Annotated in this window: 50 protein-coding genes and 1 pseudogene (2 of these 51 only partly in view); 25 read left to right on the top strand and 26 right to left on the bottom strand. The window is 70.9% G+C overall.

The window, feature by feature from the left end:
• The 5 genes from AWQ70_RS17860 to AWQ70_RS17840 form a co-directional block, all read left to right on the top strand.
• A protein-coding gene (locus AWQ70_RS17860) for an ABC transporter permease (protein WP_067177369.1) crosses the window boundary here: on the top strand, window positions 1-841 show its 3' portion. It extends 26 nt beyond the left edge of the window; 841 of the gene's 867 nt are visible here — the last part of the coding sequence; its start codon lies off the left edge, out of view; its stop codon occupies window positions 839-841.
• Window positions 838-1,836, top strand: a complete 999-nt coding sequence (locus AWQ70_RS17855) for an ABC transporter ATP-binding protein (protein ID WP_084517282.1) — start codon at window positions 838-840, stop codon at window positions 1,834-1,836. The genes AWQ70_RS17860 and AWQ70_RS17855 overlap by 4 nt, the downstream gene beginning before the upstream one ends.
• Entirely contained in the window at window positions 1,833-2,720 is an 888-nt protein-coding gene (locus tag AWQ70_RS17850; protein WP_067177367.1) for an ABC transporter ATP-binding protein, read from the top strand. The genes AWQ70_RS17855 and AWQ70_RS17850 overlap by 4 nt, the downstream gene beginning before the upstream one ends.
• Window positions 2,717-4,402: an ABC transporter substrate-binding protein gene (locus AWQ70_RS17845; RefSeq protein WP_067177365.1), complete on the top strand. Its 1,686-nt coding sequence runs from the start codon at window positions 2,717-2,719 to the stop codon at window positions 4,400-4,402. The genes AWQ70_RS17850 and AWQ70_RS17845 overlap by 4 nt, the downstream gene beginning before the upstream one ends.
• 135 nt (window positions 4,403-4,537) lie before the next feature.
• Window positions 4,538-6,229, top strand: coding sequence for a CocE/NonD family hydrolase (locus AWQ70_RS17840; protein WP_067177363.1), 1,692 nt, complete (start codon window positions 4,538-4,540; stop codon window positions 6,227-6,229).
• A 217-nt stretch (window positions 6,230-6,446) separates the two neighbouring features.
• Here the strand turns inward: AWQ70_RS17840 and AWQ70_RS17835 are convergent, their stop codons facing one another.
• Window positions 6,447-6,842, bottom strand: a complete 396-nt coding sequence (locus AWQ70_RS17835) for a DoxX family protein (RefSeq protein ID WP_218004565.1) — start codon at window positions 6,840-6,842, stop codon at window positions 6,447-6,449.
• A gap of 327 nt (window positions 6,843-7,169) precedes the next feature.
• On the opposite strand from AWQ70_RS17835, the gene AWQ70_RS17830 reads away from it, so the two are divergent.
• The 3 genes from AWQ70_RS17830 (at window position 7,170) to AWQ70_RS39010 (ending at window position 8,114) form a co-directional block, all read left to right on the top strand.
• Window positions 7,170-7,451 carry an alpha/beta fold hydrolase gene (locus AWQ70_RS17830; protein ID WP_067177361.1) on the top strand — a complete coding sequence of 94 codons (282 nt, stop codon included), beginning with the start codon at window positions 7,170-7,172 and terminating at the stop codon, window positions 7,449-7,451.
• A 79-nt stretch (window positions 7,452-7,530) separates the two neighbouring features.
• Window positions 7,531-7,689, top strand: a complete 159-nt coding sequence (locus tag AWQ70_RS39015) for a hypothetical protein (protein WP_157530133.1) — start codon at window positions 7,531-7,533, stop codon at window positions 7,687-7,689.
• Window positions 7,686-8,114, top strand: coding sequence for a sensor histidine kinase (locus tag AWQ70_RS39010; protein WP_157530132.1), 429 nt, complete (start codon window positions 7,686-7,688; stop codon window positions 8,112-8,114). The genes AWQ70_RS39015 and AWQ70_RS39010 overlap by 4 nt, the downstream gene beginning before the upstream one ends.
• Window positions 8,115-8,302: 188 nt before the next feature.
• Here AWQ70_RS39010 and AWQ70_RS39005 read toward each other — a convergent pair whose 3' ends face one another.
• From AWQ70_RS39005 to AWQ70_RS17815, 3 genes are all read right to left on the bottom strand, one after another.
• On the bottom strand, window positions 8,303-9,592 hold the full coding sequence (locus tag AWQ70_RS39005; protein WP_157530131.1) for a hypothetical protein: 1,290 nt from the start codon (window positions 9,590-9,592) through the stop codon (window positions 8,303-8,305).
• On the bottom strand, window positions 9,585-10,139 hold the full coding sequence (locus AWQ70_RS17820; protein WP_067177358.1) for an RNA polymerase sigma factor: 555 nt from the start codon (window positions 10,137-10,139) through the stop codon (window positions 9,585-9,587). Before AWQ70_RS17820 ends, AWQ70_RS39005 begins: the two co-directional genes overlap by 8 nt.
• Window positions 10,140-11,098: 959 nt before the next feature.
• Window positions 11,099-13,759 (bottom strand): DUF7825 domain-containing protein, encoded by a 2,661-nt coding sequence (locus AWQ70_RS17815; protein WP_067177356.1) that lies wholly within the window; start codon window positions 13,757-13,759, stop codon window positions 11,099-11,101.
• A gap of 334 nt (window positions 13,760-14,093) precedes the next feature.
• On the opposite strand from AWQ70_RS17815, the gene AWQ70_RS17810 reads away from it, so the two are divergent.
• From AWQ70_RS17810 to AWQ70_RS17800, 3 genes are all read left to right on the top strand, one after another.
• The gene (locus AWQ70_RS17810) at window positions 14,094-14,570 is read left to right on the top strand and encodes a MarR family winged helix-turn-helix transcriptional regulator (RefSeq protein WP_218004564.1); all 477 of its coding nucleotides are present in this window, start codon (window positions 14,094-14,096) and stop codon (window positions 14,568-14,570) included.
• 68 nt (window positions 14,571-14,638) lie between these two features.
• Window positions 14,639-16,105: a carboxylesterase/lipase family protein gene (locus AWQ70_RS17805; protein ID WP_067177355.1), complete on the top strand. Its 1,467-nt coding sequence runs from the start codon at window positions 14,639-14,641 to the stop codon at window positions 16,103-16,105.
• A 73-nt stretch (window positions 16,106-16,178) separates the two neighbouring features.
• On the top strand, window positions 16,179-16,667 hold the full coding sequence (locus AWQ70_RS17800) for an HAD domain-containing protein (RefSeq protein ID WP_218004563.1): 489 nt from the start codon (window positions 16,179-16,181) through the stop codon (window positions 16,665-16,667).
• 224 nt (window positions 16,668-16,891) lie between these two features.
• Here AWQ70_RS17800 and AWQ70_RS17795 read toward each other — a convergent pair whose 3' ends face one another.
• Window positions 16,892-17,887, bottom strand: coding sequence for a GlxA family transcriptional regulator (locus AWQ70_RS17795; protein WP_084517274.1), 996 nt, complete (start codon window positions 17,885-17,887; stop codon window positions 16,892-16,894).
• A gap of 72 nt (window positions 17,888-17,959) precedes the next feature.
• Here AWQ70_RS17795 and AWQ70_RS17790 point away from each other — a divergent pair, with 72 nt between their 5' ends.
• The gene (locus AWQ70_RS17790) at window positions 17,960-19,159 is read left to right on the top strand and encodes an MFS transporter (protein WP_067177350.1); all 1,200 of its coding nucleotides are present in this window, start codon (window positions 17,960-17,962) and stop codon (window positions 19,157-19,159) included.
• Window positions 19,160-19,288: 129 nt separating this feature from the next.
• Here AWQ70_RS17790 and AWQ70_RS17785 read toward each other — a convergent pair whose 3' ends face one another.
• Entirely contained in the window at window positions 19,289-20,473 is a 1,185-nt protein-coding gene (locus tag AWQ70_RS17785; RefSeq protein ID WP_067177348.1) for a low temperature requirement protein A, read from the bottom strand.
• Between the two features lie 411 nt (window positions 20,474-20,884).
• Here AWQ70_RS17785 and AWQ70_RS17780 point away from each other — a divergent pair, with 411 nt between their 5' ends.
• Window positions 20,885-22,282 carry a dihydrolipoyl dehydrogenase family protein gene (locus tag AWQ70_RS17780; protein ID WP_245647015.1) on the top strand — a complete coding sequence of 466 codons (1,398 nt, stop codon included), beginning with the start codon at window positions 20,885-20,887 and terminating at the stop codon, window positions 22,280-22,282.
• An 88-nt stretch (window positions 22,283-22,370) separates the two neighbouring features.
• Here AWQ70_RS17780 and AWQ70_RS17775 read toward each other — a convergent pair whose 3' ends face one another.
• The 8 genes from AWQ70_RS17775 to AWQ70_RS17740 all read right to left on the bottom strand — a co-directional run bounded on the left by AWQ70_RS17775 (window position 22,371) and on the right by AWQ70_RS17740 (window position 30,547).
• A complete protein-coding gene (locus tag AWQ70_RS17775; RefSeq protein ID WP_067177344.1) occupies window positions 22,371-23,780 on the bottom strand; it encodes an NAD(P)/FAD-dependent oxidoreductase in 1,410 nt (469 codons plus the stop codon).
• A gap of 2 nt (window positions 23,781-23,782) precedes the next feature.
• The gene (locus AWQ70_RS17770) at window positions 23,783-24,934 is read right to left on the bottom strand and encodes a M24 family metallopeptidase (RefSeq protein WP_067177342.1); all 1,152 of its coding nucleotides are present in this window, start codon (window positions 24,932-24,934) and stop codon (window positions 23,783-23,785) included.
• A gap of 16 nt (window positions 24,935-24,950) precedes the next feature.
• Window positions 24,951-26,054 carry a class II histone deacetylase gene (locus tag AWQ70_RS17765; protein ID WP_067177548.1) on the bottom strand — a complete coding sequence of 368 codons (1,104 nt, stop codon included), beginning with the start codon at window positions 26,052-26,054 and terminating at the stop codon, window positions 24,951-24,953.
• Between the two features lie 2 nt (window positions 26,055-26,056).
• Window positions 26,057-26,443, bottom strand: a complete 387-nt coding sequence (locus AWQ70_RS17760) for a cupin domain-containing protein (protein WP_157530130.1) — start codon at window positions 26,441-26,443, stop codon at window positions 26,057-26,059.
• Window positions 26,444-26,675: 232 nt separating this feature from the next.
• Window positions 26,676-27,785: an ABC transporter ATP-binding protein gene (locus AWQ70_RS17755; protein ID WP_067177339.1), complete on the bottom strand. Its 1,110-nt coding sequence runs from the start codon at window positions 27,783-27,785 to the stop codon at window positions 26,676-26,678.
• Complete coding sequence (locus AWQ70_RS17750; protein ID WP_067177337.1) at window positions 27,782-28,582, bottom strand: ABC transporter permease; 801 nt, start codon at window positions 28,580-28,582, stop codon at window positions 27,782-27,784. Before AWQ70_RS17750 ends, AWQ70_RS17755 begins: the two co-directional genes overlap by 4 nt.
• Window positions 28,582-29,472 carry an ABC transporter permease gene (locus AWQ70_RS17745; RefSeq protein WP_067177333.1) on the bottom strand — a complete coding sequence of 297 codons (891 nt, stop codon included), beginning with the start codon at window positions 29,470-29,472 and terminating at the stop codon, window positions 28,582-28,584. Before AWQ70_RS17745 ends, AWQ70_RS17750 begins: the two co-directional genes overlap by 1 nt.
• A 10-nt stretch (window positions 29,473-29,482) precedes the next feature.
• Window positions 29,483-30,547: an ABC transporter substrate-binding protein gene (locus tag AWQ70_RS17740; RefSeq protein ID WP_067177332.1), complete on the bottom strand. Its 1,065-nt coding sequence runs from the start codon at window positions 30,545-30,547 to the stop codon at window positions 29,483-29,485.
• A 110-nt stretch (window positions 30,548-30,657) separates the two neighbouring features.
• Here AWQ70_RS17740 and AWQ70_RS17735 point away from each other — a divergent pair, with 110 nt between their 5' ends.
• On the top strand, window positions 30,658-31,416 hold the full coding sequence (locus AWQ70_RS17735) for a TetR/AcrR family transcriptional regulator (protein WP_067177330.1): 759 nt from the start codon (window positions 30,658-30,660) through the stop codon (window positions 31,414-31,416).
• Between the two features lie 332 nt (window positions 31,417-31,748).
• On the opposite strand, the gene AWQ70_RS17730 is transcribed toward AWQ70_RS17735, so the two are convergent.
• From AWQ70_RS17730 to AWQ70_RS17715, 4 genes are all read right to left on the bottom strand, one after another.
• On the bottom strand, window positions 31,749-32,666 hold the full coding sequence (locus tag AWQ70_RS17730; RefSeq protein ID WP_067177328.1) for an NADP-dependent oxidoreductase: 918 nt from the start codon (window positions 32,664-32,666) through the stop codon (window positions 31,749-31,751).
• Window positions 32,667-32,723: 57 nt separating this feature from the next.
• A complete protein-coding gene (locus tag AWQ70_RS17725) occupies window positions 32,724-34,268 on the bottom strand; it encodes an FAD-binding protein (protein ID WP_067177326.1) in 1,545 nt (514 codons plus the stop codon).
• Between the two features lie 500 nt (window positions 34,269-34,768).
• Window positions 34,769-35,347 carry a helix-turn-helix domain-containing protein gene (locus AWQ70_RS17720; protein WP_067177324.1) on the bottom strand — a complete coding sequence of 193 codons (579 nt, stop codon included), beginning with the start codon at window positions 35,345-35,347 and terminating at the stop codon, window positions 34,769-34,771.
• On the bottom strand, window positions 35,347-36,036 hold the full coding sequence (locus AWQ70_RS17715; RefSeq protein ID WP_067177322.1) for an alanyl-tRNA editing protein: 690 nt from the start codon (window positions 36,034-36,036) through the stop codon (window positions 35,347-35,349). The genes AWQ70_RS17720 and AWQ70_RS17715 overlap by 1 nt, the downstream gene beginning before the upstream one ends.
• 667 nt (window positions 36,037-36,703) lie before the next feature.
• On the opposite strand from AWQ70_RS17715, the gene AWQ70_RS17710 reads away from it, so the two are divergent.
• Window positions 36,704-37,666, top strand: coding sequence for an aminoglycoside phosphotransferase family protein (locus AWQ70_RS17710; RefSeq protein ID WP_067177320.1), 963 nt, complete (start codon window positions 36,704-36,706; stop codon window positions 37,664-37,666).
• 134 nt (window positions 37,667-37,800) lie between these two features.
• Here the strand turns inward: AWQ70_RS17710 and AWQ70_RS17705 are convergent, their stop codons facing one another.
• Both AWQ70_RS17705 and AWQ70_RS37750 read right to left on the bottom strand, forming a co-directional pair.
• A complete protein-coding gene (locus tag AWQ70_RS17705; protein WP_084517272.1) occupies window positions 37,801-38,424 on the bottom strand; it encodes an alpha/beta hydrolase family protein in 624 nt (207 codons plus the stop codon).
• Window positions 38,425-38,440: 16 nt separating this feature from the next.
• Window positions 38,441-38,887: pseudogene (locus tag AWQ70_RS37750) on the bottom strand (enoyl-CoA hydratase-related protein); the annotation flags it as partial.
• Between the two features lie 1,947 nt (window positions 38,888-40,834).
• On the opposite strand from AWQ70_RS37750, the gene AWQ70_RS17700 reads away from it, so the two are divergent.
• Complete coding sequence (locus AWQ70_RS17700; RefSeq protein ID WP_218004562.1) at window positions 40,835-42,463, top strand: TIGR03767 family metallophosphoesterase; 1,629 nt, start codon at window positions 40,835-40,837, stop codon at window positions 42,461-42,463.
• A gap of 83 nt (window positions 42,464-42,546) precedes the next feature.
• Here the strand turns inward: AWQ70_RS17700 and tsaA are convergent, their stop codons facing one another.
• The gene (tsaA, locus tag AWQ70_RS17695) at window positions 42,547-43,014 is read right to left on the bottom strand and encodes a tRNA (N6-threonylcarbamoyladenosine(37)-N6)-methyltransferase TrmO (RefSeq protein ID WP_067177314.1); all 468 of its coding nucleotides are present in this window, start codon (window positions 43,012-43,014) and stop codon (window positions 42,547-42,549) included.
• Window positions 43,014-43,658, bottom strand: coding sequence for a TetR/AcrR family transcriptional regulator (locus tag AWQ70_RS17690; protein ID WP_067177312.1), 645 nt, complete (start codon window positions 43,656-43,658; stop codon window positions 43,014-43,016). Before AWQ70_RS17690 ends, tsaA begins: the two co-directional genes overlap by 1 nt.
• Before the next feature lie 61 nt (window positions 43,659-43,719).
• On the opposite strand from AWQ70_RS17690, the gene AWQ70_RS17685 reads away from it, so the two are divergent.
• The gene (locus AWQ70_RS17685) at window positions 43,720-44,010 is read left to right on the top strand and encodes an antibiotic biosynthesis monooxygenase (RefSeq protein ID WP_067177310.1); all 291 of its coding nucleotides are present in this window, start codon (window positions 43,720-43,722) and stop codon (window positions 44,008-44,010) included.
• 98 nt (window positions 44,011-44,108) lie between these two features.
• A complete protein-coding gene (locus tag AWQ70_RS17680; protein WP_245647014.1) occupies window positions 44,109-45,560 on the top strand; it encodes an acyltransferase family protein in 1,452 nt (483 codons plus the stop codon).
• Between the two features lie 71 nt (window positions 45,561-45,631).
• Here AWQ70_RS17680 and AWQ70_RS17675 read toward each other — a convergent pair whose 3' ends face one another.
• The 3 genes from AWQ70_RS17675 to AWQ70_RS17670 all read right to left on the bottom strand — a co-directional run bounded on the left by AWQ70_RS17675 (window position 45,632) and on the right by AWQ70_RS17670 (window position 49,789).
• A complete protein-coding gene (locus AWQ70_RS17675; protein WP_067177306.1) occupies window positions 45,632-48,817 on the bottom strand; it encodes an AfsR/SARP family transcriptional regulator in 3,186 nt (1,061 codons plus the stop codon).
• A gap of 167 nt (window positions 48,818-48,984) precedes the next feature.
• Entirely contained in the window at window positions 48,985-49,158 is a 174-nt protein-coding gene (locus tag AWQ70_RS39000; protein ID WP_157530129.1) for a Rossmann-fold NAD(P)-binding domain-containing protein, read from the bottom strand.
• 178 nt (window positions 49,159-49,336) lie between these two features.
• The gene (locus AWQ70_RS17670) at window positions 49,337-49,789 is read right to left on the bottom strand and encodes a MarR family winged helix-turn-helix transcriptional regulator (RefSeq protein ID WP_084517268.1); all 453 of its coding nucleotides are present in this window, start codon (window positions 49,787-49,789) and stop codon (window positions 49,337-49,339) included.
• 371 nt (window positions 49,790-50,160) lie between these two features.
• Between AWQ70_RS17670 and AWQ70_RS17665 the strand changes: the two genes are divergently transcribed.
• The 6 genes from AWQ70_RS17665 (at window position 50,161) to AWQ70_RS17640 (ending at window position 55,716) form a co-directional block, all read left to right on the top strand.
• Window positions 50,161-51,615, top strand: coding sequence for an alpha/beta hydrolase (locus AWQ70_RS17665; protein ID WP_067177304.1), 1,455 nt, complete (start codon window positions 50,161-50,163; stop codon window positions 51,613-51,615).
• A 77-nt stretch (window positions 51,616-51,692) separates the two neighbouring features.
• Entirely contained in the window at window positions 51,693-51,929 is a 237-nt protein-coding gene (locus tag AWQ70_RS17660) for a hypothetical protein (RefSeq protein ID WP_157530128.1), read from the top strand.
• A gap of 401 nt (window positions 51,930-52,330) precedes the next feature.
• A complete protein-coding gene (gene rpmF, locus AWQ70_RS37745; protein WP_084517327.1) occupies window positions 52,331-52,516 on the top strand; it encodes a 50S ribosomal protein L32 in 186 nt (61 codons plus the stop codon).
• The gene (locus AWQ70_RS17655; RefSeq protein ID WP_218004561.1) at window positions 52,513-53,631 is read left to right on the top strand and encodes a radical SAM protein; all 1,119 of its coding nucleotides are present in this window, start codon (window positions 52,513-52,515) and stop codon (window positions 53,629-53,631) included. Before rpmF ends, AWQ70_RS17655 begins: the two co-directional genes overlap by 4 nt.
• A 405-nt stretch (window positions 53,632-54,036) precedes the next feature.
• On the top strand, window positions 54,037-54,861 hold the full coding sequence (locus tag AWQ70_RS17645) for an MFS transporter (RefSeq protein WP_218004560.1): 825 nt from the start codon (window positions 54,037-54,039) through the stop codon (window positions 54,859-54,861).
• 483 nt (window positions 54,862-55,344) lie between these two features.
• The gene (locus AWQ70_RS17640; protein ID WP_067177299.1) at window positions 55,345-55,716 is read left to right on the top strand and encodes a ClpX C4-type zinc finger protein; all 372 of its coding nucleotides are present in this window, start codon (window positions 55,345-55,347) and stop codon (window positions 55,714-55,716) included.
• Window positions 55,717-55,868: 152 nt separating this feature from the next.
• Here the strand turns inward: AWQ70_RS17640 and AWQ70_RS17635 are convergent, their stop codons facing one another.
• On the bottom strand, window positions 55,869-56,426 hold the full coding sequence (locus AWQ70_RS17635; RefSeq protein ID WP_067177542.1) for a sugar O-acetyltransferase: 558 nt from the start codon (window positions 56,424-56,426) through the stop codon (window positions 55,869-55,871).
• A gap of 612 nt (window positions 56,427-57,038) precedes the next feature.
• On the opposite strand from AWQ70_RS17635, the gene clpX reads away from it, so the two are divergent.
• A protein-coding gene (gene clpX, locus AWQ70_RS17630) for an ATP-dependent Clp protease ATP-binding subunit ClpX (protein ID WP_067177297.1) crosses the window boundary here: on the top strand, window position 57,039 shows a 1-nt sliver of it. 1,289 nt of this gene lie beyond the right edge of the window; just 1 of its 1,290 coding nucleotides falls inside the window; its start codon straddles the right edge of the window (only 1 of its three bases is visible, at window position 57,039); the stop codon falls past the right edge of the window.

Below are 57,039 nucleotides of genomic sequence, written 5' to 3'. Positions count from 1 at the left end.
GCCGGGCTCTCCCGCGATCACCTCACGGGACCGCCGGTTCGGCGCCCTCACCGCCGTGTCGTGCGCCGTCGTGACGCTGCTCACCCTCGCCGCCGTGTTCGCGCCGGCCGTCGCGCCGTACGACCCGACGCAGGTCGACCCGTCCGCCGTCTACCAGGGGCCGGGCGGCGCCCATCCGCTGGGCACGGACGACGTGGGACGGGACATCCTGTCCCGGCTGCTGTACGGCGCGCGGGCGAGTCTCCTGGGTCCGGCGATCGTCGTTGTCGTCGCGGCCGTCGTCGGCACCCTCGTCGCCGTCACCGCCGCGTGGATCGGCGGACGGTTCGACGCGTTCGTCTCGCGCGCCCTGGACGTGATCTTCGCGTTCCCCGGCCTCGTTCTCGCGATCGTCGCGGTGGCGGTCATCGGGCCCGGCCTGATGGCCCCGGCCGCCGCCCTGTCGATCTCCTACATCCCTTACATCGCCCGGGTGTTGCGGACCGCCGCGATCCGCCAGCGCAACCTTCCCTACATCGCCGCGCTGGAGGTCCAGGGATTCGGCGCCGCCGCGATCTGCGCCCGGCATCTGGTCCCCAACCTGCTGCCGCTGCTGGTCGTGCAGGCGACCGTGGCCTTCGGGTACGCGCTGCTCGACCTGTCGGCCGTCTCCTTCCTCGGCCTGGGCACCCAGCCCCCCGCCCCCGAGTGGGGACTGATGGTGGCGAACGGCCAACCGTCGATCGTCGCCGGCCACCTGGAGCAGTCCCTCTCCGCCGGGCTCACCATCGTCGTCGCCGTGGTGGCCTTCAACCTGCTCGGCCAGGGGCTGTCCCGGGCGTTCCTGGGAGTGGACCGATGAGCGCCCTGCTGTCGATCGACCGGCTCCGCGTCGAGCTCCCCGGCGAGAAGGGGACGCGGACCGTCATCCACGACGTGTCCCTCGACGTCGGGGCGGGCGAGGCGGTCGCCCTGGTCGGCGAGTCCGGGTCGGGGAAGTCCATGACCACACGCGCGGTGATGCGGCTGCTCCCCGAGGGGGCGCGGCTCTCCGGCGAGATACGGTTCGACGGCGTTTCGATCCCCGGCATGGACCGGCGTGCGCTGCGCCGGTGGCGGGCGACACGGGTGGGCATGGTCTTCCAGGATCCCCGGGCGCACATCAACCCCGTACGGAGGATCGGGGACTTCCTGATGGAAGGCGTGCGGCTCGACCGGCGGCTCTCGGCCGGGCAGGCCCGGGAGCGGGTCTCCCGTCTGATGCGCGCCGTGGGCGTCGGCGACGTCGATCGGCGGCTGAGCCAGTACCCGCACGAGCTCTCCGGCGGGCTGCTGCAGCGAGTGATGATCGCCGCCGCGCTCGCCACCGAACCGGACCTGCTCCTGGCCGACGAGCCGACGACCGCCCTCGACGTCACGACACAGGAGGAGGTCGTGGCGATCATCGACGAGCTCCGCCGCGAGAGAGGCCTCGCCATGCTCTTCATCACGCACGACCTCGACCTCGCGGCCGCGGTCTGCGACCGGATCGCCGTCATGTACGCCGGATCGATCGTGGAGGAGCGGCCGGCCGGCGCGCTCACTCCGGACGCGTCGCACCCCTACACCAGGGGGCTGCTGGCCGCGCGCCCCGAGATCGGGCGTCGCGAGTCCCGCCTCCGGACGATCGAGGGCCGGCCGATATCGGCGTTCGAGGTCGGCGACGGCTGCGCGTTCGCCACGCGCTGCCCGATGGTGCGCGACCTGTGCCGGCGGGAACGTCCCGCGCCCGTCCACGTCACGGGAGGGCGGGTCGCCTGCCACTTCGCGGGGGAGGCCGAACCCCAGGCTGTGGCCGGGGACGGAGGCGCCCGATGAGCCACCCCGTCCTCGAGGTGCGCGACCTGCGCAAGGTGTATCCCGTCGCCGTCACGGAGGATTGTCCCGACGGCGAGTTCACGGCCCTGCATCGCGAGAGCTTCGCCCTCGCGCCCGGCGGTTCCCTGGCCGTCGTGGGCGAGTCCGGCTCCGGCAAGACCACCTGTGCCCGCCTCATCGTGGGACTCGAACGCGCCACGTCGGGCGCCGTCCTCGTCGACGGCGTGGAACGGGGCCGCGGGCGCATGAGCGCCGCACGTCGCCGACGACGGGGGCGTGAGGTGCAGATCGTCTTCCAGGACCCCTACTCGTCGCTGGACCCTCGCCAGCGTGTCCGCGACTGTCTCGCCGAGGTGCTCACGCTGCACTTCGACATGGGCGCGCGGCAGCGCGACGGCCGGGTCGCCGAACTGATCGATCAGGTCGGCCTCGACGAACGGCAGGCGGGCGCCCTGCCCCGCGCATTGTCGGGCGGACAGCGCCAGCGGGTCGCCATCGCCCGCGCCCTCGCCGCCGAGCCGAAGGTCCTGATCCTGGACGAGGCCGTCGCCGCGCTCGACGTGTCCATCCAGGCCCAGGTCCTCAACGTGCTCGCCGACGTCCGCGAGGCCACCGGCGTCGCATACCTGTTCATCACGCACGATCTGGCCGTCGTCCAGCAGGTCTGCGACGACGTCGTCGTCATGCGTTCGGGCCGCATCATCGAGCGCGGGCCGGTCGCGGACGTGCTCGAACGGCCGGCCCATCCGTACACGCGGCGGCTTCTCGCATCGGTGCCGCGTCCGGGGTGGACTCCGCGACGCCGCGCGACCGAGGGGCGACCGCCGGCCCCGTCCGGTCACCCCCTGCCCCCCGTATCCGAGACGAAGGAGGCCCTCCCATGAGGGTCCGAACCCATCCTCGACGCCGCGCCGCGTTCGCGACCGGACGCCCGCTCCTCGCACTGGCCGCCGGCGTCGCGGCGTCGGCACTGGCCGCCGCGTGCGCGGCCAAACCGGTCGCGCTGGCGTCCCGCGACGACCTGGAGAAGTCGGTGACGTACACGACGCCGCCGGGCGACGGGCGACTGGAGCGGTTGACGTGGGCGCTGCCCAACGGGGAGCCGACGTCGCTCGACCCCGCGCTGACCGGCGACTATCCGGGAAGCACCGTCGAGGGAAACCTCTGCGAGGGCCTTGTGCGGATGAACGCCGACTTCTCGATCGAGTCCGGCCTGGCGGAGAGGATCACCCGCCCCGACGACCGGACGATCGTCTACGACCTGCGGCCGGGCGTGACGTTCACCAACGGCGACCCGCTCACACCGGAGGACGTCGTCTACAGCCTGGAACGGCACACCGGGGACAAGAAGCTCGGCTCCTTCTGGTCGTCGACCTACGACGCGGTGACCTCCATCAAGAAGACAGGACCGATGCAGGTCACCGTCCGGTTCTCGCGGCCGAGCGCGATCTTCGAGCAGTCGATGGCCACAGCCGCGGGTCTGATCTCTCAGAAGTCCTACGTCGAGAAGGCGGGCGCCGCCTACGGGACGCCCAACGCGGGTGTGATGTGCACCGGCCCCTTCGCGCTGGAGAAGTGGGCGCCCGGCGCGGAGATCACGCTCGCCCGCAATGACCGCTACTGGGACAGAACCCGGGCGGCCAAGGCCGGGAAGGTCGTCTTCACGTTCATCAGCGACTCGAGCACGCTGACGAGCGCGCTGCTCGCCGGAGAGGTCGACGGAGCGTACGGCCCGCCGAGCACGAGCTATCCCGTGCTCTCCGCCTCCGGGTCGGGCACGCTGTACCTCGGGCCGAGCACCCAGATGGTGGAACTCCTTCCCGCCCAGAAGACGGGCCCGATGGCCGACGCGCGGGTGAGGAAGGCGCTCGATCTGGCAATCGACAAGACCTCGCTTGTCACAAACGTGTTCGGTCCGGCCGCGGAGCCCCTGAACACCATGATCCCGCCGGGCATGTGGGGAACCGGCCCCACCCGGAAGACCTTCGAAGAGGCGTACGCGAAGCTGGAGGACACCGCGAAGCCCGACCTGGAGAAGGCCCGGGCGCTCGTCGCCGAGGCCGGCCCGTCGAACCGCGCGTTCACGGCGGCGATGCCCGCCGGCGACCAGACCGCGTTGCAGATCCTCACGTTCGTCCAGGCGTCCGCCAAGGACATCGGGCTCACCATGACGATCCGGCAGGTCCAGCCGACGGAGTTCTCCGACCTCTTCTACAACCCCGAGCGCCGCAAGGAGGTCGACCTCGTCTACGCCGTGGGCTACAGCGAGTTCGCCGACCCGATCTCCTACCCGGACAACTACGTCCGGCCCGACGGCCTGTTCAACTGGACGGGGTACGACGACCCCGAAGTCCGCCGGCTGATGGACGAGGGACTGCACACGGCGGACGCCCGAAAGTCGGCCGAACTCTTCGTCGAAGCCCAGGCCCGCTACACGCCGGAACGCCTCGTCATCCCGCTCGCCGCTCCGTACCAGCAGCTCTACATGAACAAGCGCGTCACCGGCGCGCCGGCGTCGTTCGCGTACCTGCAGATGCCCTGGGCCGCCATGATCGGCGCCGTCTAGCCCCCGGCTCGCGCCACTCGGCCCCGCCTCCCCACAGCGGACGCGTCGCGGCGCCGGTCACGTCACAGCCGGCGCCGCGGTTCGCCACGCCTTCTTCTTCCCCCTTCCCCCATACGAGGAGATTCGGTTCCGTCCATGAGCACCACTTCCACCGCTCCTTCCACCGGCCCGCGCTGGAGCAGCACCCCGGCGCCGATCGACACGCGCGCCGACGCCACGATGCTGCGCCTGCGTGACGGCGTGCGCCTGGCCACGGACGTCTACCTGCCCGAGTCCGGCCGGCGGGACCTGCCGACCGTGCTGGTGCGGCTGCCGTACGACAAGTGCGGGCGTTACACCTTCATGCCGGCGGTCGCCGCCTATCTCAGCGCCCACGGTTTCGCGGTCGTGGTCCAGGACGTCCGCGGAAAGTTCCGGTCCGAGGGCGAGCGCTTCCCCTTCGTCAACGAGGCCGCGGACGGTCACCAGACGATCGACTGGATCGTCGCGCAGCCGTGGAGCGACGGCACGGTCGGCATGCTGGGAGACTCCTACTACGGCTTCACCCAGTGGGCCGCGGTGGCGAGCGCCCACCCCGCGTTGCGCGCGATCGTGCCTCGCGTCACCGGCTCGCAATTCATGGACATGTTCTCGCCCGGCGTCGTGCCCAAGCTTCCGCTCTACGAGTGGGTCCTGCACACGTTCACGTCGTCCGGCATGCTCGACGGGGCCGTCCTGCCGGCCGTACCCCTGGCCGGGCTCGACGCGCTCCCCGAGTACGCGGCCCACATGGCCGCGTTGCTCGACGACCTCGTCCGCGCGTGCGGCGACGGCACGCTGCTGCGGCGCTCGTTCCCGTCGGGACCGCCCGCGCCGGTCATGAAGCTGCCCGCGCTCCACATGGGCGGCTGGTGGGACAACCTCCAGCGAAGCCAGCTCGACGACTGGCGCTGGGCCGGCTCGTCCCCGGCGGCGGCGCACCAGTTCCTCCGGATGAACGCGACGGATCACGAGGACCTGGAACTGCGCGAGGACGGTGTCCCGGTCGACGACCACGAGACCGACGATGACGCGCTCGAACGCTACCTGCCCAGGATGCTGGACGAGCCCATTCGGTTCCTCGACCACTACCTGTCCGGCCGTACGGGCCGGTGGCGGGCTCCCCGGGTGCGGTACCGGGTCGCGAACTCCGGATGGCAGATCGCCGACCGCTGGCCGGCCGGGGACGTCGACCTGGTCGAGCTGCACCTGACGGAAGGGGAACGGGCGCTGTCCGGGGCGGACGGCGGCGCGCTGCGCCCGCGCGCGGAGGGCACGGGCACCGGCGTCTCCTGGACGCATGACCCGCTGAGACCGGTTCCCTACCTGGTCGCCGTGGAGTGGAGCCAGCTCTCTGGGCTTCCGGACGAGCAGGCCGTCCATGCGCGCGACGACGTGGCGACCTTCACCGGAGAGGCGCAGGACTCGCCGTTCGACATCGTGGGGCCGGTGGAGGCCGCGTTGACGGTGGACGGCGACGCGCCGTCCACCCACGTGATCGTCCGGTTGCTCGACGTCTATCCCTCCGGGCGGGCGCGCATGGTGCTGGAAGGGGCGGAGATCGCGTCCACCGCGGCCGGTCCGGCCCGGGTACGCGTGCGCCTCGGCGACACCGCCTATCGGATCCGCCCCGGGCACCGCCTGCGCCTGGCGATCAGCAGTTCGTGCTTCCCGCTCTATCTCGTGCATCCGGGCAACGGCGAGGATCCGTGGCACGCGTCGTCTTCCCGGACGGCACGGCAGACGCTGCGCGTCGGGGGGTCGGACGGGGCGGTCCTCCGCCTCCCGGTCAGAAAAGGGTTCGGATGATCCACCCCGCCGGTCCTCCCCCACAACGTGACAAGGAGTGTGGCCCCGTGACCGGTCTCTCCAGGGTGGTGGCGTTGTAGTGCCACCGGCCGCGGTCATGGACGCGAGCGGGACCAGTTCGCCGGCGAGGTCGAAGTGGCCGTAACGGCGGGTGAGCGCGGCGAGGACCTGCTGCGCGAGCTCGCGCAGCAGGTCCTCCATCCACCCGATTCCGGGGTCAGCGGTGGTCGCGCCGCAGTACCGCGACCGCGGCCGCGAGCAGCAGGAAGAACAGCGGCACCGCCGGGCTGGTGCCGAGCACCGCGACGTTGGTGACGGCGGCGCCGATCATCAGCGCGACGAGCCCGACCGCGGCAGCGCGGGCGAGCCGCGGTAGGAGCAGTCCGGCGGCGCCCGCGAGCTCGAGAGCGCCGACGACGATCCGCAGCCACTGGCCGGCACCGATCTCGGCGAACAAGGCCGTCATCTGCGCTTCGCCGAACAGCTTCAGCACCCCGCCGATAACGAACTGCAGGGCGAGTACGAGCTGGACGACCCAGGACAGCGCGGTACGGATGCGGCTCCGCCTCGAGGCGGCGGTCGTCGCGGTTGACATGGTGGTGGTGCTGGTCACGGTGGCCTCCCTGGTGTGTGCCGTGCTTCACCTCTCTGTCGGAGACGTACGGGCGGTCTCGACAAATCAGCGGAAATCTTTTTCGCAGTTCGATCATTCCGCTCTTCTGGCACTCCCCCAGACCTGTCCGGTGATCTCCTCGTAGGGGGCGGCACGACCCAGTGGTAGGCACAGAGAGGCGGTGAAGGTCAGTCCGGGCACCCCCGGCCCAACGAGTGCGTCTTCGTCGACCGCCGCACTCATGAGCTCGGTCCCTCGGCGGCCACGCCCGGCACGAGCCCGGCCGCCCCCGTCCACGACAACCCGCCCGGCTTCTACACCAATCAGATGACGTCCGCCGACGCCGGCACCGTCCCCGACCCGCGTCCGACGCTGCGGACCGTCCATGTGCCCACGCTCATCGTGCGCGGCGAGTGCGACTACCTGAAATGGGCGGTCACCGACGAGTACCGGCGCACGCTTCCCGAGTCGACCCTCGTCTACGTGCGCGGCGCGGGGCATTCGATCGCCAACGGCCGCCCTGACCTCTACCGCGACCTGCTCATGACGTTCCTTCTCGACCGCCCGCTGCCCCTCCCGCCGGTCACGTCGGCGGACAAGCCCGCCTGACCTGCCGCCTTGAACAAGCGGGTCCAGGATCTCGTGGAGAAGCACGATGTCAACGAGCCGCTGGACGTGAGGCCGTGGCGTGATCGGTCACGCCTACCTGCCGGGCCAGGTCGGCTACCTGCGGGTGCTCTCCTTCGGCCGCTACGCCGAAGGCGGCAGGGAGCGTCCGACACTTCGCCACAGCCGGGGCTCCACCTGCTCGACGAACTCGTCGCCACCGCGTCCGGAGCCGGAGTGACCTCGACGGCATCCGTCTCCGGCCAGTTGGGCGACCTGCCGGGCACGGTGGGGCTTACGGCAGACCGCATCGCGCAGGAGTCGCTGCGCAACGCGATGCGCCACGCGCCGGGATCGGACCTCACCGCGGAGCTGATCCGCGATGGTGACGAGATGCAGGTACGGATGGTCAACAGTCTGCCCACCGCTCCTGTGCGCGCTGTCCCTAAAGCCACGCCGGGCGAGCCCGGCCAGGCGTGTGACGCCGACGACGAGTGGACGACTCATCGGAAGTCGCCTTCCCCAGCGCCGCCGGCAGTGCGACGAGCCGCCGGTGACGGAATTCGATCGAGAACGGTGTCAGCCGTGAACAAGGCCAAGTCCTTTCGCAACGCCTCGTACCAGAGGTCCTCGCCGTCGGATCCGGTCAGGAAATGTGCGGCCTGAAGACTTCTCCACGAGAAGTGATCGGTCTCGTCGCGCCACGCGTGAGCTGAGGACGGCGGGATCGCGGCATCCGGCCCGCTCATCGAACACCGCGTCCGGATACGCGATCGCCTGCCAGGCGTCATGGTCGCTGGCGGTGATCGCTGCCGTGATCTCGGGTCTCTGATCCGGCGCCTGGGCGGGTGACGTTATCGGCAGGCGCAGTGCTCGGTGAGGTCGCGGCCGCCGGGGTTCCCTGAGCGCTGGCACCGACCACCGCTCTTGGCAAGCGGAGTGCGACGATCGGCGCCGGCGCGCGGGGCGGGCTCTGGTCGTTCGCCTACCGGATGAGCTCGGCGTCGACCCGGCAACTCCGTGGCGGCTCGGGGCGCTCGTCGGTCCAGCCGGCCCCCTGCTCCCATGCCTCGAAGGACAGGAGAGCCCCCTTGGCGAGCCCCTTGACGCTCTTGGTCACGACGGTCGCGTAAGCCTGAACGCCGCCGGTCTCCCGGTCGAGAATCGTGACGCTCTCCACCGGCACCTCGTCCACCGCGCCGAAGAAGGCGGAGGTCGGCTGTGTGAAGGTGACCGCGATGCCCGGCCCCAGCGGGGTCGGCGGCCCGATTCTGCACGCGTGTCGTCGGCAGCCCGGCAAGAAGCCGCAGGACGGCGGCCCTCACCGACGGCCGGACCGGCATGTCCAGCAGGGCCGCCGCTTCGGGAAGGAAGGTCTCGAACTTCACCTTGTCCCGACCGAACTTGATGGTCTTCCAGTAGGTCCGCAGCTTCTCTCGCAAGCTGACGGGGTCATCGGGCAGCGCGTCGAGGTCGGCGAGGGTGCGCGGGCCCCACCGTGGATCGAGGAGCACGCCACCCGGCACGACCGCCCGCTCGTAGCGGCAGTCCGATGGCGTGGACCGCAGCCGCACCTTGTCGCAGCCGTGCGTGATCTCGGGTTGGCAGACCTGCTCGACCACGGCGGGAGAGCCGGCCGCCCGCCACACGCGCTCGTCGGCGGGTGTGGCCGGGCGCGTGAACTCCTCCTGCTGCTGAACGTGGGTGAGGTCGCGCGGCTCGCGCGGCTGCCACGTGTCGAACCTCCGGGAGGAGAGGACATTGAACTCCTGGCCGCCGGCGCGGACCCGGATCAGCATGCTGAAGAGCACCGGCCTGTGCCAGTAGGTGCCGCGGTCGTCGGGCAGCCGGGCCACCCGGTCCGCCAGCTCGAGCAGGGCGTCGTTCGCACCAGGAGGTGCGAGCACCGGTGCGGGCACGGTGGTCGTGCCGGACACCAGCGTGACGGCGGCCATCACGACGGCCACCGTGGCCGTGGCCGCGCCCAGGCTCCACCCCCACAACCAACCGCGCCGGCCCGTTTCGACCGGCCGTCCGGGCTCGTGCCGGGCGGCCGACAGCCGGGCGCGGGCTCGTTCGACCACCTCCGCCGAGGGAGGCGGAGCGTCGGGCAGTGATCTCTCCAGGAGGTTCAGCTCATCCATGGGTCTCCTCCACCAGAGGGTTGACGTCGCCGAGCGCCTTGCGGAGTTGCTTGCGGGCCCGGCTGAGCCGGGACGCGACCGTCCCCGCCGGGATGCCGAGGGCGGCGGCGACCTCCGCGTGGGTGAGGCCGCCCAGCGCACTCAGCAGGACGACGTCGCGGTCCCCCCGCTTGAGCCCGGCCAGCGCGCCCGCCAGCGTGCGCGTCAGGCTGCTCGCCGCGACGCGGGAGAGCGCGTCGTCCTTGTATCTCTGCTCCTCGCGCTGGGCCGCCCGGCTCAGCGCCTTCCACTGGCGGACCTCCGTACGGCGGTGCCGTGCGATGAGGTGGGTGGCGATGCCGTAGAGCCACGGCCGCACCGCGCCGCGTGACGCGTCGTAGCCGCCCCGGTAGGCGGCGAGGAACACCTCGGCGGCCAGGTCGTCGGCGACGGAGACGGATAACCGTCTGGCGATGTAGCGGTGGATCTCACCGAAGTGCGCGTTGAAGATCTGCTCGAACTCGGCCCGGAGATCGGGCGGGTCGGCCAGGTTGGGTATAGCGGCCATGCAGGACGTCTCCGCAGGGTCATGTGAACGTTGGACGTCCCTTCTTGCCCGGAACACCGTCGTCCTTTCACGGACCGGCACTCCAGGCCAGGATCGTCCTGAAGATCATGTGTCCGGCTCTGCCGGCCAAGCTGCTCCGACCTGCGGATCCTGTTCCGGCACGTGATCCGTGCCACGTATGGCCGACGCTTCGCCGTACAAGGGTGTTCACGGCTGGGCCCGGCACGGCCGGATTGGGCATTCTAGGACGATCTGTCCCCATGCCAGGAGTGCACTCTCCCTCGTCGACGAGTCCGGGCCGCTGAACCTGACGGCCCGCGAAGGCGAGCACCTGCGTCCGATCGGATCGCCGGCCCGGCCGCTCCAGGGCGGTCAGTGGATCCGGCTCCGTCCGGACGCGGAGATCTGTATGGATCCGGCTCCGTCCGGACGCGGAGATCTGTCCGGATGACACCGAGGAGCAGCGACGGACACATGCCGACGAAGGCTGGCCGAGTCGGGGCTGGACCTGCCGGCCGCGGCGATCATCGTGGCCGAGGACCCGCGCAGCGGACACGCCGCCTGCCTCCCCTGACCGCCCGGCGAGCGCGCGGCCACGCTGAAGCGGCTGAAACGGCTGATCGCCTCCCGCCGCTGGGCTCCGCCCCTTCGCGGAAGCGGGGTGCTCACCCGACCAGATGACCCGATCGCGAGCGGCCTGGGCGGCACGCGCCGCCCGGGAGGTTCCCCCAGATCCCGTACGAACCGGCGATGGCGGCCTCAGCCGGCTCGCCGTCCGCGTCGTCGCCCCGGACCCGATCCTGGGCGAGCAGGTGGAGACCCGGCTGCTGGTGGCGGCGTCGGCGAGCGACCGCGCACCGTCCGCGGTGCCTGCACCCGGCCCTGGCGCCGGCCCTCGCCCTGCGCGCCCGCTGACGTACGCTCCCGGGAGGAGGCGGGCGGCTCCGGGAGTGCGGGCTTCAGGTCGTGCTGATCGTCCGATGAAGGCGGCGGGCCTCCTCCAGCAGGCGGCTGCCCCCCTTGCGCGCCGCCACCCCGGACAGGCCGGGGACCTCGCCCCGCGCCCCGGCGAGGGTAGCGGCCGTGACCGCGACGGCCAGGAGGTCCGCCAGACCGGCCAACGGCCGTTCCCCGGCCTGCGGCAGCAGGGCGGGCAGCGCTTCCGCCAGCGTCGCCCACGTTTCGCGGTGTGCCCCGGACAGTGCGAGCTCCTCCAGCGCCGGTGTCACCCGGTTGAGCTTGACGAAGTCCGCGCGGATCAGGCGTCCCAGCGCCCAGCCGACATCGGCTCCGTCGAGCTCACCGCGGGCGGCGAGGATCTTCGCCGCCTTGACGGCCTGCGCCCGCTGGTCGGGCTTCTTGTGCCCCAGCGCCGCCGCGATGGCGCTCGCGGTCGCCCGTCCGACCGGCCCCTCGCCCTGGACCAGGGCGGTCAGCACCTTGACCTGGACGCGACTGCTGGGGACGCTCACGGCCAGGCATTCCAGCACATGGGCGGCGATCACCTCGCGGTGGGACGGCATGATGGCCGGCCACCACGACATGTCGTCGGAATGGCCCGCCCAATACTCCTTCGGCTCCAGGACGCACAGGTCGCGGATCGCCTCCGGCAGGTCCTGCGCCGGGGGAGCCATGCGGGCGTGCATCGCGGGGACGCGGGCGTAGTTCTGGTACGACAGGGTGCGCGTCATGGCCGCCATGCCGTACGTCATGTCCGGGTCGGCCAGGCCGCCGTCGCGCAACCACGCGGCCAGCCGCCGTCCTGCGGCCGAGGTCAGCCGCTCGGCCCGGGCCAGGACCTCAGGCTCGACGGATCGGGGCAGGCGGAGCAGGGCCTGGCAGAAGTCGAGGGGCAGCGGTTCATCGTGGCCCAGGAGCTCCAGGCGGCCGACCAGTGTGCCGGCGTCGATCTGCCCATTGGGGGAGGTCGGGGTGGCCAGCAGCGTCGGCATCGTCCGGCCGGACTCCAGCAGGGCGATGACCTCGCGCAGCCGGTCCCTGACCCACCCATCGAGCAGCGTGCTGTACACAGCATTCTCGGCCAGGTATTCGGTGAGCTGCGCCGAGCACCGGAGGCTGTGCGCGGGTGACACGATCGCGAGCGCGCAGTGGGACAACAAGGAGCAGGGGTTGTTGGCGATGAAGGTGTCGACGTAGGAGTAGCTGGTGTAGCCCCACCGGCCCCACCTCTCCTCCCACCACGGCCTCAGGGCTTCAGCGATGGCGGCGCGGTCGCGGTGGGCGAACTCGACCAGCGCGGCCAGGATCCACTCGATCTCCATGGGCCCGTAGGAGATCCGGCCGGTGGAGAACTTGCCGGCGAGTTCCGCCGCGGAGGCGATCGGCAGGGGCAGCTTGGGGAGCGCGGCCCTCGGCCGCAGGACGCCGGGGGTCGGCGGTACGGGCAGGGCCGGAGCGACCTCGCCGAAGGCGCCGGCGATCTGGGCGAGAAGGTCCGCCGGGAGGGTCGCCGCGGCTTCGCGGATCATGTCCGCCGCGGCCGGGCTCGCGTGGGGCGCCAGCTTCAGCGCCAGGCGTACCGCGCGGTCGCGCTGCGCGGGCGCGTCCTGGCCGAAGACCGGCGCGAGCGCCGCCAGGCAGCCGTCGGCACGCTCGGGCGCCGCCCCGGCGATCCACCGCAGCGCGATAGTGACGTACTTCTTCTCCGCACGGAACGCCAGCGCGCCGACCGCCTCGGCGAACAGGTCTCCGTCGAGCACGGCGGCGTCGTCCACGCGGCGCAGCTCGTCGGCGGCCAGTTGTGCCAGCGGGGACGCGGCGACCGGCAGCACCCGTACCAGGTCCACCAGGGGGATCTCGTCGAGAGTCGGCCGCAGCAGGTTCCACAGCGTGACGAACGGCTCGACGTCGCGGGGCTGCCCGCCGGTCAGGAACCGGGACGTGCAGCCGTCGAGCAGGCTCCGCCGGTCCAGCCGTCCTTCGGCCGCCAGGCCGGCCAGCGCGGCGATGACGGACGACCTGTCCTGACCCGCGTCCCGCCAGTCGTTGGTCAGCGCGACGGCGACGCCTTCGGCCTGGAACAGGCGGGGGACCATGACGTCCAGGAGGGGATGGTCGCGGACCACGTCGATCGGCGCGCCCCTCCCCAGCCTGTGGTGCAGGTCCCAGACCCAGCCCGCGACGAAGGCGTCGTTCTCGGGAGGCTCGATGCCCGTCTCGATCACCAGGTTGGCCGCCAGCTCCCAGCCGGGCTCTCCGCCCGGGTTCCGCCACCCTCGGCGTGTGCCCGGCTGCAGGCCGGCGACCAGCCGGTGGGCCAGGTCCCGGCGCCACTCGTCCGTCCGTCCGCGGATCGCGCGCAGGAGGCGTTCGGCGTCCGCCCGCGGCGCGTGCGGCTCGCGGAGCTCCCCGCGATGGAGCCAGGCCGCGACCTGCGCGGCGCCGGACAGGCAGGCCGCTCCCACCATGCGGAACGCGTGCGCCCGGTCGATGACCTCCCATTCGGACCAGCCGCCGCGCACCCGTTCGGCCAGGTATCCGGGCAATTGCGCGGCGACCGCTTTGCGTTCCGTGTTAGTGAGGCCGGTCACGAAGGCCAGCAGTCCAGTGTCGTCGGTGCCGGTTTCGAGCAGTTCGCGGACTTCGTGCCAGGGGTTCACGCCAATATCTCCGTCATATCGGGAGCGACGCTCGGCAGGTTCGATCCGCACGTCAACACTCGGGATGGGCGCGACCTTATCGATCACCGCCGACATTCTGGCGCCGACCGCGTACGCGGCCCGGCGAGGCGCTGGCCGCTGTTCGACGGCTGCCTCGCCGAGACCGGCCTCACCCCGCTTCCACACCGAAAACGTCGATCCCTGGCCTTCCCATCTCGATCGTCATCTCCCGATGCGGCCGTACGCGCTGGGGGGGCTGATCGACGTGGCTGCCGCGACCGCAGCAGGGTTCGGTCGACACCGCCATCCGGAAAACGTTACGATAATTAACGTTATGAGCTTTAACGAATCCGGGATTCACGGACCGCCCGAAGAGCTGAGCAAGTGGACGGGCTTCCTGCTGAACTGGGTCGCGGCCCACGCCCGCGACGCTTATGAACAGGTCGCGGCGCGTGTCGGGCTGAAACCGCAGCACCTGGGCGTGCTCACCCAGATCCAGCACGGCCCGATGATCCAGGCTCGGCTGAGCGACCGGTTGATGGTGTTCAAGCCCGTCATGGTCACCCTGGTGAACGAGCTGGAGGCGATGGGTCTGGCAGAGCGCCGACCGCACGCCAGTGACCGCCGCGCCCTGGAGGTTCACATCCTTCCCGCCGGCCTGGACAAGGTCAGGGAAGTCGAGCGGCTCAGCGAGCAGGCCTCGGCGGAGTTCTTCAGCCCGCTCACCTCCGACGAGCAGCGGACCCTGCACGACCTGCTCACCAAGCTCGCGAAGGACGGCCCTACCGGCCCATGGCACTCCCCGCGCTGACCGAAGACGCGTACGCCGAAGCCCGCCCCAGAGCCGACCCACGCCATGGGCCCCGCCAGGAGGAACACATGCACGACACGGTGAAGACCCGACGAGGTCTGGTCCGCGGTCGTACCCACGACGGCATCACCTCGTTCAAGGGCATCCCGTACGCCGCCGCGCCCGACGGCGCGCGGCGTTTCCTGCCGCCGCGACCGGCGGAGTCCTGGAACGGAGTGCGGGAGGCCGGCGGTTTCGGCGGGGCGCCACCGCAACGACCGCCGGCGCCGGGGATTCCGGCGGTGTGGCAGCCCGACGACGGCCTGGACTGCCTGACCGTGAACGTCTGGACCCCGGACCCCGGGGCCGCGTACCTGCCCGTGATGGTGTGGATCTACGGCGGCCAGTGGACCCACGGCTCCTCGTCGATGCCGCACTATGACGGCTCGGTTCTGGCCGGATCCGGAGTGGTCGTCGTCACCTTCAACTACCGCACCGGCTTCGAGGGCTTCGGCCACCTGCCCGGCACACCCGACAACCGCGGCCTGCTGGACCAACTCGCCGCACTGGCCTGGGTCCAGGACAACATCACCGCTTTCGGCGGAGATCCCGGCAATGTCACCGTCTTCGGCCAGTCCGCCGGCGGCGCCTCCGCCGCCCTGCTCGCCGCGGCGCCCGCGGCCGCCGGTCTGTTCCGGCGGTGCATCGTGCAGAGTTCTCCCGCCGGCTACCTCGGCGTCTCCGAGGCCCAGCGGGTCACCGAACGGCTCGCGGCGGCCGTCGGCACCACCCCTACCCGGGACGGCCTGGCCGAGTTGCCCGCCCAAGCCTTCCTGGACGTGCCGGACGCCCACCTGACCGGCGGGCGCCCCGGCGGCGCGTTCGCCCCCGTCATCGACGGCGACCTGGTCACCGCACCCCCATGGCAGGCCCTGGCCGACGGACGTGCCCGCCACGTCGACCTGCTCTGCGGCTTCACCCACGACGAATACCGCGGCTTCGCGCCCACGGCCGACCCGGCACGGATCGACCTCGCGACCGCCGCCGGCCGGCTCGGGCTCACCCCCGACGCCGCCCTGGAGTACCGGGACGCCTACCCCGGCAGCACCGTCACCGACCTGTTCACCACGCTGATGTCCGACGCCCTGGTGCGCATGCCGACCACCTTCACCGCCGAAGCACACGCCCGGACCGGCGGTCGCACCTGGTTGTACGACTTCACCTGGGCGGGGCCGATCGGCGCCGCCCACGGCATCGACCTGCCGTTCGTCTTCGGCCTGCCTCACACCCGGTACGCCGCCCGTTTCCTCGGCACCCCGCCCCCTGCCGGCTTCGCCGACCTGTCCCGCCGGATCCGCACCGCGTGGGCTTCCTTCGCCGCCACCGGCGACCCCGGCTGGCCGCCCTTCGACATCCACCTCGGCCCCACCCGCGTCTGGGACACCACTCCCGCCGACACCGCCTATCCCCTACCGGAGTCCCGCCGCATCTGGAGCCGGACACAGCCGTCTCCCACCACGCCAGCCAGTCCCAGTAAGGCTGAGAACACTCCGTGAAGTCGCGGATCAAGACGCGGAGCGTGCCCTCACGGCCGTCACGAGGTTCGATACTGGATCGGTGGGATGGCCCTTGTTCCTCCTCGACGTGGACGGCGTTCTCAACCCCTTCGCCGCGACTCGGTGTCCTGAAGGGTTCGGCGAGTACGTGATGTTCGCCGACGAGGAGCCGGTACGTCTCTGCTCGGCACATGGGCAGTGGATCATCGAACTCGGCCGGCTGTTCGACGTGGCGTGGGCTACGGGATGGAACGAGGAGGCGAACCGTCTCCTCGCGCCCGTGCTGGGGATACCGCCCCTGCCGGTGGTGGCCATGCCTCGATCGCCCTTCCACCCCCGGGAGAAGGTGCCGGCCATCGCCGCATTCACGGCCGGTCGGCCCGCGGTGTGGGTCGACGACGCCCATACTCCTGAGGCCCGCGACTGGGCGAGGCGCCGTCGTGAACCTACGCTGCTGATCACGATCGATCCGGAGATCGGGCTGTGCCGTGACTCCGTCGACGAAGCGTTGGCATGGGTGCGGGAAATTGAACACGCCCCGCGCGCAGCGCCCCTCGCCTGACCGCCCGTCCGCCTCCGCTCCGACCGCCGAGCGATCTTACGATCGGCAGCCGTCTTGGCGAGGGCTCGCCGACGGCGCCATCCCCCGTACTGCACGGCGCCACGGTTTCGGCCCTCGCCGTGGTGTGGACTCCGGCCTGGCCGGGCGTCACCGGAGCCGTCGTCGGCGCCCGCCGTATCGGCCAGGTTGACCGCTGGGCACCGGCGGCCACGTCGGAGTCGGCGTCAGCGGAAGGAGCGGCGGTAGGCGGCCGGGGTGGTGTTCAGGGCGGTGTGGAAGCGGCGGCGCAGGTTGACCGCCGAGGAGAGGCCGACGCGGGCGGCGATGGTCTCGACCGGCAGGTCGGTGTCCTCCAGCATCGCGCGGGTGGCGGCCAGGCGGCGTTCCAGCAGCCAGCGGGCTGGTGGGACGCCGAGCTGGTCGGCGAACTGGCGGGTGAGGGTGCGGCGGGAGACGCCGGAGAAAGCGGCCATGTCCTCGACGGTGATGGGGTCGGCCAGGTTGGCGAGCAGCCATTCCAGCAATCCGGCCAGGGAGTCCGGCATGGGGCCGGTCGTCGGGAGAGGAGGGTACTGGCGCTGGCAGCCCTCGCGGTGCGGTCCGGCGGCGAGCTGGCGGCCGATGCGCATGGCGTGGGAGGCGCCGTGCTCCTGGAGGACCTGGTGGAGACAGAGGTCGAGGGTGGCGGCCGAGGCTCCGGCGGTGGCGACGTCGCCGTGGTCCACGTAGATGACGGTGTCGTCGTGGACGATGCGGGGGTGGCGCGCGGCCAGGTCGGCGGTGAGTTCCCAGTGGACCGAGGCGCGCCGGCCGTCGAGCAGGCCGAGGGCGGCGGGGATGTAGATCCCGGCGCAGACGGCGACGATCCGGCCGCCTCTGGCGTGGACGCCGGCGACGGCGTCGAGGACGGCGGGCGTGGGGGCGACCGTCCAGCCGGCGATGACAACGGTGTCAGCGGTGTCGAGGGCGTCGAGGCCGTGTTCGACGTGGATGGGCGCGCCGAGGGTGGTGGTGAGCCGGCCGGGGTGTTCGGCGCAGAGGCGGAAGCTGTAGTGCTGGGGGATCTCGTGCCCCTGGTAGCCGAAGACCGCCGACGCAGAGGTGACCGGGTAGAGCTCCTGGTTCGCACCGACCAGGGCGACCACGCGGTGCGCGTCGGGCGGCGCGGGAGGCGCTGGGGGGCATTCCGGGAGCGTGGCCGGAGGTGGCGCTGAGAGCATGGCGCAAATGTACCTAATGATGTCATCTGGGACACCGGTGCTCTGATCTGGAAATATCCAGAATTGCTGCCCATGTGGACGAGGAACTTCACCCTCTACTTCGGTGCCCGGACGATCTCGCTGCTCGGCGACGCCATGATGCCCGTCGCCGCCGCACTCGCGATCGGCCAGGTATACGGCATCGCGGGAGTCGGGTATGTGCTGGCCGTCTGGACCGCTTCCGCTGTTCTCTTCATCCTGTTCGGCGGGGTCTTCGCCGACCGTTTCGGCGCCCGGACCATGATGATCGGCGCGGACGTGGTGCGGATCTTCACTCAGTGCGCGGTGGCGTTCGCCTTCCTCGATGGCGCTCCGCCGTACGCCCTGTTGCTGGTGACGGCGTTCTTTTCCGGCACGGCGGCCGGGATGTTCGAGCCCGGGGTGAACGGGATGGTGCCGCTCGTCGCCCGGGATGCGCAGCGGGCCAACGCCACCCTGAAGATCGCCGAAGCGATCACCCAGCTGGCCGGGCCGGCGCTGGCCGGGATCCTGGTGCTGGCGGCCGGTCCGGTCTTCGTCTACGCGTTGGACGCGGGAACGTTCCTGGTCAGCGCGGTGTGCCTGCTGCTGGTCCGCGTCGCCGTCCCCAAGCCGGAGCCCGCGAACGTGCTGAGCGATCTGCGCCGAGGGTGGCACGAGTTCAAGGCCAGGAGCTGGATGTGGTCGGTCATCCTGGTCTGGGTGTTCTGGGGCGTTCTGGTGGTCGGGCCGTATGTGCCGCTGTCGTCGCAGGTCATCGGGGTCGACTACGGCTGGGTGATGGCGGCGCTCGGCCTGGGGACGGTGGTCGGCGGGCTGGTCGCGATCCGGCTCCGGCCGCGCCGGCCGCTGGCGGCGGGAGCGGTGGCACTGTCCGGATATGTGGCGGTGCCGCTGACGGTCGCCCTCGGGTCGCCGCTGCCGGTGCTGATGGCCGGGCACGTGCTCGGGGGGTGCGCGTGGGCGTTCTGGTCGGTGATGTGGTCGACCAGCGTGCAGACGCAGGTCGCACCGGACGTCCTCAACCGGGTCTCGGCCTACCAGGTGGCCGGGTCGGTCGCGGGCATGGCGGTCGGCCAGGCGCTGGCGGGACCGGCCGCCCTGCTGGTCGAGCCGCGGGCCTTCCTGCTGGGCTCGGCGATGGTGGCCGTCGGCGTGGTGGCCGCGCTGCTGCTGATCAGACCCGTACGGGAACTGGGCCGCGAGCAGGCCGGAGACCGGCCGATCTCGGTCTCGGTCGGCATGTCGACGTAGTGGTCATGGTCTGCAGGGCGACCGGCGCGGCGCTCTCCCGCCGCTGCTGGTCGTCCGTCCATCGTGTGAGCGGGCCAGCCGCCCGGCCGCCCCGAGTTCGACGACGCGCCGCTCGATGCGGATCACACGCTATGACGACGCGTTCCCACGCGGACGCCGAACCGCGCCGATCGCGATCGTGACGGCGACCAACAGCACGCAGACGGCGGCGATCGCCGCGACCACGGCGGCCACGCCGGCCCAGGGGGTCGCGAGCGGCAGCGACACGATGGCGATGACGCAGGCCAGGACCGCGACGGGATGGGTGACCGGCTCTGCGAGGACGAGCGCGTTCACCGCCCACAACAGGGTGAGGAACACAGCGACCGGGACGGCGACCGCGTAGCCGAGTGCCAACGACGACGCGTGTACCTCGTGCCCGCTCTGCTCCACCGCCACTTCGAGCCCGGCGCCCAAGGCCGCCAGGGCCGCGAAGATGCCGTAGTGGCCGTATCCCCACAGGAACGACCGATGACGGCGGTCACTGAGACCTTCCCCGGCCTCCACGAGGAAGTAGACCCACCAAAGAGCGAACAGCAGGACGAGGCCGGAGACGGCGATGACGACGAAGGGGCCGCTGATCCGGCCCGTTTCGAGCGCTCCCGCGACTCCCCTGCTCGCGGCCAGGACACTCTCACCGAGCAGAATGATCGTGAACAGGCCGAAGCGTTCGGCGATGTGGTGCGGGTGCCAGTTCGTCCGCCTGACCCGTTCCGCCCACCGTGGCACCGCCAGTTCCAAGGCGACCAGGCAGACGAAGGACGGCAGCCCGAAGGACGTGTGCAGGACGCCCGTCTCCTGCAGGACGAGGCGAAGCACCCATCCCACCTGGACGAGGCTGATGCCCGAGGCGTACCGCAGCGCGGTGCGGCGGCTCGCCGGGTCTTCCAGACCGGCCCGCACCCATTGGGCCACCAGCGCCATCCTCATGATGAGGTAGCCCAGCGTGACGACACCGTAGTCGGACTGACGGGCCGCGGCGGGCACACCGGCGGCCAGGACCAGCACCCCGGCCATCTGCACCATGGTCAGCAGCCGGTACGCGACGTCGTCGGTGTCGTAGGACGAGGCGAACCACGTGAAGTTCATCCACGCCCACCAGATCGCGAAGAACACCTGGAGGAAGGGGACCGATCCGGTGAGGCCGTGACCGTCGGCGATGGCGTGCGCGAACTGGGCGGTGGCGCTGGCGACCGCGACCACGAAAGTGAGGTCGAACAGGAGCTCGAGCTGGCTGGAGACACGGTGCGGCTCGTCGGTGGGGCGAGCCCTCATCCGGACTCGGATCCGGATCGTGGTGCCGGTCGGTGGCAAGGTTTCGCTCCTGTCGCTCCGGGAGTCCGGTCCGCGTGAAAAACAGGACAGCAATCTATGACAGTGCGGCACCAACACCGCGTGTTGTGCTGTCACAGGCCCGGGGACTCGCACCAACGGATCACGGCGACAGGGCGCTCCGTGAAGGTCTCGCCGCCGCGCCCGCCGAAGCCGCGCAGCTCACCCAAAAATCTCAACAAAGCGTCCGATTGCGCAGCTATGGCCGGAAAACCGGAAAGGCAGCCCGGTGATCCAGGCATTCGCCCTTGCCCATGCTTGCCGTGCCGTCGCCCGAGCCGATGAAAGACTGATGCGAAGCGCGCTGGTCACACGGCGGGGGTGCCCATGTCGGACGGAAACGACGTTTTCGATGTGATCGTGATAGGTGCGGGACCTGTCGGGGAGAACGTCGCGAAGCGTGCCGTACGGGGCGGCCTGACGGCCGCGGTCGTGGAGGAGCGTCTGGCCGGTGGGGAGTGCGCCTACTACGCGTGCATCCCGAGCAAGGCGCTGCTGCGTCCGATGGGGCTCGCGGCCGAGGTGAGCCGGGTCCCGGGGCTGGAGCTGCGCGGCCCGATCGACGCCGCCGCGGTGCTGGCCCGCCGCGACGAGACCGTGTCCCACCTCGACGACGGCGGCCAGGTGAGCTGGATCGAGAACGTCCCGGCGGCGTTCGTCCGGGGCCGGGGACGCCTGGCCGGGCCACTGCGGGTCGAGGTGACGACACCGGACGGCGGCGTACGGCCGCTGCGGGCGCGGCACGCGGTCGCCATCGCGACCGGCAGCGATCCATGGATCCCCGACACGCCCGGACTGCGGGAGGCGCGTCCGTGGACGAACCGGGAGGCGACCGCCGTCCAGCGGGTGCCCAAGCGTCTGGCCGTGATCGGCGGCGGAGCCGTCGCCTGCGAGATGTCCCAGGCGCTGCACTCCCTCGGTGCCCACGAGACGACCATGTTCGTACGCGGCGACCGCCTGCTCGCCCGGAACGAGCCGTTCGCCGGCGAGCTGCTGGCGAAGTCGTTCCAGGACTCGGGGATCGACGTGCGCTTCGGCCGCTCGTGCGTCCGGGTCGAGCGGCCCGTCCCCGGCGGCCCGGTGACCGTCCACACCGACGACGGCGCGGTGATCGAGGCGGACGAGATCCTCGTCGGCACCGGGCGGCGGGCGGCCGTCGGTGACATCGGCCTGGACACGATCGGCCTGCCTGCGGTCGGCCCGATCGAGGTGGACGCGAGCATGCGGGCGACGGGCGTCTCCGACGGCTGGCTCTACGCCGTGGGCGACGTCAACGGCCGCAACCTGCTCACCCATATGGGCAAATACCAGGCCCACATATGCGGCGACGTGATCGCCGCCCGCGCCCAGGGGCGGCCCGACAACCAGCGGGCGCTGCGTGACATCGCCGACGACCGGGGCGCCCCCCAGGTCATCTTCACCGACCCGCAGGTCTGCGCGGTCGGCCGCACGGAGGCGCGGGCCCGCGCCGACGGCTTCGCCGTACGCGCCGTGGAGTCCGACATCGGCGCGGTGTCCGGCGCGTACCTGCAGGCGGAGGGCTACACCGGGCGGGCGAAGCTGGTCGTCGACGAGGACCGTCGCGTGCTCCTCGGCGTCACGTTCGTCGGTCCGACGGTGGTCGACCTCCTCCACTCGGCCACCGTCGCGGTGATCGGCGAGGTCACCCTCGACCGGCTGTGGCACGCCGTCCCGTCGTTCCCGACCGTGAGCGAGATCTGGCTCCATCTGCTGGAGGAGTACGGCCTGTGAGCGGCGGGGTCCGCGGTGGAAAGGCGAACGCGGTCCCGACCGCGGGACCGCGTTCGCGTCGGCCGGTCGCATCGGCCGGCCCCGGATGTCAGGAGTCGAAGCCGACGCCGAGCCGGTCCAGGGTGCGCAGCCACAGGTTGCGCCTGCCGGTGTCGTCGGCGGCGGCCATCGAGCGGCGGGTCAGCTCCACGCCGGTGTAGCGCAGTGGCTCCGGCGGGAACGGGATCGGCCGGGAACGGACCATCTCCAGCTCCGTCCGCTCCGTCGGCGTGCCGGAGAGCAGGTCGAGCATCACATTGGCGCCGAACCGGGTCGACGCGACGCCGAGGCCGGTGAAGCCCAGCGCGTAGGCGACCCGGCCCGCCTTCGCCGTCCCGTAGAACGCGGTGAAGCGGGTGCAGGTGTCGATCGCGCCGCCCCAGCGGTGACTGAAGGGCACCCCCTCCAGTTGCGGGAACGTCCGGTGGAAGTGCTCGGCCAGCTTCAGGAACGTCTCGGGCCGCTGGTCCAGCTCCGGTCGAAGCCCGCTGCCGTAGTGGTAGACCGCGTCGTAGCCGCCCCACAGGATCCGGTCGTCCGGAGTGCGCCGGTAGTAGTGGAACTGGTTGCCGCAGTCGCTGACGCCCTCGCCTCCGTCCCAGCCGATCGACGCGAGTTGCCCGGACGACAGGGGCTCGGTGGCCAGCACGTAGTCGTACACAGGGACGGTGAACAGGCGTAGCCGCCGCAGGAGTGAAGGGAACACGTTCGTGGCCAGCGCCACACGGTCGGCCCCGACCCGTCCGTACGGTGTGGCCAGCACGATCCCCTTCGGCGTGGCGGTCAGATCCGTCACCCGGGTGCCTTCGAAGACGCGCACGCCGAGCCGTTCGCACACGGCGCGCAGTCCGTACGCGAGTGCGGCCGGGTCGACCAGCGCGTACCCCTCGGTGTCCAGTGCGCCGGACAGGTAGGTGGGAGAGCCGACCCTGGCACGCGCCTGGTCACCGGAGAGCGGCGTGATCTTCCGGCCGTGCCTGGCGGCCAGTTCGCACATGTGCTCCAGCGCGCGGGACTCGTGCGGGCGGGTGGCCGCCCACATCTTGCCCTTGCGCTGGAAGGAGCAGTCGATGCCGTAGCGGGCGATCGTCTGCTCCAGCTCGTCCAGGTTGGCCAGGCCGAGCCGTTCCAGCGTGGCGATCTCGTTCGGCCAGCGGTCGGCTCCGTTGGCCAGGCCGTGGGTGAGGCTGGAGGAGACGAAGCCGCCGTTGCGGCCGGACGCGGCCCAGCCGACGGTTTTCGCCTCGATCAGCACCACGTCGCGGCCGGGGTCGCGTTCCTTGGCCAGCAGCGCCGTCCACAGCCCGGAGAAGCCGCCCCCGACGACCGCCAGGTCGCAGGTGGTGTCCCCGGCCAGGGCGGGCGAGCTCTCGGGTGCCCGCCCGGTCGTGGCGGCGAGATCGAGCCAGAGCGGCCGGGGCGCCGCCGCCGCGACCGCGCGGGCGATCGAATCCCTCATGGTCAGCCGACCACGCGCAGCGAGTGGTCGAGCCTGGACAGGCTGACCGACCCGTCCGGTGTGCACAGCGCGGTGTCGCCCATCTTGATCCCGAACCCCTCGTCGGCCAGGCTGAGGTTCGGCTCGATCGTGAACGACATGTTGGGGCCGAGCACGTGCGGGTCTCCCTTGACCAGGGTCATCGGCTCCAGCCAGCCGGGCGGGAAGGCGACGCCGAGGCTGTAGCCGACCCGGTGGCACCGGTTGGGCAGCAGGCCGAGCTCGTTCAGCACGGCGTTGCACGCCTCCTCGGGCGCGGCCGCGGGGGCGCCCGGCTTCGCCGCGGCGATGGCGGCCTCGGTGGCGCGTCCCGCGCAGTCGGCGACCTCGCGGACACGGGCCGACGGCTCGCCGATCACCACGGTACGCATCAGCACCGCGTGATAGCGGTGCACCACCCCGGCGATCTCGACGCAGACCACGTCGCCGCGCGACAACGTGCGGCGGGAGGCCAGGGCGTGCACCAGCGCGCTGCGCTCGCCGGACACGACCATCGGCGGGATCGCGGCGAACTCGCTGCCCGCCTCGCCGAGCGCCTTGGCCGCGATCCCCGCCACCTCGGTCTCGGCCATACCGGGCCGGATCGCCTCGAACACCCGCTCCATCGCGTAGTCGGCCATCTCCGCCGCCTGCCGCTGGTAGGCGATCTCGGCCGCCGACTTCACCAGGCGCTCCTCGGGCACCAGGTTGGAGGCGTCCACCCAGGTGACCCCGGGCAGCGCCGCGCGCAGCCGGTCCCAGTTGCCCGGCAGCAGCGTGAAGGCGTCCAGCTCGACGCCGACCCGGGCCTGGTCGAGGCCGCGTGCTCTGATCACCTCGGCGATCACCTCGACCGAGTCCTCCACCGCGATGTCGTACACCCGGGGACTGGTCAGCCAGGAGCAGAAGGCGACGCCCGGCGCCTCGGTCGTGCGGGTGACGTAGGTGGGCTCGCCCGCCGAGCCGTCGACGATGAGCGCCTGCGGCCAGAGGTAGCCGACCGAGTTGACGCCGGTCAGCCAGTGCACGACGTCGGGCATGGACAACATCAGGCCGTCGAGTCCCTGCTCGGTCATCCGGGCGCGCACCCGGGACATCCGCTCGTGGTAGGTCGAGATGGGGAAGGGGAGCTCCATGGTGTCCTTTCGGGGATCAGAGGTTCCAGTAGGGGGCGAGCGCGGCGGTCACGGCATCGAGCGCGGTGTCGCCCCGGGTCACGTCGTCGGGGACGTAGGCGATCGGGTCGGGCAGGCTCTGCTCGCGCCCGAGCAGGCCCTCGATCGTCGAGTGCAGGCAGTACGCGGCGTAGCTGCGCGCGTAGCCGCCCTCCTGGGTGCAGACGAGCCGGCCGCCGGTCATCTCCCTGGCCAGCTCACCGAGCAGCGTGCCGATGCGGTGGAATCCGGCCATCGTCACGTTGTGCAGCCCGTTGGCGTCGAACGTCGCCGCGTCCTGGCCGGACGCGGCGATGATCAGCTCCGGCCGGTACCGCCGGAGCACCGGCGCCACGATCCGCTCGATCGCGTCGGCGTACGCGCGGTCGCCGGCGCCGACCGGCAGTTCGATGTTGACGTTGAAGCCGGCGCCGTCGCCGATGCCCAGCTCGTCCGGTGCCCCGGTCTGCGGGTGGGACGGTCCCCACGCGCCGTGCGCCATGTGGATGGAGAACGTCAGCACGTCGGCGCGTGAGTAGAAGCACTCCTGGGTGCCGTTGCCGTGGTGCACGTCCCAGTCGACGATCGCCACCCGGCGAAGTCCGGCGTCGCGGGCGCGCTGCGCGGCCAGGGCTGCGTGGGAGAAGACGCAGTAGCCGTCGGCCCGGTCCGGCTGGGCGTGGTGCCCGGGCGGCCGGACCAGCGCGTACGCGATGTCGCACTCTCCGGCGAGCACCGCGTCGGTGGCGGCCAGGCAGGTCCCGGCCGCCGCCAGGGTCGGCTCCCAGGAACCCGCGGAGAGCAGGGTGGTGGAGGTGAGATGGCCGCCGCCCGCCGCGCACACCTCCTTGATCGCGGCGATGTAGTCCGCGTCGTGGACGGTGCGCAGTTCCTCCTCGGTCGCGAGGCGCCCGGGCCGCCAGGTGAGGAGCGGGGCGACCGGGCCCCGCTCCAGCACGGCCTTCATGTTCCGGATCCGCGGCGCGCTCTCCGGGTGGAGTTCCTGCTCGGCGAGCAGGCCGGACGGCGCGGCCTCCCAGAACCCCGACCCGGTGTCGTGGTCGAGGACGCGCGCGTCCCAGAACACATGCACGTCAGCCATGATCACTCCGGCGAGGGGGTCATCGAGTAGACGAAGAACGCCGGTTCGGTGCCGACGTTCTCCAGGTGGTACGTCCAGCCCGGGGCGAGGTAGACGCAGTCGTTCGGATTCAGCTCCAGCACCCCCTCGTCCCAGGTCAGGCGCAGGTGCCCGGTGATGATGAAGTACGTTTCGTCGACCGCGCCGTACCAGTGGTCGCCTTCGGCCATGTCGTTCGCGGCACGGGAGGACCAGGTGTTGGTCTGTTCGCCCGGGTCCATCCAGGAGGCGCCGAGCAGCAGGTTGGAGCCGCAGCGTTCTCTGGTGATCACACGAGAGATGCGGACCTTGGTGACCGCCTCCGCGGCGGGGGTGACCGGGATGTCCGCGAGCGGGATCACTCGCGGCACGGGCCGTACGTCAGGCGACATGTCAGCGGACAACGGAGACCTCCAATGGGAAAGGGGGTACGCCCGGGGACCCGGGCGACCGGGGAAAGACGTCGGTTCGAGCGGAAAGCGCGGTCGGCGGAAGAGACACGGGGGCGGAGCAGGTGACCGTGGATCCGGTGGACGAAGGGGGTGACTCGGGAGGAGAAGCGGTGGCTCCCCCAGGGGATGAGGCGCTTCGGACGGGGAGGCGTCAACCTGACACGAGCACGCCGTGCGCGATGGGCCGGGTGAGCTGGACCGGTGCGCCGGCGGAGATCTCGCTCCGCGCCGCGGCGGGCTCGCGTACCGTGGCCCGCTCGCCGCAGTCCAGCTCGACCGTGACGGTGCTGTGCGCACCCAGGTAGGTCAGACCGGACACGGTGCCGCGGAGCGCGTTGTGACCGGCCGGGATCCGCGCGTCCGCGGGCAGCACGGTGAGCCGCTCGGGCCTGATCACTACGGAAGCGGTGCGGGACGCCGGGCCGGACGGCCCGCCGGAGGCGCCGGTGCGCGGCACGGCGACGCGGAACCCGTGGCCCTCCAGCGTGGACGGGTCGGTCATCGTGCCGGTCAGCACGTTCGACTCGCCGAGGAAGCGCGCGACGAACAGCGTCTCGGGCCGCTCGTAGAGGTCCGCGGCGGTGCCGACCTGCTCGATCCGGCCCTCGTTGAACACCGCGATGCGGTCGGACAGTGCCAGCGCCTCCTCCTGGTCGTGCGTGACGAAGACGAACGTGATGCCGAGGTCCCGGTGCATCCGGGCGATCTCGCCCTGCAGTTGCTCGCGGAGCTTCTTGTCCAGCGCGCCGAGCGGTTCGTCCATCAGCAGCACCCGCGGGTTGAACACCACGGCCCGGGCCAGCGCCACCCGCTGCTGCTGCCCGCCGGACAACTGCCGGGGCAGCCGGTCCCCCATCCCGCCGAGATGGACCAGGTCCAGCGCGTCCGCGACCCGAGCGGCGATCTCCGCCTTGCCGACCTTGCGCTGCTTGAGCGGGAACGCGATGTTCTGCGCCGCCGTCATGTGGGGAAACAGCGCGTAGTGCTGGAACACCACGCCGAGGTCCCGCTTGTACGGCGGGAGCCCGGCCACGTCGTGCCCGCCGACCTCGATCCTGCCTGAGGTGGCCCGGGTGAATCCGGCGATCATGCTGAGCGTGGTGGTCTTGCCGGATCCGGACGGGCCGAGCAGCGTCATGAACTCGCCGGCCGCGATCTCCAAGTTGACCGCGTCGACGGCCGCGGGCGCGTTGCCGTAACGTTTGGTCAGCTCGGTCAGGTGGACGGCGGCACCGCCCTTGTCGTGCGCGGTCCTGGTCATCGGGTCTCCTCCGGGGAGCGCCGCCGCAGCAGCTGCGGCAGCAGGATAAGCATGGTCGTGACGACCAGCACGAGCGTGGACGCGGCCGCGATCGTCGGGTCGGTCTCCACCGTCACGCTGGAGAACATCTGCACCGGCAGGGTGTGCAGCTCCGGGCTCTGCAGGTACAACGCGATCACGACCTCGTCCAGCGAGGTGACGAAGGCGAAGACCGCGCCCGACAACACTCCCGGCAGGATCAGCGGCAGCGTGACCTGGAAGAACGTGGTGAGCGGACCCGCCCCGAGCGAGGCGGCCGCCTGCTCCAGCCGCCGGTCGTACCCGCGCAGCACGGCCGACACCGCGACGATCACGAACGGGATCGCCAGCGCGGTGTGCGCGAGCACGAAGCCGAGCGTGGTGCCGGCCAGACCCCATTTCAGAAACACCGCGTACACGCCGATCGCGGCGACGATCTGCGGCACGACCATCGGGGACAGCAGCAGTCCGTTGATCAGCCCCTTGCCGGGGACCCGTCCCGAATCCAGGGCGAGCGCCGCGGCGGTGCCGAGGGCGGACGCCAGCACGGCCACCAGCAGCGCGATGCGCACCGAGGTGAGCAGCGCGTCCCGCCATCCGGGGTCGGTGAAGAAGTTCTGGTACCAACGCAGCGACCAGCTCTCCGGCGGGAACGTGAAGCTCGCCTTGCCGGTGAAGGACAGAGGGATCACGATCAGGGTGGGCGCGATCAGCACCGCGCCGACCAGGGCGCCCCACAGTCGGAGGCCGACGCCGCCCCGCAGTTCGTTCTCGCCCATCAGTCCTCTTCCTTCAGGCCGAGCATCGAGGCGGGGCGGGCCACCCGGGACACGGCGAGCAGCAGCAGTCCGGTCAGCGCGAGCAGTACCAGGGACAGCGCGCCGGCGCCGCCGAAGTCGAGCAGCTTCTCCACCTTGGTCCCGATGACCTGGGCGATCAGGGACTGCTGCGGTGAGCCCAACAGGCGCGGCGTGATGTAGAAGCCGAGCGCGAGGACGAACACCAGCGTGTAACCCGCCACCACGCCCGGCATGGACAGCGGCAGATAGATCCGGCCGAACACGGTGCGCCGCGGAGCGCCGAGGCTCGCCGCCGCGGACAGCAGCCTGCGGTCGATGCCGCTCATCGCGCTGTAGAGCGGCAGCACCATGTACGGCAGCAGCACCTGCACCATGCCGAGCGCGACTCCGACGGCAGTGCCCAGCAGCGGCTTCTCCCCCAGCCCGAGCAGGCCGGTCAGCTTCGCCAGCGGACCGCCGTCCTGCAGCAGGACGATCCACGCGAAGTTCCGGGCCATCAGACTGGTCCAGAACGGAAGCAGCACCAGCGCCATCAGCACCGCCCGCCAGCGGGGTGACACGACCGTCATCAGATGCGCGTACGGGTAGGCGAGAACCAGGGTCAGAGTCGCGACGCCGAACGCGGTGACCACCGTCCGGGTCAGCACGCGCAGGGTCACCGGGTCGGCGAACACGTCGCGCAGGTTCTGCAGACCGAGGTGCGGCTCGCTGAACGCCCGCCAGACGATGTCGGCCACCGGGTAGGCGAAGAACACGAGCAGCATCACCAGGGCGGGGGCCAGCAGGAGCAGGCCGCGGGGGCGGCGCCCTCGGCGCGCGGCCGCCGCGACGGTGCCGGCTACCGGGGTGAGTGGCGTAGTGGCGGTCATGGCGCCGCGATCAGCCCGTGGTCCAGGCGGTCCAGCGCTTGGTGGCCTCGTCCATGTTGGCACCCCACCAGGCCGCGTCCTGGAAGTAGCCGGCCTGCTGGATGTCGTCGCGGGCGGTGTTCCACTCCTGCGCGAGGTCGTCCAACTGCGGCTTGGCGTCGACGTTGATCGGCGCGTACGGCTGCTTCTCGGCGAACGCGGCCTGCGGCTCGGCGCCGGTCGCGTAGGCGATGAAACTCATGGCCAGGTCCTTGTGCGGCGCCCCCTTGGGCACCATCAGCACGGCGTAGGCCAGCATGTTGTCGTTCCACGCGGCCTTGTAGGGCGCGCCGTTCTTGACGGCCATGTACGCGCGGCCGGACCAGATGAGCGCCATGTCGGCCTGCTTGGATTCCAGTGCCTGCTGGCTCTGCGCCGAGGTGTCCCAGAAGGTCAGGTCCTTCTTGACGGCGTCGAGCTTGCGGAACGCCCTGTCGTAGTCCAGCGGGTAGAGCTGGTCCTTGGCCACACCGTCGCCGAGCAGAGCCGCCTCTATCGCGCCGCCGGAGGCGAATCCGGGGGCCAGGCGCTTGCCGGGGAACTTGGCGGTGTCGAAGAAGTCGGCCGTGGAGGTCGGAGGGTTCGCACCGTATTTGTCCTTGTTGTAGACGAGGACCAGCGAGTACATCGCGTCGGGAACGGCACAGTCGCTGACCGTCCCGGACGGGAACTTCGACTTGTCGATCTTGCTGAAGTCGAGCTTCTCCGCATATGTGCCGCAGACGCCGACGGGAAAGTACGGCTCGGTGTCCACGACGTCCCAGGTCACCCGACCGGCGTCGACCATCGTCTTGATCTTGGCGTAGTCGGTCGGCTGGTCCTGGACGGTGGTGACGCCTTCCCGCTTGGCCCACGGGGTCAGCCAGCTCTCGGCCTGGGCTTGCTGGTAGCCGCTTCCGTACGACGTGAAGGTCAGCTTCTTCTCCGCGGAAGCGGCCGACCCCTCCGAGCCGTCAGAACCTCCGCACGCCGCTGTGAGCAGAGCGAGGGCCGCGCCGGCCGCCGTCAACAACCGTCCGCGAGACGTTACGAGCATGGGGATCTCCGTCCACTGGACTCAACAATAAGGTCTTATTATGGGAACGGAGGCGCGGAACGCAATAGCCTCTAACCACTTGGCCCTCCAGCACCTAAGGCAGGACAGGCATGCCCGAAAACTCGTCGGACACCAGCGGTAACCGCAGGTCAGGCGAGGGAGTCGACGCACTCGCCGCGCGGCGCAGACTCCAGATCATCTCCGCGGCGAGCGAGGTCATCTGCCGGCGCGGCGTCGACGGGGCGCGGTTGAAGGACATCGCGGACGAGGCCGGAGTCTCGCTCGGGATGCTCCAGCACTACTTCCGGCATCGCGAGGCGCTGATCGACGAGACGATCAGCGCGATGCTCGAACTCACCCTCGCCACCTGGCGCTCGGTGCAGAGCCGCGAGCCCGACCCCGTGCGCAGGCTGTTCGCGCTGCTGCGCTTCCAGGTCGCCGGCTGGGCGCCGTTCGAGAAACGCTGGGCGTTCTGGATGGAGTTCTGGGCCGTCGCGCACCGCGACGCCAAACTCGGAGGCCACGCCCGTGACGTCTACCAGCGGTGGGGCGAACCGTTCCGCTCCACCATCGACGAGGGGGCGAAGCTGGGCGCCTTCCGTCCGGTGTTCCCGATCGACCGCCTGGTCATCCTGCTCATGTCGCTGGCCGACGGCACCGCGATCCGCGTTCTGTACGAGCCGGAGTCGCTCGACGAGGAGGGCATGTACGCGCTGCTCGTGGAGACCGCGTGCGCGCTGCTGCGGATCGAGGAGTCAGTACGCGATACCGCGCTGGCCGCCCTGCCCCAGGTGATAAGCCACAACTACCCCGGCGAGCCCGTCGCGTCCGAAGACATCGACTGGTCCCCCGTGATCGGCCTGATCTGACGAATCGACGACCGTCGTCGCGACTGCGTCCCCAGAACCCGAGCGCGGCCCCGCGCGCGCTGCAGCACCGTCTGGGAGACCGCCGCCCGCGAGGAGGACGGCGGTCGCTGCGCCCACACTGCCTGAATGATCGTCCCGTCAACCGGGAAGAATGCCTCGGCTGCGGGCGGCGCAGCCCGGACGGGCCGCTGTGTCCGGCCTGCGTGTCTCCCCAGATGATGACCTGCGCGAGCCGCGTCGGCCAGACGGCGCGCTATCTGTCCAAGGCAACCGGCGAGTGTGGCGCCGGGCCTGCGAACACCGCTGCGCCCGCTTCTGCGGTGGGCGCGCTCTCACCATTCGCCGGCGTCGAGCGCTACTTTGCCGTGGACGCCCCCCGCGAGCAGACGCTCGTAGGCCTGCCGGGTTTCGCGGATCGGGAAGCTCTGCGCCACGTTGACCCTCAACTGTCCGCTGACGACCGCCTCCGCCAACTCGGCGATGTCCTTGCCGGCCGGAGCGACGACCAGATACCGGCCGCCGAGGCTCTCGATCCGCGGCTCGGCGACCGACACGGCACGGAGTGGATCCGCTGCCAGGGCGACAAGATCCTTAAGGCTCTCCCCACCGTAGGTGTCGATGAGTGAGGTGACGTCGGGCTCGAGACGCGGCAGGCGCGAGGTCACATCAGCTCCGTAGGTGACAGGTTCGGCGCCGAGCGACGTGACGTATTCGGTGCTGCCCGGTGAGCAGATACCGACGACACGAGCCCCGGCCGTCCGCGCAAGCTGAACGGCGAAGCTGCCGATACCCCCCGCCGCCCCGTTGACGATCACGGTGTCACCGGGCTTCGGGTTGACGGCGCGGATGCTCGCCAAGGCGGTAAGGCCGGCAGTGGGCAGACATGCCGCATCGGCGAAACTCATTCCAGCGGGCTTCTTCGCGGCGACGGCTGCCGCGACCGGCACCAGTTCCGAGAACGCCCCCACGAATGGCGGTACGGCCCCGATGATGTCGTCGCCGACCTGGAAATCGGAGACATCGTCGCCGATCGCCACGACGGTCCCGGAGACGTCGGATCCGGCGAACGCCGGGAACCGAACCGGCGCGTACTCCGCCAGATAACCCGCGGTGGTCTTCCAATCGACGGGGTTCACCGAGGCGGCGGCAAGGCGGATGAGCACATCACCGGATCCGACGACGCGGTCGTCGATCTCGGCCAGTTCAAGGACGGAGGGCTCGCCGTACTCGTGGTAGACGACGGCTTTCACAGTGGGTCTCCCAAGGTGGTGTCAGATGGTCGTGCCGGCACGGGTTCCGCACTTTGACTAATGCCGGGCCGCCATGTCCAGTGCCGCGAGGTGGCTGAACAGCATGGACGTGCCGATGGGGTTGCCGCCGCCCGGGTAGACGGTGCCGCTGGGGGCCGCCATCGTGTTGCCCGCCGCGTACAGGCCGGGGATCGGGTTTCCCGCGGTGTCCAACACTCGCGCCGTGGTGTCGGTCCGCAGCCCGCCTTTGGTGCCCAGGTCGGAGATGCCGAACGCGGCCGCGTGGAACGGACCCTGGTCGATCGCCACCAGTGGCGGCTCGCCGTTCGAGAAGGCGCGGTCGTACGCCTCGTCACCGCGTCCGAAATCCTCGTCGACGCCCTTGGGGACCATCTCGTTGAACCGCCGTACGGTGGCGACCAGGTTGTCGGCCGGCACGCCGATCTTCTCGGCGAGCTCTTCGAGGGTGTCGGCGGTGTGCCACAGGCCGGCCGCGACGTACTTCTCGGGCTCGACCATCGAGACGTTGGTCGCCTTGACAGGCGGGACCTCGCCCTCCTTGTCGTCGTAGATCATCCAGTACGGCAGCGTGACCGAGCCGTCCTGCAGTTGGCTGATCACGTCGCGGCCCAGCCGGTCGTACGGCGCCGACTCGTTGACGAAGCGCCTGCCGTCCTGGTTGACGAAGATGCCGCCGGTGAACCACAGTGCGAACGCCGAGCGGCCGTCGGGATGGGTCATGCCCGGCGACCACCAGGCCTGGTCCATCAGGTCGACGTCGGCGCCGACCGCGAGGCCGGCCTGCAGCGCCTTGCCGACGTTGCCCCGCGGGCCCATGGTGTCGCGGGCCCCGCCCGGCACGCCGTACTGCCGGCGGAGCTCGTCGTTCTGCTCGAATCCCCCGGCCGCCAGGAGCACGCCCTTGCGGGCGCGGATCGCGACCCGCTCGCCCTCGCGCTCGACGATGCCGCCGACCACCCGGCCGTCCTTGACGACCAGTTCGACCAGCGGAGTGTTCAGGTGCAGGGTGGCGTCGGGATACTGGGCGATCGCCTTGAGGAACCGGGCGATCAGCGCGCGGCCGCCGATGAAGAAGTCGTCGGGCTGCGGGGTGCCGAGCCGGTCGGTGTCCAGCGGACCGCGCACGACCTCGCGCAATTCCGGGGCCTCGGCGACCGGCAGCGGCGTCGGCATGGTGTGCCTCTGGCCGTCCAGCCGGGCTTTCGGCGCCTTGCCGAAGTAGTCGGGCCACGGCAGCATCTCGAACCTGAGATGCTCGTCCCGCTCGAGGTATTCGATCAGGGGCGCGCCCCCGCGGACATATGCGTCCTGCAGCTCGCGGGGTGTGCGATCGCCGACCACCGCGTGGTAGTACTCGAGCGCGTCCTCGATGGTGTCGTCGGTGCCGGCACGCTTGAGCGCGGGATTGCACGGGAACCACACACCGCCGCCGCCCGAGTACGCCGTGGTCCCGCCGAACTTGTCCGTGGCCTCGACCAGGCACACCGACAGTCCCTCGCGTGCGGCGGTGTAGGCGCCGGTGACGCCACCTCCGCCCGAGCCCACGACCAGCACGTCACATACTTCGTTCCAGTTGTCCATCTGTCGTTCCTTCTCGGCGGGGGCGTTGGAAGGTCTGGAGGCCGGCTCCCGCGCGACTCTGACGCCGGGCGCCGGCCAAGCCGACCGGTGCGCGTTCAAGGACGTGATGTTCTGCGTTCTCGTGGCTGCCACCGGGGAAGGCGTGCTCGGTTGATTCGTTCAGCGGCGGCGAGGTTCGTTCGATTCTGGTGCTCATCGCCTCACGGCGACATCGTCTTTCCCACTCATCGGGAGGCCGCCGCGGGGCGGATCCCGGCATTCGGCGTCCTCGCCCGCCGGGTCGAAGCCGCACCTGTGGAGACGGCCCCGTGAAGGTGTGTCGGGAGCCGCCGAGTACGGCTCCCGACACACCGCCGGCTGTCCGGGCCGGTACAGGTCGGCCGCGTCGGCGAGTCGGCGGACGTTCACCTCCGGCGTGAGCGGGGCGGGTCTCCAGCCGTGTCGCCGGTGAACATCCGCTGGGGTGCGCCGGGGGCGGTGACGCTCATGGGGGTTGTCTTTCAACCGATGATCGGGGAGGCGATGACGACGGTGACGTCGGCGGCCTCGGGGCCGGTGCGGTAGGTGTGCGGGGCGTCGCCCGCGAAGGCGAGCAGGTCACCGGGGCCCAGGTCGGTGGGCGCGTCGGTGGGCCCGGCGGTGAGGTGGCCGGAGGAGACGAGCAGGTGCTCGATGGTGCCGGTCGCGTGCGGCACGCCCTCCAGGTGCGTGCCGGGGGGCATGCGCAGCCGCCAGATCTCCAGGCTGTTGCCGCCGCTGATGCGGCGCAGCAGTTCGCGTCCCACTTCGCCGTCGGCCAGGTCGGTGCCGGCCACCAACACCGGCCCCGGGTCGGTGTCGCGGGCCAGAAGGTCGGTCAGCGGGATACGCAGGGCGATCGCGAGCGCATCAAGGGTCTCGATGGTCGGGTTGCCCCGTCCACCCTCCAGCTGCGACAGCGTCGCCTTGCTCAGGCCCGCCCGGCGGGCCAGCTCGGCACTGCTCATACCGCGCTGCTCACGGCGCTGGCGGATCTTCGCCCCGACCGCGATCGCGGTACTGCTGGCGGGCCGGCGGTCGCCGGACGCTGGAGGAGTCATCACCGCTCCCGGTGTGCGGCGCTGTAGGAGACGCGGATCCGGCCCTTCCTGACCTTCAGGGTCGGCAGCACGACGTCGGCGAGGTCGCCGAGGCCGCCCACGTGGGTGCCCCCGCACGGAGCCGAATGCAGACCGGCCAGGTGCACGACGCGACGGCCCTCGGAGTCGTTCTCCCAGGTCACGGGCAGGTCCTGTGCGATGGCCTCGGCGACCTCCGCACGGAGTGCGTCGGTGGCTTCCTCCCGGCCCTCCGGGGTGTCCAGGCGGGCGTCCGGCTGCGGCGCGGTGAACTCGATCCGGGCCTGGCCGGGGAAGTGGTTGTTCGCGGCCAGCACCCAGCCCTGCGCCCGTCCGGCCGCCTCGATCAGATGGCCGGCCGTGTGCAGCGCGGCATGCGCGGTGCGCAGCGGCAGATCGATGCGGGCCTCGACCTGCTGCCCGACCGAGAAGACCGGCAGCGCGGCCTCACCGCGGGCCACGGCCACGACCAGCCCGGAGTCATGGTCCCGCACCGGAACGATCTCGTGGCCGTCCACCCACCCCCGGTCGGCGGGCTGCCCCCCGCCCTGCGGATGGAACAGACAGCGCTCGACCGCCACCCACGGTGCGCCGTCACGCTCGCCTATGGCGGCCACCTGGGTATGAGCCTGCTCCTCGTACGTATCCATGTAGTAGGCCGGGACCTGCATGACACCCTCACCAGGAAAGATCAACGAACTCTGCGTTCACTATAACGAACGATTGCCGTGCTGGGAGGTGTCACGCACCCTGCGAGCCGTTGCTCGTGCGCTCTGGACGGCAACAGACCGCCAACGAGCCCGGCGGGACCGGCTGGTGTGCTCAGACCGTCGCGTTTCGAGCGGCGCGCGCCCCGTGATGGCGCTCTCTGAGCAGGAAATCGACCGGAAGTAAGAGACGTCGCCCCGTGAGCGCTCACGGGGCGACACCTGGTCAGCGGGCGGAGCCCGCTATGCAAGGCAGCGCTTTACTGCGATTGCTGCTGGCCATAGGGTCCCTGCTGCTGGGCGCCGCGGTCTTCCTGCTGCTGCTGGCCGTAAGGTCCCTGCTGCTGCTGGTAGTGCCTGTGGTGGTGATGCCGGTGATGCCGGTGCCTACAGCGGCCGTGCGGGCAGGGCTGGAGCTGCCCGGTTTCGCCGGTCGAGGTGACGGCCCTCCGCCGCCGTCCACGGCGTTCCCCCGGCCGCCTGGATTGCGGGAGGCTTTGGCGTCGGGTGCCCGACGCCCGCTGACAACCCGTCGAACCTGGCCTGCCGAAGCAGAGAGGGCGTAACGCACGTGCACACCGTCCCTGAAACTCGATTGCGGTGCCTGCGCACCGGCCCTGATCATGACGGAATGAACCAGGAATCGCCGCCGCCCGCGGAGGGCGTACGGATCCCGTGGTCGGCGATGCCCGAGGACCTGAGACTCGCGATCGAGCGGCGTCTCGGCGACCGGGTGGCCGAGGCGGTCACGCAGCGCGGAGGCTTCTCGCCGGGTGTGGCCGCCCGGCTGCGGCTCGGTCGCGGCGGCAGGGCGTTCGTCAAGGCGGTCGGCCCCGAGCCGAACCCCCACAGCCCCGGCTTCCACCGCGCCGAGGCCAGGGTGGCCGCCGCGCTGCCGGCCGGCGTGCCCGCGCCCCGGCTGCTCGCCTCCTTCGACCAGGACGGCTGGGTGGCGCTGCTGTTCGAGGACGTGGAGGGGCGGCCGCCTGCCCAGCCGTGGACGCCGGACGAGTTGGCCCTCGTGCTCGACACGCTGGCCGACATGGCCGAGGCGCTCACCCCCGCCCCGGTTCGGGTGCCGGCCGCCGCCGAGAAGTTCGACGACGAGTTCCGGGGCTGGCGGTGCCTGGCCGCGGGCGGCGAAGACCTCTCCGCCGTCCTCGACCCCTGGGCCGTACGGCACCTGCCGCGGCTGGCGGAACTGGAGGAGCCCTGGGGCCGGGCCGCCGAGGGCTCCTGCCTCGCCCACGCCGACATGCGGGCGGACAACCTGCTGCTCACCGCCGACGGTCGGGTGCTCGTGGTGGACTGGCCCCACGCGTGCCTGGCCGCGCCGTGGTTCGACCTGCTCGGGATGCTGCCCAGCGTGACCATGCAGGGTGGGCCGCCGCCCGCCGAGATCTTCGACGACCACCCGGTCGCGAGGAACGCCGACCCCGACGCCGTCACCGCCGTTCTCGCCGCGTTGACCGGATACTTCCTGCAGGGAGGGCTCCTGCCCCCGCCCCCTGGCCTGCCCACGTTGCGCGCGTTCCAGCTCGCGCAGGGCAGGGTGGCTCTCGCGTGGCTGCGGCAGCGTACCGGCTGGAAATAGGGCCCGGCGGCGTCTCGGCGGACGTCCCTCGATCACACGCCGCCGAGGAGGGTCCCCTCGTAACGGATCGGCATGCCCACCCGCGCCACGTCGAAGCCCGGGTCGGGTCTGGAGGGAACGGTGAACAGACCGCGTCAGCCGCCGGCCGGCATGTGTTTCTGGAACCAGTCCACGAGGCGGGTGCAGAAGTCGATCAGAGCCGGGAAGGCACGGACGCCGTGGCCTTCCTGCGGGTAGATCGCGAGCTGGGACTCGACCCCGTGCTCGAGCAGCGCCTGGTGGAACTCCCGGGCCTGCGTCGGCGGCGTGCAGCGGTCCAGGGCGCCGGCGATGTTCAGGCACGGGGTGCGCACCTTGCTGGCGTGGGCCACCGGGCTCCTGGAGTGGAACTTGTCGCCGGGGACTGCCGGGTTCCCGTCGAGGAACAGCGCGTCGAAGTAGGGGATGTTGCTGGTGAAGTGCTGGCTGTACCAGTCCGTCACGGGTGAGACCGGTACGGCGGCGGCCCAGCGCTGATCCTGGGTGACCAACCACGCGGACATGTAGCCGCCGTACGACCCGCCGGTGAGGCCGACCCTGGCAGGATCCACGATCCCGCGGCCGACGAGGGCGTCGATCGCCGACGTGAAGTAGGCCGTGTCCTCGCCGCCCATCTCCCCGAACACCAGCCGGGCGAAGTCCTGCCCGCGGCCGGAGCTGCCCCGCGGGTTCCCAGGACGCGAGGGCCTCGTCGAGCACCCGCTCCGCCGGTACGGCACGGCACGCCAACCCCAGCGCGTACGCCTCCGAGCCGGGGAACGTGCGGCCGGAGAGCAGGAGCTCCATCGCGCGGGCCTGTCCGGCCAGCTTGGGCAGGATCCAGGCCAGGCCGTACTCGGCGATCAGGCCGCGCCGGGAGAACGCGGTGGTCCATTTGGCGTCCTCGGCGGTGAACACGAGGTCGCAGACGAGGGCGTAGACCATCCCGAGCCCGGCGCAGGCGCCGTTCACCGCGGCGATGACCGGCTTGCGGAGGGTGATCGGAAAGGTGGTGGGCCGGTGGTCGAGCTCGAACCCGGGCCCGTCCGGCACCCCGCCCGAACCCACGGCGGCGAGCGCCTGGAAGTCGGCCCCGGCGCAGAACCCCTTCCCCGCGCCGGTGACCACGACGACCCGCACGGAGGGGTCGCGGTCGGCCTCTTCAGGAGATCGAAATAGCGCCGCCCCAGATCGGGAGTCCAGGCGTTCAATCGCTCGGGACGGTTGAACGTCAAGATCCGTACGGCACCATGGCTCTCGGACAGCACCAGGTCGTGGTTCTCGGACAGCATCGGCATGTCGACCTCCCTGCGCAGAACTATGTTCTCCACCAGTGTGGGGCGGTCGATCGACCTCGGGGACGCCGGATCGGGCCGTAAAACGCCGAGAGGCCGGGCGACCTTTCGATCACCCGGCCTCGGCCAGTGGCTTCCGCGATAGGACTCGAACCAGACTCACCCCGTGTCGATCAGTTCACGCTGATCCGGATGCGAGGTCAGGCCAGTCAACGGAGTCCTGACCCGTTCACACTGGCTCACCACATGCGGCTCCCGACTCGGCTCCCCTCTGGGCGCTCAGCCAATCACGCTTCTGAACGTGATGCCGGGCGACCTGAAAGCCTTTACAGCCTCACCGTGTGCGGCGCACGCGTACCTAGCCCTCGGGCGCGTGGTGTCGATGGTATTTGTGGTGTCGGTGTCCATGGTGTCGCCCGTGTCGGCCCTTGTGCTGTTTCTGGCACGAGGCCACACATTTGGGTAGGTGTTCCGCTATACAGCTCGACTTACAGGCTTCATCGCCATTGCATACTTTACGACAGGCCGCCTCTGCCTTTGGACGACAAATAGCGTGACAGTCGACCGCCGGGTTCGGGTTCGGTCCTGGCTGCGGGGCCGCGGCCAGGTTATTCGTATGCGGTGAGATGGCGACGTTGACGCAGGTGTTCGTGAAGGGAGAGCCGTTTGATGTTGCGGCACCTCTCGCGGTGGTGTCCGCCAGAGCGGAGCCGCTCGACATCGCGATACCTCCCACGGTGAGCGCGCTGAAGGTAGCGAGCACCAGAGTCCGTCGCGCGAAGTTGTGGAACATGACGCCTCCCTTTGGCCAAGCAGACCGACCTTCGTCCCACTCCTTCCTGTCGTGCACCGGCGCGAAATACTTCTGGGGTACCCCGCCGCCGGCCGGCCCTTCTTTGGGGCACGCAATTACGGATATGGATCCGTATTTCGACTTTGCGGGCGAAGTCCGGCGCCGTGCAACATGGCCGGTGTAGACATTCCCTGGCCATAGCGATTTCTCGACCTCGTCCAGATCGAGCTGGGCGCGGCGAAGGGCACCCCCGGAGACCGGTTGGGTGCCTGATGACGGAGAGGGGGCGCGATCTTTGGCCGGTGTCCTGCCTTGGGGTGAGAGACCCGGGGCCCTTCACCGCACGCATGGTCGAACGCCATCCCGGAGCCGGAGTGCCCCCGCCGGAGGCATCGCCGTACGCGGCCCGGCACATGGCGGCTGTTCCACCCCAGGTTCGCACCGTCGACCAGGAAGCAGGCCTGGCGTGGAAGGCCGGCCAGCTCGTCGTACACGAGGCCGGTCACGGCGATCCGCGACCCGTCAGCGGAGCAGGACGGCTCCAGCAGCCTGTGCGGCTGTCCCATCACCGGCTCGTGCAACCGGCGGAAGTACTCTTCGACCAGGTCCCAGGTGGCGCTGCCGCGCACGTCTTCACCGCTCATGGCCGGACCCTACGCGGTGGGCCGGTTCGGCTCCATGGACGCGGGTCGGAAACCGGAGGGCCCGGGTTCTACGGGTGTCGAGTCAGAACCTCTCGTCAGGCGCTCGCGACGAAGCACGCCGTCGGGTTCGTCGCTGTAGATCCCTGCGGGCCGGCGACCGGCCGACCGTGGTGGCGCGGCCCTGACCTCGCTCTCGTGAACGGAGGGAGAGCCGCAGGTGTCCAGCCCGCTGCCGCGGGATGGCTTTACCACATGGAGCCCGGCTGTGCCATAGATGGCTGTACAACGTTTCAGCCGTGTTAGGCCGGCAGTCATCCCCGGTGTCAAACATCCCAGTGGACGTTTCGCCTCGACGCCATCACTGGGGAGCACCATGGATCCCGTCCTCAGCCGTCGCGCCTTCCTACTCACCTCCGGAATGACCGCCGCGGGCCTCGGGCTGGAGATCGCACTCGCCTCCACCCCGGCCACCTCCTCGACCACGGCCACAACTACGACCACGACCACGACGACCACAGCCACCACGGTCCAGAGCGTCGCCAGCCCTCGCGGCGCCACCGGATACCGCAGGCTGGCCGACGGCCCGGGCTGGCGGCGGGTGACACGCACCGAGCTGGCCGAGGCCGGGAAGGGCAGGGCCGAGCGCCGCACGGTGCTTGCCTGCTTCGTCCAGTTCACCGACTTGCACATCACCGACGTGCAGAGCCCGCAGCGCTTCGAGTTCTTGCGCACCGGAGCCGTCAGCGCCTGGCGCCCGCAGGAAGCGCTGACCGCCGCCGGCGCCGTCTCACTGATCGAACAGGTCAACACCTTGCGGTACGGCCCGGCCACCCGGGCGCCCATCGACTTCGTCATGACCACGGGCGACAACACCGACAACAACTCCCGTATCGAGCTGGAGTGGTTCCTGACCGCGATGACCGGCGGCCGCTTCACACCCAACACCGGCGACCCGAGCGTGTACGAGGGCGTGCAGGACTCCGGCCTGGGCCTGTACTGGCAGCCCGGGTCCGGCGTGCGCGACATCGACAAGCGGGCGGGATTCCCCCGCCTGGACGGCTTCCTGGACGCGGCCATCCGTGAGGTGAGCAGCCCCGGACTGGCCGTACCGTGGTACTCCACCATCGGCAATCACGACCAGCTCTTCGGCGGCGCCTACGCCGCGGCCGGCGGCTTCTTCGCCGACCTGGCCACCGGCTCACGCAAGTTGTTCACCCTGCCCGCCTCCGAGGCCGCCGCCGTCTACCGGGCGCTGCGCCAGGGCCCCGACCCCACGGGCGCCCGCTTTCGCGAGGCGTGGAAGCGCTACAAGGGCAAGGCCCGCACGGTCACCGCCGACGAGCGCCGCGCCCCCTTGAGCCCGCGCGACTACATCGCCGCTCACCTCGACCCGGCGTACACCGGCGCGGGACCCGTCGGCCACGGCTACACCCGCGACAACCTCGACAGCGGCCGGCTGGATTACTCCTTCCGGATCGCCGACGGCGTCGTCGGCATCAGCCTGGACACCACCGACCGCGGCGGCGACTACCGCGGATCGGTCGGCAGCCGGCAGCTGGCCTGGCTGGAGCAGACCCTGAAGACCCACGCCGACGACATCGCGCTGATCTTCAGTCACCATCCGAGCTGGGCCATGACCAACCTCGTCCCCGACCCGGCCCGCCCGCACGACAAGCGCCACAGCGGGCAGGAGCTGCTGGCGGTGCTGAAGAAGCACCGCAACGTGGCGGCGTGGATCAACGGCCACTCCCACCGCAACAAGATCGTCTCGCATGGCGGCTTCTGGGAGGTCTCCACCGCCTCCCACGTCGACTACCCGCAGCTGGCCAGGGTGATCGAGCTGGCCGACAACCGCGACGGAACGCTTTCCCTGTTCACCACGCTGGTGGAGTCGGCCGCGCCGTACCGCACCGACTTGACCGATCTGTCGCAAAACGGGCTGGCCGCGCTCTACCGCGAACTGTCGTTCAACGCGCCCGGTCTGCAGAGCGCGCTGGCGGGCCTGCCGGGCGACCGCAACACCGAGCTCCTGCTGAAGAGGCGCTGACAACGTTTCGTGCGCGGGGACGGTCGCTTCCCCAGAACCGCGGGCGGATTCCGGGGAAGCGTCCGAGCCGCCGCCAGGCCTGATCACGCCTTGTAGTACTCGCTCATGAGACGGGTCGCCCAGGCGGGCTGCCGGACCGGGTCGGTGGGCGCGAACTCGACCAGGTACGGCTTGATGTCCAGCACGGGGGTGCCGTCCAGCGCGTCCAGGTCGGCCACGTGCAGGTCGCGGCCGTCGACGGCGAGCAGCCGGCACACCGAGACGCCGAGCCGGTTGGGCCGGTACGGCCCGCGGTGCGCGAAGACCCCCACGAGCGGGCCGTCGGGGTTCTTGCGCGGCGGGCGCGGCCCGCTCCGCACGTCCTCGTCGTCGATCCGGTCGAACTGGAAGACGATCTCCAGGTGGGAGAACTCCTCCAAGCCCTGCAGGGCCGACGGCTCGAAGCGGTCGTCCAGCCGGATGACGGCCTCGGTGTCGTACCAGTGGTCCTCGTACATCTCAGGCCGTCCGCCGAGGACGCGGGCGACGGGGGTCAGGATGACGTGGTCCATCACGAGTCACCGCCCACGGAGCAGAGCTGGGCGCACAGGGTCTCGCCGGCCCATCGCTCCCAGCGTTCGCGCGTCCATCCGCGCTCGCGGACGAACAGCAGGTACAGCTCGGGGCTGAGCAGGCCGTACAGCAGGTCGGCGGCCTCCTCCACCGGCACCTCGGCTCGCGCCCCGGGTTTGCCGGCGAGCGCCTTGGCCGCGCCCTGCTGCACGACGTACCGGGGATCGACGTCATGCGGCCACAGCGCGGCGACCTCCGGGTCGCTCGCGATCGCCGCGTCCAGGACCCTGCCGATCGGCGCGACGCGTTCCAGGACCGTGGTCGTTCCGGCGACGTAGGCGCGCAGCATGTCCTGGGCGGTGCCCGCGGCCAGCGCGGCGGTGTACCACGGCCGGTCCATCGTGGCCACCGGCTCGTCGTCACCCGCGATCGTGACATCGACCAGTTCCTTGAGCAGGGCGCGTTTGTTTCCGAAGACGAAGTAGATCGTCTGCACCGCGACCCCGGCCTCGTCCGCGACGTCCTGCAGGTTCGTCGCGCCGTATCCGTCCCGCACGAACAGCTCCAGTGCCGCCGCGAGGATGCGCCGGCGCGTCTCCTGGGCCTTCTGCGCTCGTTTGTTCGTCCGCTTGACATCGCTCACGGCTAGAGTCTATCTCTAGTTTTAGTAACTAGAAGTCAACTCTAGAGAGCAGGTCCAGCTAATGCCGGTCATCAGCGTCACTCGCTTCCAGGCCGATCCCGCCGACGCCGAGCAGGTTCAGGTCCAGCACGCCGCCCTGGTCACCGCGATCAGAACCACCGTGCCCGGCCTCACCGAGGCCCGCCTCGGCCGGCTGAACGACGAGACGTGGGTCGGCGTCTGGCGCTGGGACTCGGCCGCCAGCCTCCGGGCGGCCCGCCAGTCCGTGCCCGGCACCCCCGCGGCCGCCGCGGCGTTCGCGCTGGCCCGCGACGTCACGGCGGAGGACATCGAGGTCCTGGCCGAGATCTGACCACCTGTCCCGGCCCCGGAACCCGGGGCCGGGACGCCCCGATTCAAGGACATGGCACGACCGAAATCGGACGCGCTGACCAAGGTGTACGACTCGGCGTGCCGGTAGCTCCACGGCCCCTGGGGAACGTGCAGGACATGGGCACCGCGTTGCGTGAGGTCCGGCGGGTCGCGGAGCGGACGCCGCCGTCGCGGGAGCGGTTCATCGACCTGCTGCGAGCCGTGTCGATCGTGGCGGTGGTCCTCGGGCACTGGCTGGTGACGGTGGTCGGCCACGACGACCACGGCGAACTGATCGGCCGGTCGGCGCTGCCGGACCTGCCGTGGGCGCACCCGCTCACCTGGGTGGTCCAGGTGATGCCCGTGTTCTTCTTCGTCGGCGGGTACGCCAACGCCGTCTCCCTGGACGCCGAGCGACGCCGCGGAGGGACGGCCACCGAGTGGCTGATCAAGCGGAGCGGCCGGCTGATCCCGCCGACCACGGCCTTGGTGCTGGTGATGGGAGGCGGCGCGTTGGCGGCCGGCCTGTTCGACGCCGCCCCCGCCCGGGTTCGCACGGTGGTCTGGCTCGCCTCGATCCCGTTGTGGTTCCTCGTGGTCTACCTGATCGTGGTCGCGCTGACCCCGCCGATGTACGCCCTTCACCGCCGGTACGGACTCGCCGTCCCGCCGGTGCTGGTGCTGCTCGTCGCCGCCGGCGACGTGGCCCGTCTCCTCGGCCATGATTTCTGGGGTGGCGGCAACTTCCTGTTCGGCTGGCTGGCCGTCCACCAGATGGGTTTCGCCTGGCGGGACGGACTGTTGCCGGCCCGACCTCGCGTCGCCGTGCCGCTGCTGCTCGCCGGGATCGGCGCGCTGCTCCTGCTCACCCTCGCCGGCCCCTACCCGATCAGCATGATCAATGTGCCCGGCGAGCGACTGCACAACATGTCCCCGCCCAGCCTGGCTCTGCTCGCGGTCGCGACCGCCCAACTCGGGGTGGCGCTGCTGCTGCGGGATCGGGCCGAGCGATGGTTGCGGCGGACCCGCCGGTGGACGGCCGTGGTCGCCGTCAACTCGGTGATCATGACCGTCTTCCTCTGGCACATCTCCGCCGCGATCCTGCTCACCGGCGTGCTGCACGTGGCGGGTGTGCTCCCGACTCCGGAGGCCGGATCGGCCGCGTGGCTGGCCTGGCGGATCCCGTTGCTGGTCATGTGCGGCGTCGTCCTCACGCTCCTCGTCGCGATCTTCGGTCCGATCGAGGTGCGCGGCGCCCAACGGCCCCGCCGGCTCTCGCTCCCGACGCCGGCCGGCCTGGCCCGCATGGCGTCCGGTGAGGGGTTCCGGCCATGGCTGGCCGTGGCGGCGTTCGCAGGAGTCGCCTTCGCCCTGCTCACCAACAGCCTGTGGCCGAGCACCGCTCCGACCGTGTCCGGAATGCCGGCGGTCGCGCTGATCACCTACCTCGCCTGCGCGGCGCTCCTGCGACTGCTGCGCTCGACGCCTCCCGCCGCGCAGACCGAACCACGCCCCACCCCCCACGCGCGTCCTCCGTCCCGCCTGGTCTGACCGCTCGAACACGGGACATGGGCGAGCCGCTCGCGGTGCCGCGGGAGAGGCCGGCGGGGCGGCGGCCGCCTTCAACGCCCGGCTGGACGCGCTGCCTCGCCGGCCTCGTGCGGGCGCGAATCGGCCCGGCCCCGGCGAGCGGCGTCGGCCAGCAGGAGCAGAGCCTCCCCCTGACCGAGGCTGTGGCCGGTCTCGCGGTGCAGGGCGAGTGCCAGTGCGGCGCGTTCCGCGGCTCGTTCGACCCGTCCGAGAGTGAGGTCGGCCTCGGCCAGGGCGAGCAGCGCCCGGCCTTCCCACACGCGATATCCCGCGTCCTTCGCCAGGGCCAGGGCATGCTCCGCGTCGGCCGTGGCCCCGGCGGCGTCGGCCGCCGCGAGGCGGGTGGCGGCGAGCTCGATCCGGATCCTCGTGTCCAGCAAGCGGTCGGCGACGACGTCGGCCGCGGCCTGGGCCCGCTGGAGATGCCGGAGCGCGGACGGCAGGCGCCCCAGGTACCGATGCACCGAGCCGAGAACGACCAGGACGCCGGCCTGGGTCCGCTCCCCGGCGCCGCTCGCGGCGTGGACGGCCGCCTCGGCCTGCCGCAGAGCCTCCTCCCGGCGTCCGGCGTCACGATGTACGGCCGCGCATGCGGCCAGCACGAGAGGCTCTTCGACGGTGTTCCCGATCTTCCGGTAGATCTCCAGAGCGTGCTCGAAATGGCCGAGCGACTCCTCGAACCTGCCGAGGAGGTGGCAGGCGTGACCGAGGGTGTCGAGTACGGCCGGGTGCCCGTCGCCCGAACCGGCCACGCGGTACCGCCTCAGCACGTCTTCGCAGTCCGCGACGGCCTGCTCCAGGTTTCCCGCGTGCAGCGCCACGAAGCCGAGGTTGGCCAGGTTCACCGCCTGTCGCGCCAGGTTTCCGCGTTCCAGGTCCAGTCTCAGGGCTTGCCGGTAGGAGTCGGCCGAACGCTCGAGCCGGCCCCGATCGAGGTGCAGGTTGCCGAGTACGGTGAGCGCGGACGCCCGGCACTCCGGCCAGTCGAGCCGTTCCGTCAGCTCGATGACCCGATCGAGATGACTGAACGCCTCCTCGGTCCGGCCGAGCCGGCTGAGGGTCTGGCCGAGGGTGAGCCGGGCGCCGGCCTCGCCCCGTAGGTCCCCGGAGCCCCGCGCGGCGGCGAGACCCGCCTCCGCCGTGGTCATGGCCGCGTCCGCATCGCCGGACAGCCAGTAGTAGCCGCGCAGCGCCATGGCCAGATGCCATGCCTCGCGCGGTGCGCCGCCTTCGGCGGCCTCGACTGTCGCGACCACGAGGTTGACCGACTCCGCGTCCAGCCATCCGCGGGCGTCACCGGCTCCCTCGAACCGTACGGCGGGCGCGGGAAGGGGAGGCATGCGCAGCAGATGCGAGTAGAGCAGCCCGGCCGCGCTGTCCGCGGCGGCCAGGTACCACCGGTGCACCCGCCCGACGGCCGCCACCCGCTCCTCGGCGCTGTCCTCCGCGTTCGCCTGGGCCTGCGCGTACAGCCTGACGAGGTCGTGGAAGGCGAAGCGGCCCGCCACCCGCTCCTCCAGGAGATGCGCGGCCGCCAGCCGATCGAGCAGCCGCACCGTCTGCTCCGGGTTCCGGTCCGAAGCCGCGGCGGCCGCCTCCACGGTGAAGTCCATGCCCGGCGCGATGCCGAGGAGGCGGAACATCCGCCGCTCCTCCGAGGACAGCGTCTCGTACGACCCGTCCAGGGCGGCGCGTACGGCCGTGCCGCTGTCGCCGGCGATCTCCAGTGCGGCCAGCCGGTTCCCCTCGGCGAGTTCCGCGGCGTAGTCCGAGATCCGCCGCAGCGGGCGATCGGCCAGGTGGGCGGCCGCGATCCGGAGCGCCAGCGGCAGCCGCCCGCACCGTTCGGCGATCTCCGCCGCGGCCTCCGGCTCCGCCGCGATCCGCCGCTCGCCGAGGAAGGAGGTGAGCAGTTCCCGGGCCCCGGCCGGTGTGAGGACGTCGAGCGTGATCCGCCGCGCGCCCTCGCGGGCGACCAGCCCGCTGAGGCGGTCGCGGCTGGTGACGACCACGAGGCAGCCGAGGGCGCCCGGCAGCAGGGGGCGGACCTGTTCGGCGGACGCCGCGTTGTCCAGCAACACGAGCATGCGCCGGTCGGCCAGGAGCGAACGGTATTGGGCCGCGGCCTGCGCCTGGTCGGACGGCATCCGCTGCGGGGGCGTGCCGAGCGCGCGCAGGAACGCTGTCAGCGCCTCCATCGGACGCAACGGCGGCTCCGCCGAGTACCCGCGCAGGTTCAGGTAGAGCTGCCCGTCTGGAAACCGGTGCGTGATCCGCTGGGCCCAGTGCAGCCCGAGGGCGGTCTTGCCGACGCCGGCGGGCCCGGCGATGACCGCGAGGGCGACCGGCGCGGCCGCGGCTCCGTGATCGCCGGACAACGTCTCGTCGAGCGCCTTGAGCGCGTCCGCCCGGCCGGTGAATCCGTACACGCCGGTCGGGAGCTCTCGGGGGACGGGCGGCGGCGACGGGTGCGGCGGTGACCAGAGATCCTCTTCGCCACGCAGCATCGCCTCGTGCAGCAGTCGCAGCTCGGGGCCCGGTTCGACGCCCAGCTCCTCGATGAGCAGGGAGCGGGTCCGCCGGAAGACCTCCAGCGCCTCGCTCTGCCGGCCCGACCGGTAGAGCGCGAGCATCAGGTGGCGGCGCAGGACCTCCCGATAGGGGTGCTCGTCCACCAACAGGGTCAGTTCCGGCACCACGTCGGCGTGCCGGCCGAGCGCGAGTTCGATGCCGACCCGCTCTTCGACGGCGCGCACGCGCTCCTCCTCCAGGCGGGTCGCGGTCTCGTGGATCAGCGGGATCTGGGCGATGCCGTCGTACGCCCTCCCCCGCCACAGTGCCAGCGCCTCGGTCAGCAGTTCGCCCGCGCGCTTCAGGTCTCCGGCCTCCCGGGCCCGGCCCGCCTCGGCGGCGAGCTCGCCGAACCGATCCGCGTCCAGCTCGCCGGGACGGACGGCCAGCAGGTAGCCGGAGGCGTGGCTGGTGATGCGCTGTGGCGCTTGGAGCACCCGGCGCAGCCGGTGCACGTACAGGCGCAGGTTCTCCGCGGCGGACGCCGGCGGCTCCTGCCACAGCGCCTCCAGGAGGCGCTCCCGGGAGACCGGGATGTTGGCGTGGCAGAGCAACACCGCAAGCAGGATCTGCTGCTTGGTGGAGGTCAGGCGTATCGCTTCGCCGCCGGTTCGCACGACGAGTGGGCCGAGAACTCCGAACTCCACGGCGGACTCCCTGTGCGTCGAAGGCGTCGGTGCAGAACGTATACAGCCGGGCCGAAATCCACAAGATCGGTTATACGAAAGGTGCCCTGACCGCCGAGCCCGCCTTGACGTACGCGTCGCAGCCTGGAGATCATGGCCGCGGGTGCCACGGCCTTCAGCGTCGGCGGTCAGTCCGTGAGCGCCGCCGCCGCTTCCTTGTAGATGAGGCTCGGGTCCTCCGACAGCCACGCCTTCACCTGGCGGCTCCAGTCGTCGGCGAGCACCTCAGGCCGGTGCGCCTCGATGCCGTCGAGAGCTGCCGCGACGATCGCCACGGCCCCCGAGACCGGGGGGTAGGTCACTCTGTCACACCGTGATCGCGGCGGACCCGTTCAGGCCCGACGCGAAGAAGGGGGCGGCGGGAGACCTTGCGGCTTGTGCAACAGGCCCGGTGACTTCGCGTCTCAGAGGGCGGCCAGGGCAAGGCCGGCCGTGACCGCGCTGAGCACCAGCAGAACCTCTCGGCCGCCCCCGGAGGGTTCAGCGCCGGATGTCGGGGCCGGCCACTGACTGAGCCGTACGCAGGAGAGACAACAACTCGGTCCGCTGGTCGGCGTCGAGCACCGAGATGATCGGCGCCTTGTCGAACAGGCGGGCCAGGAGGCGGCCCCTGAGCTGCTGTCCGCGACTGGTGAGGAGAAGCCGCTTGGCCCTACGATCCTCCGGGTCCGGTTCCCGCCGCAGGAAGCCGCACCGTTCGAGGGAGTCGGCGATCGAGGTCACGTGGGACGGCTCGCAGCGCAGATGCGCGGCCACCTCCCCCATGCGCTGGGGCTCCTGGAGATGGATCAGCGTGTGAGCCTGCGGGACGGTGAGCCCGGCGTCGGCGGCGGTCTCCTCGAAGTGCACGCGTAGGGCCACCGCCACGGCGAACAGACGCTCCACGATCTCCTGGCCCTCTGGGTCCGGCCACTCGATTCGTATATCCGCCACGGCTCCCTACCCCGTTTGCTCCACCGCCTGAACTATTCCACGCCCGGCACGATTCCCGGGATGGCGCGTGAGGCAGGCTATCCCGCCCCTCACGGGTGTGGTGCAGGGCGCTCGACCAACTCGTGCGGTGAGGTGGCGCCAGGCTGCCGTGTCCGGCGGGAAGTGTGAAGGTCACGATTCGCTCCTGCCACGAGGGCACATCCCGCGACGATCGCCGAGCACAACCGGATCACTGAATCACGAATGCTGCGCGGATTCTGGGCGTTTGTCGCTTTCATGACGAGGTCACGGGTGGTCACTGACGAGATCTCTGGTTCGACGATCAACGGCCCGGCAGAGTCGTGGACATCCGCAGAACTGAGAGGATCCTGATGAAAACCCTCGCCCTCCTGTCCGCAGCCGCCCTGACGACCACACTGCTCGCCACCCCGGCGCACGCCGCCGTCACGCAGTGGAGCGCCTGCACACCCGGCCAGGGCGTCGATCCCCGGCAGGAGTGCATGACGATCGAGGTGCCGATGGACTACGCCTCCCCCGGCGGTCCGTTGATCACACTGGCGGTGTCGAGGATCAAGACGGCTCGTCCCGAGTTCCGCCGCGGCGTGTTGCTGATCATCCCGGGTGGTCCCGGCAGCCCGGGGTTGAACCGGCCCAGCACCCTGGTCAAGAAGCTGCCCCAGGAGGTGCTCGACCGTTACGACATCATCGGGTTCGACCCGCGTGGCGTGGGAAAGAGCTCACCCGTCTCCTGTGGGCTCGCGCCCGCCGACCTCTCCGTCACGCGGCTCAAGCCGTACCCCGACGCGGACGGCGGCATCGCCGAGAACGCGGCGTGGTCGCACCGGATCGCCGAGGCCTGCGCCCGCAACGGCGGGCCGCTGATCCGGCACATCAGCACCCGCAACCACGCCAGGGACATCGACCGGATCCGCGCGGCGCTCGGTGAGGACAAGATCTCCTACTGGGGCGTCTCGTACGGCACCTACGCGGGCGCCGTCCACGCCACGATGTTCCCCGGCACCACCGATCGAGTGGTCCTCGACAGCAATGACGACCCCGATCCGCACAAGGTGTCGCGCCAGTGGCTGGCCAACTACGCCGTCGGTGTAGAGGACAGTTTCCCCGACTTCGGAGCCTGGGCGGCTGCGCGCGACAGCGACTACGGCCTCGGCGCCGACGCGGCCGCTGTGCGCCGGACCTTCCTCGACCTCGCCGCCCGGCTGGACCGCGAGCCGCTGGCGTGGCCGGGCGCCAAGCCGGAGCAGCGGTTGACCGGCAACCTTCTGAGGGAGACCCTGCTCAACGCGCTCTACTCCGCGGCCAATTACCCGATGCTGGCCGGGCTCATGCACGCCGCGCTGAACCGTACCGAGCTGCCCGTTCCGAAGACGCCGGAGGAGGCCGCTCTCCAGAACACCGCCGCGCACGCCGGTGCCACGATGTGCAATGACATCGAATGGCCGAACTCGATCGCCCGGCACGAGCGGCAGGTCAAGCGCAACCGGGCCGTCTACCCGCTGACCGCGGGCATGCCGGTCAACCTCGGGCCGTGCGCGTACTGGCCGTTCAAGCCCGCGGAGAAAGCCACGCGGATCAGCTCGCGCGGCCCGGCCAACGTCCTGCTGATCCAGAATCTGCGCGATCCGTCCACGCCGTACAGCGGGGCGCTGAAGATGCGCGAGGCGTTCGGGCAGCGGGCTCGCATGGTCTCCGTCGACTCCGGCGGTCACGGCGTCTACCTCGCCAACGGCAACGCCTGCGGCGACCGGACCGTCACCGACTTCCTCGTCACCGGCCACCTGCCCACCCGCGACCGGAACTGCTGATGACGCGGCCATGACACACGACGACGCGGCTCCGGCGGAAACCATGGCACCGGTGTGAGGCACATCGCGTTCACGTGGTGACACAGCGACCCATCAACTTTCTGGAGGGTCGCTGTGTCGCGTCTGCACGCTGGATCGTCATCGCCGTGCTCACCGGGTTCTCCAGTGTCTACGCGGTGGCCGCCCCCTACGGCATCCTTCTGATGGGCCCGATGTTCGCCATGCGGCTGCCGTACGTTCCGCGATCATCGGCGGGCGGGCTCGGGCGCACCCTCCCCACCACCGGCCGAGATCAGCCGGCTGCCCACGACTGATAGGTTGGGTGTCATGGAGATCGAGGTCGACAGAATCTAGCCACCGAACTGCCGGTGGCTTTCACGCGTGTGGGCGATGCCCGCACCGGTGAATGACCGTTCTCCTGACGCAGTAGCGTGAGTCCGCTCCTCCAAGGCGTTGACACCTCTGCGTGAACCTTGCCGGCACGTTCGCACCGCACCGACCTCGGTCTTGAGTTCGTGCCTGCGAACGCGCGCGACCTCGATCCTGCCCGTTCCCCGTCCCCCCTTCGCCCGGCACTCGGGCAGCGCCCTGGTGCCTCACGCAGGTGGCGTTCCGGTCATCGGGATCGATCTCTCGCCGCATCGACTCACGGCCCGTGGTCGGTTGTCCCGTCAGCTCCGCTGACATTCGCAACCACTCGCGAAAGGCCGTGGCCATGCAGCACCGCACGCCCCGTTCCCGCACCCGTCACCGTCGCGCCCACTGGAAGGCGAGCGCGCCGACGCTCACCATCTGCACGAACCCCGCCTGCGGCAAGCCCACCCCGGCGCACCGAGCATGCCGGCACTGCGGCTTCTATCGGGGCCGCGAGGTCCTGCCCCCGACGGGGGGTGACGCGTGAGCGTCGTCCTGACCACGCGGAGCCGCTGGATGCGCATTCGCGACCATCTCGAACAGACCGGAGCCCCCGCGTTTCGGTTCCGCCAGCTCATCGCCGCATGGCAGAGCTCGACGGCCGAGGCCTTCGCGGACGTCCATGCATTGCCGGCCGCACTGCGTGCCGACCTCGCGGAACGATTCGGTCCACGGCTGCATCCCCTGACTCCACTGAACGTCCAACGGGACGAACAAGTCGAGAAGGTGCTGTTCGCTTCGGAGAGCGGCGCCCGCATCGAGACCGTCGTGTCGCACTATCGGGCCGGATGGGACTCCATGTGCATCTCGTCGCAGGCGGGCTGCGGCCTGGGCTGCACGTTCTGCGCCACCGGCGCGGTGGGCCTGGTCCGCAACCTCAGTGCCGACGAGATCGTCGCCCAGGTGATGCACCCCCACTGGACTCGCAACGGGCTGCCCCGGCCGGCGAGTGTCGCGTTCATGGGGATGGGCGAGGCGCTCGCCAACCCTCACGTGTTCGACGCGCTCACCCTGCTGACAGGCGCGGGCTACGCCGGGATGTCCGCGCGACGAGTGACCGTGTCCACCGTGGGGTTCGCGCCGAACCTCACCCGCCTCGCCAACGAGCACCCGCAGGTGACGATCACCCTGTCCGTGCACTCGCCGTTCGCGCAGGAACGTGCCCGCATCATCCCGATCGAGGAACGTTTCCCGCTCACACAGAACCTCGACATCCTCGATCGGCACGCCGCCGAGAGCCGACGGAAGGTCTACCTCGCCTACCTGCTCATCGCCGGCGTCAACGACAGCGACGACCATCTCGCCGCTCTCGCCGAACTGGTTCACGCGCGGTCCCGGCCCGAGCTGTTCCACGTCAACGTCATCCGCTACAACGAGGCGGCAGGAGCGTCACCGGACTACCGCGCCCCGTCCACCACCCGAGTAGACGAGTTCGTGCGCGGCCTCACCTCCCGCGGTGTGCATGCGACGCGGCGACGGCAGTTCGGCACCGGCATCGACGCCGCCTGCGGTCAACTCCACGCCAGGTACCTCGCGGCGAACCCGATGATCGCCGCCCCTGGCGACACGGAACTGATCCCTGTCATGCCCGTCCGCGGTTGAAGCCGAGCCGGCGCCTCGGCGCGGTGGAGGTCTCCGGAGGCGTCCCGCGTGACCACCTCGCCCCGGGGCGCGATGGCGATCTGGAAGGCCGCGTGCCGATGCGCGCCGCCGTCCGTCACCGGGCCGCGGTGGAGCGCGTACCCCTCGCGGACGGCGAAGCGCGGCGCCATCAGCGCGGCGTGGCCAGGGCGAGGTGGCCGTCGACGAAGGCCGCCAGCCCCTGCCGGTAGGTGTCGCGCGCCGCCAGCCCCGGCCACCTCGCGCCGATCGCCTCCAGGTGGGGCAGGTCGGCATCGAGGTCGCCCAGGAAGGGCCGTCGGGGGCGGGGCGGTCGCGGCGGGAGTGGGCGCGGACGAGGATCTCGCCGACGGTGTAGTACCAGAGGCCGCGGAAGAGGTTCGGAACATGTTCCAAAAGTCGACGCTGGCGGCCGCGGCCGTTGTGCAGTTCATGGTTTCGCTGGACCTGTCCGTCGTGAACGTCGGCCTGCCGCAGATCGCCGACGGGCTCGGCTTCGGCCAGGTCGGCCTCACCTGGGTGATCCACGCCTACGCGCTCACGTTCGGCGGGCTGCTCCTGCTGGGCGGCAAGGCGGCCGACCGCTACGGCCGCAAGCGGGTGCTGCTGCTCGGACTCGGGCTGTTCGGCCTCGCCTCGCTGGCCGGCGGGTTCGCCGGGACCGCCGGTCAGCTCGTCGCCGCCCGCGCCGCGCAGGGCGTCGGGGCCGCCGCCCTGGCCCCGGCCGCGCTGGCGCTGCTGACCGAGGCGTTCCCCTCGGGCCGGGCCCGGGTGCGCGCGTTCGGGGTGTGGAGCGCGATGAACGCCGCCGGCGGCGCGCTCGGCGTGCTGATCGGCGGGCTGCTCACCGAGTACGCGGGCTGGCGCTGGGTGATGTTCGTCAACGTCCCGATGGCCGCGTTCGCGCTGGTCCTGGCCTGGCGCGGGGTCGCGGGCGGCGCGCCCGCCGCCCGCACCGGCCGCCCCGACGTCCTCGGCGCGGTGCTGGCGACGGCGGGCATGGGCCTGCTGGTCTTCGGCGTGGTCCGCACCGAGCAGTACGGCTGGGCGTCCCCGGTCACGCTGTCGACCCTGGCGGCGGCGGTGCTGCTACTGGCCGGGTTCCTCCACGTCGAGCGCACGACCTCGCGCGAACCGCTGGTCAGGCTCGGCATGTTCGCCAACCGCTCGGTGGCCGGCGCGAACGCCTGCAACCTGCTGCCGCGGCGCTGATCACCCTGACCGTGCTCCGCCGTACGGCCCTGCCCCCGCTCGAGCCGGCGGCGCCGGTCATGACGAGCAACCTTCCTACCTGATCGCCTCCACCACTCTCACGACAGTCGAATGGGCCGACACGACCCGCATCGACGGCGACGTCGTCGCCGCCGTGAAGGAACTCCGGCAGCGGCCGGGCGGCTCGATCACCATGCCGGGCAGGACATCCGCAGCGCGGGCGGTGGCGATCCACGGAAATCGGCGACACGCCGCTCGTAATAGCCGACATGTACACGCGCCGTCTCGGCACCGCAGCCTGGACAGGCGACCGGCCCATGCGGGGTTCGCGCCCGCACCTGGATCCGTTCGCCCTCGTCCGCCACCTCCTCCACCGTCGCGCCGGCGAGGCACTCCAGAGCGTCGCAATGCGCACACGAGTTGTCAGGGATTCCCTGACCACCTATGATGTCAGGGAATCCCTGACATCACGAGGAGTGTGCTGTGACACCGCCTGACACCCTGACCGAATTCGCTCGGTGCTCCTTCTGCGGCAAGCCGGCCACCGAGGTCGACAGGCTGGTCGCCGGTCCTGGGGTGTACATCTGCAACGAGTGCGTGGCTCTGTCGGCGTCGATCATCAACGGCGGCGTCAAGAGCCCCGCAGGCCCGCGCGTGCCCATGTGGGAGTCGCTGACCGACGAGGAGATGCTGAACCACATTCCGCGCGTCGCCGCGCACATAGACCAGGCCGAGGCTGACCTGCGCTCGTGGGTGCAGGAACTGCGCCGACGGGGCGTCACCTGGGTCAGGATCGGGGAAGCCCTCGGGATCACCCGCCAGTCCGCGTGGGAGCGGTTCTCCGGCGAGGAGTGACCCGGTCCGGGGCAGCCCGCCGTGCGTCTGAGGACCTTTCGCGCGGCATGATCCCGGTACCCGCGGCGAGGGTGGGCTGTTCGATGTCGAGCCGGCCGACGCGGAGCGGCCTCAACGCCGTGCGATGGCGGTGGACAGGCTTTCGGGGCGGCTCAGGGCAGGGTGCGCACGACCCGAGCCGGGTTCCCGTAGGCGAGGACTCCGGGGGGAACGTCCTTCGTGACCACGCTCCCGGCCCCGATGACGGCGCCGTCGCCGATGGTGATCCCAGGCATCACGATCACGCCGCCGCCGAGCCATGCGTCGGCTCCCACGGTGATCTTCTGGCCATACTCGTAACCCGCCTTCCGCAATTGGGGATCAAGCGGGTGCGTGCCGGTGAGCAGCTGAACGCCGGGACCCACCCATGCTCCATTCCCGATGTCGATGTACGACATGTCAAGGAAGACGCAGCCGAAGTTGACGAATACCCGGTCACCGAGAGATATCCGCTTGCCGTATACACAACTGAACGGCGGCCGCACTTCGACAGAATGGCCGACCGAGTCGCACAGCTCTTCCAGCAGCAGACGCCGAAGCCCCGGGTCGGCAGCGCTCGACGAATTATATTTCTCCACGATCAAGGCCGCTTCAAGACGCTCAGAGTTGAGTTGGGGGTCGTCCGCGATATAGAGCTCGCCCGCAAGCATCTTCTCTTTCGCAGTCGCCATCAGTGACCTCTCCACGATGCGGACCGGACCGAGAAGGAAGTCTAACCGAAGCCCTAGAATCCCGCGATAGCGAAGGACCGTCACGGTGAATCCGGAAATTTTCACAGGCGACCGGCGCCGGCCGTCGGTTCCGACGTTTCAACGCGCAGAAAAGTCGCGTCGGCCGCTGTCGCCAGGCCTTGGCCCGCTCCCGCGGACGACAGGGCCGCCGGCGATTCTTGAGCCGAAATTCTCATGTCCGGGATGGCTTCTCACGCCAGTCGCGGCCGGGGCGACCTGGCCGACACGAGAATGGCCCGTCCAGGCGGACCCGGGCTGCGGGGACCGTCCTGAGCACGTACTCTCCGGGGCGAAACCCGTAGAAGTCTTCGTCCGCTCGAAAGCGTCCCCGAGAAAAGGCCGGGAGCGCGCAGACGTCCACCACGGCCGGCAGATCCGCGGTCTTGACCTGCAATTTTCTCCCCCCAACCCGGATCCGAGGCGTGATCGCACCGTTCAGGCCGGGCAAAGGTCCAGGCCCGGGCAAGGGCGTTGTGAACGGCCTCAGGTTCAGCGGTTTCCAGACGACTGGCATACCCCGCCCAAGACGGCCAGATGTAAAGGAGCGAATGAA

The sequence above is a fragment of the Microtetraspora niveoalba genome (genome assembly GCF_001570405.1).
GTDB classification, from domain to species: Bacteria; Actinomycetota; Actinomycetes; order Streptosporangiales; family Streptosporangiaceae; genus Microtetraspora; species Microtetraspora niveoalba.
This window is presented reverse-complemented; position numbering and strand designations above follow the sequence as displayed.

Bases quoted from the DNA above. Each gene is read 5' to 3' on its own strand.
- AWQ70_RS17855 (WP_084517282.1), top strand. From the start codon at position 838: ATGAGCGCCCTGCTGTCGATCGACCGGCTCCGCGTCGAGCTCCCCGGC.
- AWQ70_RS17850 (WP_067177367.1), top strand. From the start codon at position 1,833: ATGAGCCACCCCGTCCTCGAGGTGCGCGACCTGCGCAAGGTGTATCCC.
- AWQ70_RS17845 (WP_067177365.1), top strand. From the start codon at position 2,717: ATGAGGGTCCGAACCCATCCTCGACGCCGCGCCGCGTTCGCGACCGGA.
- AWQ70_RS17840 (WP_067177363.1), top strand. From the start codon at position 4,538: ATGAGCACCACTTCCACCGCTCCTTCCACCGGCCCGCGCTGGAGCAGC.
- AWQ70_RS17830 (WP_067177361.1), top strand. From the start codon at position 7,170: ATGACGTCCGCCGACGCCGGCACCGTCCCCGACCCGCGTCCGACGCTG.
- AWQ70_RS39005 (WP_157530131.1), bottom strand. From the start codon at position 9,592: ATGGATGAGCTGAACCTCCTGGAGAGATCACTGCCCGACGCTCCGCCT.
- AWQ70_RS17820 (WP_067177358.1), bottom strand. From the start codon at position 10,139: ATGGCCGCTATACCCAACCTGGCCGACCCGCCCGATCTCCGGGCCGAG.
- AWQ70_RS17810 (WP_218004564.1), top strand. From the start codon at position 14,094: ATGAGCTTTAACGAATCCGGGATTCACGGACCGCCCGAAGAGCTGAGC.
- AWQ70_RS17805 (WP_067177355.1), top strand. From the start codon at position 14,639: ATGCACGACACGGTGAAGACCCGACGAGGTCTGGTCCGCGGTCGTACC.
- AWQ70_RS17795 (WP_084517274.1), bottom strand. From the start codon at position 17,887: ATGCTCTCAGCGCCACCTCCGGCCACGCTCCCGGAATGCCCCCCAGCG.
- AWQ70_RS17790 (WP_067177350.1), top strand. From the start codon at position 17,960: ATGTGGACGAGGAACTTCACCCTCTACTTCGGTGCCCGGACGATCTCG.
- AWQ70_RS17785 (WP_067177348.1), bottom strand. From the start codon at position 20,473: ATGAGGGCTCGCCCCACCGACGAGCCGCACCGTGTCTCCAGCCAGCTC.
- AWQ70_RS17775 (WP_067177344.1), bottom strand. From the start codon at position 23,780: ATGAGGGATTCGATCGCCCGCGCGGTCGCGGCGGCGGCGCCCCGGCCG.
- AWQ70_RS17770 (WP_067177342.1), bottom strand. From the start codon at position 24,934: ATGGAGCTCCCCTTCCCCATCTCGACCTACCACGAGCGGATGTCCCGG.
- AWQ70_RS17765 (WP_067177548.1), bottom strand. From the start codon at position 26,054: ATGGCTGACGTGCATGTGTTCTGGGACGCGCGCGTCCTCGACCACGAC.
- AWQ70_RS17755 (WP_067177339.1), bottom strand. From the start codon at position 27,785: ATGACCAGGACCGCGCACGACAAGGGCGGTGCCGCCGTCCACCTGACC.
- AWQ70_RS17750 (WP_067177337.1), bottom strand. From the start codon at position 28,582: ATGGGCGAGAACGAACTGCGGGGCGGCGTCGGCCTCCGACTGTGGGGC.
- AWQ70_RS17745 (WP_067177333.1), bottom strand. From the start codon at position 29,472: ATGACCGCCACTACGCCACTCACCCCGGTAGCCGGCACCGTCGCGGCG.
- AWQ70_RS17740 (WP_067177332.1), bottom strand. From the start codon at position 30,547: ATGCTCGTAACGTCTCGCGGACGGTTGTTGACGGCGGCCGGCGCGGCC.
- AWQ70_RS17735 (WP_067177330.1), top strand. From the start codon at position 30,658: ATGCCCGAAAACTCGTCGGACACCAGCGGTAACCGCAGGTCAGGCGAG.
- AWQ70_RS17725 (WP_067177326.1), bottom strand. From the start codon at position 34,268: ATGGACAACTGGAACGAAGTATGTGACGTGCTGGTCGTGGGCTCGGGC.
- AWQ70_RS17720 (WP_067177324.1), bottom strand. From the start codon at position 35,347: ATGACTCCTCCAGCGTCCGGCGACCGCCGGCCCGCCAGCAGTACCGCG.
- AWQ70_RS17715 (WP_067177322.1), bottom strand. From the start codon at position 36,036: ATGCAGGTCCCGGCCTACTACATGGATACGTACGAGGAGCAGGCTCAT.
- AWQ70_RS17710 (WP_067177320.1), top strand. From the start codon at position 36,704: ATGAACCAGGAATCGCCGCCGCCCGCGGAGGGCGTACGGATCCCGTGG.
- AWQ70_RS17700 (WP_218004562.1), top strand. From the start codon at position 40,835: ATGACCGCCGCGGGCCTCGGGCTGGAGATCGCACTCGCCTCCACCCCG.
- tsaA (WP_067177314.1), bottom strand. From the start codon at position 43,014: ATGGACCACGTCATCCTGACCCCCGTCGCCCGCGTCCTCGGCGGACGG.
- AWQ70_RS17685 (WP_067177310.1), top strand. From the start codon at position 43,720: ATGCCGGTCATCAGCGTCACTCGCTTCCAGGCCGATCCCGCCGACGCC.
- AWQ70_RS17665 (WP_067177304.1), top strand. From the start codon at position 50,161: ATGAAAACCCTCGCCCTCCTGTCCGCAGCCGCCCTGACGACCACACTG.
- rpmF (WP_084517327.1), top strand. From the start codon at position 52,331: ATGCAGCACCGCACGCCCCGTTCCCGCACCCGTCACCGTCGCGCCCAC.
- AWQ70_RS17645 (WP_218004560.1), top strand. From the start codon at position 54,037: ATGTTCCAAAAGTCGACGCTGGCGGCCGCGGCCGTTGTGCAGTTCATG.
- AWQ70_RS17635 (WP_067177542.1), bottom strand. From the start codon at position 56,426: ATGGCGACTGCGAAAGAGAAGATGCTTGCGGGCGAGCTCTATATCGCG.